The 57,513-nt window shown below is 56.5% G+C and carries 53 protein-coding genes and 1 pseudogene; 34 read left to right on the forward strand and 20 right to left on the reverse strand.

The window, feature by feature from the left end; translation table 11 throughout:
* Nucleotides 1-68: 68 nt before the first annotated feature.
* Nucleotides 69-1,265: a flagellar assembly protein T N-terminal domain-containing protein gene (locus tag MPRO_RS12635; protein WP_067292899.1), complete on the reverse strand. Its 1,197-nt coding sequence runs from the start codon at nt 1,263-1,265 to the stop codon at nt 69-71.
* Between the two features lie 546 nt (nt 1,266-1,811).
* Between MPRO_RS12635 and MPRO_RS12640 the strand changes: the two genes are divergently transcribed.
* Together MPRO_RS12640 and MPRO_RS12645 are read left to right on the forward strand one after the other, a co-directional pair.
* Nucleotides 1,812-2,522, forward strand: coding sequence for a FlgO family outer membrane protein (locus MPRO_RS12640; RefSeq protein WP_067292902.1), 711 nt, complete (start codon nt 1,812-1,814; stop codon nt 2,520-2,522).
* A 2-nt stretch (nt 2,523-2,524) separates the two neighbouring features.
* Nucleotides 2,525-2,986 (forward strand): LPP20 family lipoprotein, encoded by a 462-nt coding sequence (locus tag MPRO_RS12645; protein WP_067292905.1) that lies wholly within the window; start codon nt 2,525-2,527, stop codon nt 2,984-2,986.
* A gap of 16 nt (nt 2,987-3,002) precedes the next feature.
* Here MPRO_RS12645 and MPRO_RS12650 read toward each other — a convergent pair whose 3' ends face one another.
* The 3 genes from MPRO_RS12650 to map all read right to left on the reverse strand — a co-directional run bounded on the left by MPRO_RS12650 (nt 3,003) and on the right by map (nt 6,888).
* The gene (locus MPRO_RS12650) at nt 3,003-3,299 is read right to left on the reverse strand and encodes a DUF1244 domain-containing protein (RefSeq protein ID WP_067292908.1); all 297 of its coding nucleotides are present in this window, start codon (nt 3,297-3,299) and stop codon (nt 3,003-3,005) included.
* 106 nt (nt 3,300-3,405) lie between these two features.
* Complete coding sequence (locus MPRO_RS12655) at nt 3,406-6,096, reverse strand: [protein-PII] uridylyltransferase (RefSeq protein ID WP_067292911.1); 2,691 nt, start codon at nt 6,094-6,096, stop codon at nt 3,406-3,408.
* A gap of 21 nt (nt 6,097-6,117) precedes the next feature.
* Nucleotides 6,118-6,888, reverse strand: a complete 771-nt coding sequence (gene map / locus MPRO_RS12660; RefSeq protein ID WP_067292914.1) for a type I methionyl aminopeptidase — start codon at nt 6,886-6,888, stop codon at nt 6,118-6,120.
* Nucleotides 6,889-7,155: 267 nt separating this feature from the next.
* Here map and rpsB point away from each other — a divergent pair, with 267 nt between their 5' ends.
* The 26 genes from rpsB (at nt 7,156) to rpoS (ending at nt 35,476) form a co-directional block, all read left to right on the forward strand.
* A complete protein-coding gene (gene rpsB / locus MPRO_RS12665) occupies nt 7,156-7,887 on the forward strand; it encodes a 30S ribosomal protein S2 (protein WP_067292917.1) in 732 nt (243 codons plus the stop codon).
* 114 nt (nt 7,888-8,001) lie between these two features.
* Nucleotides 8,002-8,862, forward strand: coding sequence for a translation elongation factor Ts (tsf, locus tag MPRO_RS12670; protein ID WP_067292920.1), 861 nt, complete (start codon nt 8,002-8,004; stop codon nt 8,860-8,862).
* An 88-nt stretch (nt 8,863-8,950) separates the two neighbouring features.
* Nucleotides 8,951-9,709, forward strand: coding sequence for a UMP kinase (gene pyrH, locus MPRO_RS12675; RefSeq protein ID WP_067292922.1), 759 nt, complete (start codon nt 8,951-8,953; stop codon nt 9,707-9,709).
* A complete protein-coding gene (gene frr, locus MPRO_RS12680; protein ID WP_067292925.1) occupies nt 9,699-10,256 on the forward strand; it encodes a ribosome recycling factor in 558 nt (185 codons plus the stop codon). The genes pyrH and frr overlap by 11 nt, the downstream gene beginning before the upstream one ends.
* 52 nt (nt 10,257-10,308) lie before the next feature.
* Nucleotides 10,309-11,073 carry a polyprenyl diphosphate synthase gene (gene uppS, locus MPRO_RS12685; RefSeq protein WP_067292928.1) on the forward strand — a complete coding sequence of 255 codons (765 nt, stop codon included), beginning with the start codon at nt 10,309-10,311 and terminating at the stop codon, nt 11,071-11,073.
* The gene (locus MPRO_RS12690; protein ID WP_067292930.1) at nt 11,066-11,872 is read left to right on the forward strand and encodes a phosphatidate cytidylyltransferase; all 807 of its coding nucleotides are present in this window, start codon (nt 11,066-11,068) and stop codon (nt 11,870-11,872) included. Before uppS ends, MPRO_RS12690 begins: the two co-directional genes overlap by 8 nt.
* 18 nt (nt 11,873-11,890) lie before the next feature.
* Nucleotides 11,891-13,243, forward strand: a complete 1,353-nt coding sequence (gene rseP, locus MPRO_RS12695) for an RIP metalloprotease RseP (RefSeq protein ID WP_067292933.1) — start codon at nt 11,891-11,893, stop codon at nt 13,241-13,243.
* 45 nt (nt 13,244-13,288) lie between these two features.
* A complete protein-coding gene (bamA, locus tag MPRO_RS12700) occupies nt 13,289-15,610 on the forward strand; it encodes an outer membrane protein assembly factor BamA (protein ID WP_067292937.1) in 2,322 nt (773 codons plus the stop codon).
* 9 nt (nt 15,611-15,619) lie between these two features.
* Nucleotides 15,620-16,117, forward strand: a complete 498-nt coding sequence (locus MPRO_RS12705) for an OmpH/Skp family outer membrane protein (RefSeq protein ID WP_067292940.1) — start codon at nt 15,620-15,622, stop codon at nt 16,115-16,117.
* A 48-nt stretch (nt 16,118-16,165) separates the two neighbouring features.
* Entirely contained in the window at nt 16,166-17,176 is a 1,011-nt protein-coding gene (gene lpxD, locus MPRO_RS12710) for a UDP-3-O-(3-hydroxymyristoyl)glucosamine N-acyltransferase (RefSeq protein WP_369406729.1), read from the forward strand.
* A complete protein-coding gene (gene fabZ, locus MPRO_RS12715; protein ID WP_067292947.1) occupies nt 17,173-17,613 on the forward strand; it encodes a 3-hydroxyacyl-ACP dehydratase FabZ in 441 nt (146 codons plus the stop codon). Before lpxD ends, fabZ begins: the two co-directional genes overlap by 4 nt.
* Before the next feature lie 3 nt (nt 17,614-17,616).
* Nucleotides 17,617-18,387, forward strand: coding sequence for an acyl-ACP--UDP-N-acetylglucosamine O-acyltransferase (gene lpxA, locus MPRO_RS12720; RefSeq protein WP_067292950.1), 771 nt, complete (start codon nt 17,617-17,619; stop codon nt 18,385-18,387).
* Between the two features lie 6 nt (nt 18,388-18,393).
* A complete protein-coding gene (lpxB, locus tag MPRO_RS12725) occupies nt 18,394-19,548 on the forward strand; it encodes a lipid-A-disaccharide synthase (RefSeq protein WP_067292952.1) in 1,155 nt (384 codons plus the stop codon).
* Nucleotides 19,549-20,166, forward strand: coding sequence for a ribonuclease HII (gene rnhB / locus MPRO_RS12730; protein ID WP_067292955.1), 618 nt, complete (start codon nt 19,549-19,551; stop codon nt 20,164-20,166).
* A gap of 6 nt (nt 20,167-20,172) precedes the next feature.
* Complete coding sequence (gene dnaE / locus MPRO_RS12735) at nt 20,173-23,667, forward strand: DNA polymerase III subunit alpha (RefSeq protein ID WP_067292959.1); 3,495 nt, start codon at nt 20,173-20,175, stop codon at nt 23,665-23,667.
* A 124-nt stretch (nt 23,668-23,791) separates the two neighbouring features.
* On the forward strand, nt 23,792-24,748 hold the full coding sequence (accA, locus tag MPRO_RS12740; protein ID WP_067292962.1) for an acetyl-CoA carboxylase carboxyl transferase subunit alpha: 957 nt from the start codon (nt 23,792-23,794) through the stop codon (nt 24,746-24,748).
* A 19-nt stretch (nt 24,749-24,767) separates the two neighbouring features.
* Complete coding sequence (gene tilS, locus MPRO_RS12745) at nt 24,768-26,096, forward strand: tRNA lysidine(34) synthetase TilS (protein ID WP_067292966.1); 1,329 nt, start codon at nt 24,768-24,770, stop codon at nt 26,094-26,096.
* Between the two features lie 245 nt (nt 26,097-26,341).
* A complete protein-coding gene (pyrG, locus tag MPRO_RS12750; RefSeq protein WP_067292969.1) occupies nt 26,342-27,967 on the forward strand; it encodes a CTP synthase in 1,626 nt (541 codons plus the stop codon).
* Between the two features lie 40 nt (nt 27,968-28,007).
* Nucleotides 28,008-29,303: a phosphopyruvate hydratase gene (gene eno, locus MPRO_RS12755; RefSeq protein ID WP_067292972.1), complete on the forward strand. Its 1,296-nt coding sequence runs from the start codon at nt 28,008-28,010 to the stop codon at nt 29,301-29,303.
* A 481-nt stretch (nt 29,304-29,784) separates the two neighbouring features.
* Nucleotides 29,785-30,078 (forward strand): cell division protein FtsB, encoded by a 294-nt coding sequence (gene ftsB, locus MPRO_RS12760; protein WP_067292974.1) that lies wholly within the window; start codon nt 29,785-29,787, stop codon nt 30,076-30,078.
* Nucleotides 30,075-31,145 carry a tRNA pseudouridine(13) synthase TruD gene (truD, locus tag MPRO_RS12765; protein ID WP_067292977.1) on the forward strand — a complete coding sequence of 357 codons (1,071 nt, stop codon included), beginning with the start codon at nt 30,075-30,077 and terminating at the stop codon, nt 31,143-31,145. The genes ftsB and truD overlap by 4 nt, the downstream gene beginning before the upstream one ends.
* Nucleotides 31,138-31,890, forward strand: coding sequence for a 5'/3'-nucleotidase SurE (gene surE, locus MPRO_RS12770; RefSeq protein ID WP_067292980.1), 753 nt, complete (start codon nt 31,138-31,140; stop codon nt 31,888-31,890). Before truD ends, surE begins: the two co-directional genes overlap by 8 nt.
* A gap of 26 nt (nt 31,891-31,916) precedes the next feature.
* Nucleotides 31,917-32,555: a protein-L-isoaspartate(D-aspartate) O-methyltransferase gene (locus tag MPRO_RS12775; protein ID WP_216821303.1), complete on the forward strand. Its 639-nt coding sequence runs from the start codon at nt 31,917-31,919 to the stop codon at nt 32,553-32,555.
* A 10-nt stretch (nt 32,556-32,565) separates the two neighbouring features.
* Complete coding sequence (locus MPRO_RS12780; protein ID WP_067292987.1) at nt 32,566-33,507, forward strand: polyprenyl-phosphate transporter; 942 nt, start codon at nt 32,566-32,568, stop codon at nt 33,505-33,507.
* Nucleotides 33,508-33,536: 29 nt separating this feature from the next.
* On the forward strand, nt 33,537-34,391 hold the full coding sequence (locus tag MPRO_RS12785; protein WP_082708731.1) for a peptidoglycan DD-metalloendopeptidase family protein: 855 nt from the start codon (nt 33,537-33,539) through the stop codon (nt 34,389-34,391).
* Between the two features lie 47 nt (nt 34,392-34,438).
* On the forward strand, nt 34,439-35,476 hold the full coding sequence (gene rpoS / locus MPRO_RS12790) for an RNA polymerase sigma factor RpoS (protein ID WP_067292994.1): 1,038 nt from the start codon (nt 34,439-34,441) through the stop codon (nt 35,474-35,476).
* A gap of 138 nt (nt 35,477-35,614) precedes the next feature.
* Here the strand turns inward: rpoS and fdxA are convergent, their stop codons facing one another.
* From fdxA to MPRO_RS12825, 7 genes are all read right to left on the reverse strand, one after another.
* On the reverse strand, nt 35,615-35,938 hold the full coding sequence (gene fdxA / locus MPRO_RS12795; protein WP_067292997.1) for a ferredoxin FdxA: 324 nt from the start codon (nt 35,936-35,938) through the stop codon (nt 35,615-35,617).
* A gap of 85 nt (nt 35,939-36,023) precedes the next feature.
* Nucleotides 36,024-38,606, reverse strand: coding sequence for a DNA mismatch repair protein MutS (gene mutS / locus MPRO_RS12800; protein ID WP_067293000.1), 2,583 nt, complete (start codon nt 38,604-38,606; stop codon nt 36,024-36,026).
* Between the two features lie 289 nt (nt 38,607-38,895).
* Nucleotides 38,896-39,549 (reverse strand): GntR family transcriptional regulator, encoded by a 654-nt coding sequence (locus MPRO_RS12805; protein ID WP_067293003.1) that lies wholly within the window; start codon nt 39,547-39,549, stop codon nt 38,896-38,898.
* Nucleotides 39,534-40,670: a mandelate racemase/muconate lactonizing enzyme family protein gene (locus MPRO_RS12810; protein ID WP_067293006.1), complete on the reverse strand. Its 1,137-nt coding sequence runs from the start codon at nt 40,668-40,670 to the stop codon at nt 39,534-39,536. Before MPRO_RS12810 ends, MPRO_RS12805 begins: the two co-directional genes overlap by 16 nt.
* Nucleotides 40,671-41,804, reverse strand: a complete 1,134-nt coding sequence (locus tag MPRO_RS12815) for a mandelate racemase/muconate lactonizing enzyme family protein (protein WP_067293009.1) — start codon at nt 41,802-41,804, stop codon at nt 40,671-40,673.
* The gene (locus MPRO_RS12820; protein WP_067293012.1) at nt 41,804-43,363 is read right to left on the reverse strand and encodes a BCCT family transporter; all 1,560 of its coding nucleotides are present in this window, start codon (nt 43,361-43,363) and stop codon (nt 41,804-41,806) included. Before MPRO_RS12820 ends, MPRO_RS12815 begins: the two co-directional genes overlap by 1 nt.
* Nucleotides 43,364-43,446: 83 nt before the next feature.
* Nucleotides 43,447-44,769 (reverse strand): FAD-dependent oxidoreductase, encoded by a 1,323-nt coding sequence (locus tag MPRO_RS12825; protein ID WP_102136305.1) that lies wholly within the window; start codon nt 44,767-44,769, stop codon nt 43,447-43,449.
* 472 nt (nt 44,770-45,241) lie between these two features.
* On the opposite strand from MPRO_RS12825, the pseudogene MPRO_RS12830 reads away from it, so the two are divergent.
* Nucleotides 45,242-45,466: pseudogene (locus MPRO_RS12830) on the forward strand (GlcG/HbpS family heme-binding protein); the annotation flags it as partial.
* Nucleotides 45,467-45,473: 7 nt separating this feature from the next.
* Here MPRO_RS12830 and MPRO_RS12835 read toward each other — a convergent pair.
* The gene (locus tag MPRO_RS12835; RefSeq protein ID WP_067293015.1) at nt 45,474-46,274 is read right to left on the reverse strand and encodes a DUF547 domain-containing protein; all 801 of its coding nucleotides are present in this window, start codon (nt 46,272-46,274) and stop codon (nt 45,474-45,476) included.
* 341 nt (nt 46,275-46,615) lie between these two features.
* Here MPRO_RS12835 and MPRO_RS12840 point away from each other — a divergent pair, with 341 nt between their 5' ends.
* A complete protein-coding gene (locus tag MPRO_RS12840; RefSeq protein ID WP_067293017.1) occupies nt 46,616-46,867 on the forward strand; it encodes a TetR/AcrR family transcriptional regulator in 252 nt (83 codons plus the stop codon).
* 417 nt (nt 46,868-47,284) lie between these two features.
* Here the strand turns inward: MPRO_RS12840 and otnI are convergent, their stop codons facing one another.
* Genes otnI through MPRO_RS12870 form a run of 7 tightly spaced genes read right to left on the reverse strand, consistent with a single transcriptional unit; the run spans nt 47,285 to nt 53,058 of the window.
* Nucleotides 47,285-48,061: a 2-oxo-tetronate isomerase gene (otnI, locus tag MPRO_RS12845; protein ID WP_369406730.1), complete on the reverse strand. Its 777-nt coding sequence runs from the start codon at nt 48,059-48,061 to the stop codon at nt 47,285-47,287.
* Nucleotides 48,039-48,707 (reverse strand): 3-oxo-tetronate 4-phosphate decarboxylase, encoded by a 669-nt coding sequence (gene otnC / locus MPRO_RS12850; RefSeq protein WP_067293023.1) that lies wholly within the window; start codon nt 48,705-48,707, stop codon nt 48,039-48,041. The genes otnI and otnC overlap by 23 nt, the downstream gene beginning before the upstream one ends.
* Nucleotides 48,704-48,880 carry a hypothetical protein gene (locus MPRO_RS25810; protein ID WP_158651810.1) on the reverse strand — a complete coding sequence of 59 codons (177 nt, stop codon included), beginning with the start codon at nt 48,878-48,880 and terminating at the stop codon, nt 48,704-48,706. Before MPRO_RS25810 ends, otnC begins: the two co-directional genes overlap by 4 nt.
* Nucleotides 48,873-50,138: a 3-oxo-tetronate kinase gene (otnK, locus tag MPRO_RS12855; RefSeq protein ID WP_067293026.1), complete on the reverse strand. Its 1,266-nt coding sequence runs from the start codon at nt 50,136-50,138 to the stop codon at nt 48,873-48,875. The genes MPRO_RS25810 and otnK overlap by 8 nt, the downstream gene beginning before the upstream one ends.
* 47 nt (nt 50,139-50,185) lie before the next feature.
* Nucleotides 50,186-51,463, reverse strand: a complete 1,278-nt coding sequence (locus MPRO_RS12860; RefSeq protein WP_067293029.1) for a TRAP transporter large permease — start codon at nt 51,461-51,463, stop codon at nt 50,186-50,188.
* Nucleotides 51,464-51,483: 20 nt separating this feature from the next.
* On the reverse strand, nt 51,484-52,005 hold the full coding sequence (locus tag MPRO_RS12865; RefSeq protein WP_067293032.1) for a TRAP transporter small permease: 522 nt from the start codon (nt 52,003-52,005) through the stop codon (nt 51,484-51,486).
* Between the two features lie 57 nt (nt 52,006-52,062).
* Nucleotides 52,063-53,058, reverse strand: coding sequence for a TRAP transporter substrate-binding protein (locus MPRO_RS12870; protein WP_067293035.1), 996 nt, complete (start codon nt 53,056-53,058; stop codon nt 52,063-52,065).
* Between the two features lie 418 nt (nt 53,059-53,476).
* Between MPRO_RS12870 and MPRO_RS12875 the strand changes: the two genes are divergently transcribed.
* The 4 genes from MPRO_RS12875 (at nt 53,477) to MPRO_RS12890 (ending at nt 57,192) form a co-directional block, all read left to right on the forward strand.
* Entirely contained in the window at nt 53,477-54,613 is a 1,137-nt protein-coding gene (locus tag MPRO_RS12875) for a cupin domain-containing protein (RefSeq protein ID WP_067293038.1), read from the forward strand.
* Nucleotides 54,614-54,681: 68 nt separating this feature from the next.
* Nucleotides 54,682-55,407: an HpcH/HpaI aldolase family protein gene (locus MPRO_RS12880; RefSeq protein ID WP_216821301.1), complete on the forward strand. Its 726-nt coding sequence runs from the start codon at nt 54,682-54,684 to the stop codon at nt 55,405-55,407.
* The gene (locus tag MPRO_RS12885) at nt 55,407-56,087 is read left to right on the forward strand and encodes an alpha/beta fold hydrolase (RefSeq protein WP_067293044.1); all 681 of its coding nucleotides are present in this window, start codon (nt 55,407-55,409) and stop codon (nt 56,085-56,087) included. Before MPRO_RS12880 ends, MPRO_RS12885 begins: the two co-directional genes overlap by 1 nt.
* Nucleotides 56,088-56,151: 64 nt before the next feature.
* Nucleotides 56,152-57,192, forward strand: coding sequence for a LacI family DNA-binding transcriptional regulator (locus tag MPRO_RS12890; RefSeq protein WP_216821302.1), 1,041 nt, complete (start codon nt 56,152-56,154; stop codon nt 57,190-57,192).
* Between the two features lie 49 nt (nt 57,193-57,241).
* On the opposite strand, the gene MPRO_RS12895 is transcribed toward MPRO_RS12890, so the two are convergent.
* Nucleotides 57,242-57,513: transposase domain-containing protein (locus MPRO_RS12895; protein WP_158651811.1), on the reverse strand; the 272-nt coding region annotated here is incomplete at its 5' end.

The raw sequence follows: 57,513 nt of genomic DNA on the forward strand, positions 1-57,513 counted from the left end.
GCACAAAAAACAGCCAAGCTCGGGTGGCTCGCAGTAGGTTGAGTATTGTCGGACAGCCTCCTGGTGCCTTACTGGCTGCTAACCAGGTCGCCGCGCTGGATGTTGAAAACTTCGCTGCTGTTGCCCAGGGTGCCGCTGGCGGAGAGCTGCTGTACGTCATCGACGACGATCGTCTGGCGACTGTTTTCAAGGCTGCTGTCGCGCAATCGGTCAAGGCGCAGCAAGCTGAGTCTGTCGCCACTGCTGATGCCGGCATTGCGGCCGGCGTCAAACCAGATGCGGTTGTTTTCTATGCGTGTGATGGGCGCGCGAAAGGGCAGGCAGGCTAGTTCTTCACCCAGTTCGTGCCCGACCTGATCTAGTAGCTGTCGGGTTTTGTTTCCGTAGTCCTGTTGCCAGAAGGCGGCGCTGGCAAAGCCGGTGTTTTGCTCCATTGGCAGATTCCACAATCCCTGAGTCTGGTACTGGTGACTGAGCAGCAGGGCGCCGGAGAGGGCGTCATGCACGAACAGATCGATGGCAAAACTGCGCAAATAACGGTCATCCTGTGGTTGAGCGCGGTTGAGCCAGTGTTTCAGAATGTTCTGTTCGCTGTGTACCGACGGGTTTTGCATGGACAGGTCGCGCACCACGCCTGAGACCAAGTACTGCGGGCCAAACTGTGCGCTTTGAGGCAGCAGGGTTTGCAGGCGACCATTGTCGAGTTGACGTGTGGGGGCGCTGAGGGGGTTGTTGATCAGGCGGGTGTTGCCGGCGTTGAGGGCTTCCAGGCGCGGGTTCAGGCTCAGTTTCTCTGTCAGCTCAAGGGCCAGTGCCTGTTCGATATTGCCGAGCTGGCCGAGGTTTGCATCCTGCGGGCGCTGCAGTACAAATGCGGTGACCGCCAGGCGGTTGCGGTACTGATGGCTACTGCCGTTGCTGCAGCCCTGAGCGATATCGACATCGGCACTGATGCGCACCAGCAACCAGTTGTCCTGGCGCTTTTCGTCCAGCAGTTGCACGTTGCGTACTTTGCCAAGGGAGGCCATATGCAGGTTGTCGACTTCGAGTATGCCGTCGTTCATCTGCTGATTGACGCTGATATAGGCGGCGGCCTGGAGCGCGGCCTGTTCGGTTGCATCCTGGATGGCGGCACGCCGCGCCGAGGCGATGTCCGAACCTATGATCATGGCGCGCCCTTCCGCCTGCATGCTCTGGGCCTGAGCGCCGGTGGCCAGGCTGAGCAGGATCGCCAGGCCTGTTATACGTAACAGAAGACTAAACATGTGCGCTCTCGGGCCGATACTCTTGGGGCAAAGGTATGCAATTTGAACCCGCCTTGCAAACTATGCCGTAGCGGCCTCGCGCGTTAAAGTGCGCAGGCGTTGGTGGTGCAGGGCGGCAGTGCAATGGCTGTTCAGGGGCTGGAGGGGTTAACCACGGCGGGCATTGTGCTAGTGTACTGCTTCGCCCTAGCAGCCTGTCTGACTTGACCGATCGCCGCGAGGGAAAGTCCGTTTTGAGGCGATTTTTGAGCTCTTTTGAGGCGAATAGTGGTTCTATTTAACGAAAAAGAGTGCGAGAAATGACCAAAATCGGCTTTTCCGCAGTAGATTAGTGTTAAGTCCGACAGGCTGTTAGTGGGTGCTTGTAGAGCCCGCCAATTCGTGTCCGACAAGGCGCCGTTCGTCGGTAATAGTGGGGCTCTTGCCAAGAATGGCAACGCCGCAGGGCGCGAATTGGCGAGCTCCCTTCGGGTGACTCGCTAAAAGTGCCTTTTAAGGGCGAAGCAGTACTCTAACTTGGCTGCGGATCAATGACGGATGACAAAAATGAAACGACTGGCTGGGGCATTGGTGCTGCTGATGACGGGTTGCGCCATGCAGGAACGTCCTCCCGTGGCCGTGCAGGTGGAGTCCTTCGGTGACAGCGCCGTGGCGCAGCTGCGCGAGCTTGGCGCCGAAGGCTCTGTCGGTGCTGGCGGAACGCCGGGCAGTGCATCCCTGAGTCTGCTGGAATCCCAAAGGCTGACGGATCCCATGAGTGAAGCTGTGGCACAGATGGTGGGCCAGCTGTCGGTCGGCTTGCGGGAGCATCGAGTCAAGCGTCTGCCTATGGCGGTGCTGCCCTTTGTTGAGCTGGCAGGTGACACCGCGGAAACGGCCACCGATTTGCTGGGTGAGCGTGTGGCGGAGAACTTTATCTATCAAATGCAGCAGGCGCAGTACAACCTGATCGATTACCGCGCCCTTAGCCTTACTACCACCGAAAAGGCGCCGCTTTCACGGCAGAACCTGTCGCTGCTGTTCAGTCGCAATCGTATCTACTTCGTGCTGACGGGCACTTATGCCCGCTATCCCGATGGCATAGTGCTGAATGCGCGGGTGCTGGATACCACCACGCGCCAGGTGCTCGCCAGCGGACAAACTCATGTGCCGGATGCGCGTCTTGAAGGTACGCTGCCAGGGTTTGATCCGTTGCAGGCGCTGGAGGCCGGCATGATTATCGAGAATGGCCGTGGCCCTGTGGGGCTGGAGCGTTGAGTATGGCAGCGGGAATCAGATTGGGGCTGGCGGGCGTTGCTCTTGCGTTGCTGGTGGGTTGCAGTTCGGTGCAGCAGAGCTGGCAGGAGGCGTCGGCGCGCTTAACGGGTCAGCCGCAGGAAGTTGAGCGTCGTGCGCCTGAGATGGTGACGGCAACCGGTTATGCTCCCATCAGCTTGCAACCTGGGCAAACCGAGCAGCATCGGGTGTTGCTGGCCATGCGGGCATCCAAACTGCGTGCCTATCAGGAGCTGGCGGCCGTGGTGCACGGGCAGTACCTGTATGGTACGACCCAGGTCAGCGATATGGTCATGCAGAGTGATCGCTTTCGTGCGGCTGTGTCTGGCATAGTGCGTGGCGCCCGGGTGGTGAAATCCTACCCGGTACAGGATGACACTTATGCGACCACCCTGGAGCTGGATCTGAGTCAGGTGCAGCGGGCCTGGGTGGTGACGGAGCGCTGAGGTCGCTCCACCGGAGTCAGTCTTTCGGGGCTGACTGCTTGAAACCGGCCAGCTGTTCAGCGCTGGCTTCTCCTTGATGCTTTTCCTTCCACTGGGCGTAGGGCTCGCCGTACACCAGTTCGCGGGCCTGTTCATAATCGACGCTTTCGCCCTGTTCGTCGGCGGCGGCAACATACCACTTGGACAGGCAGTTGCGGCAAAAACCCGCCAGGTTCATCAGGTCTATGTTCTGCACGTCCTTGCGATTGTCCAGGTGTTCAACCAGACGGCGAAAAACGGCGGCTTCAATCTCGGTACGGGTTTGCTGATTCATGGTCTTTCCTGTGCAGGGGGCCGGTGCCTGTTATTCCGGCGCATGTCGGATTGGGGTGTGCGCCGGGTGTTTCCGGCGCACGTAGCTGCATTCGTTCTAAGTGAAGTCAGTGTTCCTGCTGGACCTGCTCATCCAGCTGGCGGCAGATAGTGTCCTGCAGCTGGTGGCAAAGTTCAGGGTCGCTGATGGGCTGCTCGTTGGCGTCGGTGATAAAGAAATAATCCTCTACGCGCTCGCCGATGCTGGCGATCTTTGCCTTGCGTACTGAAATGCCAAATTCGACAAAGATACTGCCGATGCGCGCCAGCAGGCCGGGGCGGTCGGGGCTGCTGACTTCCAGTACGGTCTGCTGCATGACGGGATCGTTGCTGATGGTCACCCGGGTCGGCGTGGCGAACAGCTTGAGGGCACGGGGTACGCGGCGCTGGATGATATCCGGGAAGTCATCCGGGTCGTCCAGTTCTTCGACCAGGGTGTGCCTGATGTTGGCCAGATAATCGGGATTTTCCGACAGCGGCAGGTTGTCTTCGGTCAGTACCGAATAGGTGTTCAGGGTGCGGCCGTCGTCGGTCAGGATGATGCGGGCATCCTGGATGCTCAGGTGCAGCTGATCCAGTGCCGCCACTGTGGCCGGGAACAGGTTGGGCAGATCTTCACTGTAAATGAAGATCTCGGTCGCGCCCTCGTACACCCGGTACGAAGTTTTCTTTACCAGCACCAGTGGAAGCTTGTTGCTGCCGTGCTCCAGAATGGCCTCGGTATGCCAGGCGACATTGTTGGCATCTTCACGCAGGAAGTAATCGTTGCCGATATTGCTCCAGAGTTCCTGTACCTGGGCATCGTGAATGCCTTTGCGGCGCAGGGCGGCGAGGGCGTCTGTCTGCAGTTCTTCAATGCGGTCTTCAATATTGACCGGGTTTTCCAATCCGCGACGCAGCGCCCGCTTGGTTTCGGTGTAGAGCTGGCGCAGCAAGGTGGCGCGCCAGCTATTCCACAGAGTGTGGTTGGTGGCGTTGATGTCCGCCACGGTCAGTACATAAAGATAATCCAGGTGGACGCCATCGCCACAGTGCTTGGCAAAACGGTGGATAACTTCGGGGTCTGAAATATCACGCCGCTGGGCGGTCATGGACATCAGCAGGTGGTTGCGCACCAGCCAGGCGACCAGGTGAGAATCCCACTTGCCCAGATGATGGTTCTGGCAAAATCGCAGTGCATCGTCGGCGCCGAGCTCCGAGTGATCGCCGCCGCGGCCCTTGGCTATGTCGTGATAGAGGCCGGCCATATAGAGCAGTTCTATCTTGGGTAGCTGATTGACGATGCGATGGGCGATGGGGAACTGCTCGCGGTAGTCATTGTGGCGCAGCTGGCGCATCTTCTGAATGACTTTAAGCGTGTGGGCGTCCACGGTGTAAATGTGGAACAGGTCGTGCTGCATCTGGCCGACGATCTCGCCGAACTCCGGCAGGTAGCGGCCGAGGATGCCGTAGCGGTTCATGCGCTTGAGCTCGGTGGAAACCCCGTCCGGTGAGCGCAGCAGTTCCATGAACAGCGAGGTGTTGCGGATATCGGTTCTGAATGCGTCGTCGATCAGGTGGCGATGGTCGCGAATCAGCTTGATGGTGGAGGCCCGTACGCCCTTGATGGACGGGTTGTGGGCCAGCAATACAAACAGTTCCATGAGCGCAAAGGGGTGGCGGTTGAAGGTCGCGGGGCTGCGCACTTCGATATAGTCATTGTGGATACGAAAGCGCTTGTTCAACGGCCGGATAAGTTGCTCGTCGTCGGCTTTGAGTATGGCCTCATCGAAGTACTGCAGCAGCATGTCGTTGAACTCCGACATGGACTTGGCGATGCGATAATACTTGCTCATGAACTGCTCGACGGCCAGGGCGCCCTGCTGATCCTTGTAACCAAAGTACTCGGCCAGGGTACGCTGGTGGTCGAACAGCAGGCGGTCTTCGCGGCGTTTGCAGTGCATGTGCAGCGCATAACGCACGGCCCAGAGATAGAGCTCGCCCTTGTTGAGAATGTCGAGCTCGGATTCGGTCAGGAAACCGTGATCCACCAGGTTGCGGATATAGGTGGCACCGAAGTGCCTCTTGGCCACCCAGCCGATGGTCTGCAGGTCACGCAGGCCGCCGGGAGAGGTCTTGAGGTTGGGTTCCAGGTTGTACTCGGTGTTGTTGGTGCGCTCGTGGCGGTCACGCTGCTCGTTGAGCTTGGCGATAAAGAACTCGCGATCGGTCCAGGCGCCTTCAGATGTCACTCGCTCGTAGGTGTCGAGCTGCAGCTGGGGGTTGCCTACCAGGGTGCGTGATTCGAGCAGGTTGGTGGCGATAGTGATATCGCTGCGGGCTTCTTCGTAGCATTCATCCACGCTGCGAACGCTGGATCCAATGTCCAGCGACATGTCCCACAGTAGTGTCAGGAAGCCGCTGATGCTCTCCTGGGCCGACTCGGCTTCGATGCCGTTGAACAGTATCAGGATATCGACGTCAGAATGCGGATGCAGCTCGCCGCGGCCGTAGCCGCCCACCGCCACCAGGGCTATGTGCTGATCATCGGGCCATTCAAACAGATTCCAGGCGGCACAGAGAACCTGATCAGTGATCCAGGCACGGCCGTAGATCAGCTTGCGAATATCCTCCCCGTCCCGAAAGCGCTGGTGCATGCGCTCCTGGGCGTCCCTGATGGTTTTCTTGAAAATCGGTACCGGGGAGCGAGCTGCATCCAGTGCGCAACGAAAGGCAGCAACATCCAGCAGTGGGGTGTCGTCAGGGGTGGGGGTCGACATGGGCAGCCTCTAGATGAATGATCAGAGTGATTCTTCAGTGCGCAGGGTCAGAACTTCATGGCCATCGGCGGTCACGAGGATCATGTGTTCCCACTGGGCAGAGAGGCGGCGGTCAACGGTTTCGACGGTCCAGCCATCCTTTTTCGATAGTTTGACGTGGCGCTTGCCGGCGTTGATCATCGGTTCGATGGTGAAAATCATGCCTTCGCGCAGTTCTACACCAGTGCCAGGGCGGCCGTAATGCAGCACCTGGGGGTCTTCGTGAAACTCAAGGCCAATACCGTGACCGCAGTACTCGCGGACCACTGAGTAATGGTTGGCTTCGGCGTGCTGCTGGATCACGTGGCCGATATCACCCAGGTGGGCGCCGGGTTTGACCAGGGCGATGGCCTTGTACATGCATTCCTGGGTGATTTCGGCCAGGCGCTCGATATGGGGCGCGACCTTGCCCACCGGAAACATCTTGCTGGTATCGCCGTGGTAGCCGTCCTTGATAACGGTGATGTCGATATTGATGCTGTCGCCGTTCTTCAGCGGCTTGTCATTGGGGATGCCGTGGCAGACCACCTGGTTGACAGAAGTGCAGATTGACTTGGGAAAACCGTGGTAGTTCAGCGGCGCCGGAATGGCTTTCTGTTCATTGACGATATAGTCGTGACAGATCTGGTTCAGCTCGTTGGTGGTGACGCCGGGTTTTACGAAGGGCTCGATCATTTCCAGCACCTCGGCTGCCAGGCGGCCGGCAATGCGCATTTTTTCGATGTCTTCGGGTGTCTTGATGCTGATAGTCATGGTGTCTCGTCGTGATTTTTAATTCATGTGTTGCCGGCAATGCTCGCTTGCGGCCAAGTACTGGGATTGTAGCGAAATATGCCCGTCGAGCGAAAGCCGCGCTTCAAAAACGACCTCCGCTATGGTATAAATCCGCCTCCCTAAAAGCACCTCAGCTTTGGGGAATATCGCCACACACGTATCGACACAGTTTCCAGGGTGCCGCTCGCGGTTGGATGCTGGGATGCGTGGAGGTTTAACCCATTAAAATTTAGGAAGTTTTATCAGATGGCAAAAGTCACTATGCGTGACCTGCTTAAAGCAGGCGTTCACTTTGGTCACCAGTCTCGCTACTGGAACCCGAAAATGTCCAAATTCATTTTCGGCGCACGCAACAAGATTCATATCATCAACCTCGAGCACACTCTGCCGGCCCTGAATGGCGCCCTGGATGTGGTTAAAGGTATGGCCACCAACAAGAACAAGATCCTGTTCGTTGGTACCAAGCGTGCAGCTAGCAAGATCGTCCAGGAAGAAGCCAGCCGTGCAGGCATGCCGTATGTCAACCATCGCTGGTTGGGTGGCATGCTGACTAACTACAAGACGATTCGTCAGTCCATCCGTCGTCTGCGTGACCTTGAAGTACAGTCTGCTGACGGTACCTTCGCCAAGCTGACCAAGAAAGAAGCGCTGATGCGTCAGCGCGAAATGGAAAAGCTGGAACGTTCCATTGGCGGTATCAAGGAAATGGGCGGCCTGCCGGACGCACTGTTCGTTATAGACGTTGATCACGAGCGCATTGCTGTCAACGAAGCCAACAAACTGGGTATCCCGGTTATCGGCATTGTTGATACCAACAGCAATCCGGACGGCATTGATTATGTCATCCCGGGTAACGATGACGCTCTGCGTGCCATTCAGATCTACGCCATGGCTGCAGCTGATGCTTGCATCGAAGGTGCTGAACAGGGCGGTGCTAAAAACGAATTCGTTGAAGTAGAAGAGACAGCTGGCGAGTAATCGCCCTGTCGAAAAGACTGAATAGTCTCTTCGTACTTGCATAAGGGGGGCTCTGCTCCCCTTTTTTGAATTTGAATCAATGCGTTAATACGTGAATAGATGGGGAAAAACGACATGGCTAACTTCTCTGCTGCGCTGGTCAAGGAACTGCGTGAGCGTACCGGCCTGGGCATGATGGAGTGCAAAAAAGCACTGGCTGAAGCGAACGGCGACATTGAGCTTGCGATCGAAGATATGCGCAAAGCGTCCGGTATGAAGGCTGCCAAGAAAGCAAGCCGTACAGCAGCTGATGGTGTTGTTGCCGTTAAAGTGGCCGACGACAACAGCTACGGTATTGCTGTCGAAGTTAACTCTGAAACCGACTTCGCTGCGCGCGATACGGGTTTTCTGGCGTTTGTCGACAAGGTGCTGGCGCAGGCTTTCGCCTCCAAAGAGACCGATGTTGCTGTGCTGATGGCCGGTGAGCTGGATGGCGCCCGTGAAGCTCTGGTGCAGAAAATCGGCGAGAACATCTCTGTTCGTCGTGTGATTCTGGTTGAAGGCAATACCGTTGGTTTCTACGTTCACAGCACCAACAAGCTGGCGGCACTGGTTGCCCTGAGCGGTGGTGAAGCTGAGCTGGCTAAAGATGTTGCCATGCATGTGACTGCCGTCAACCCACAGGTTGTCAGCAAGGAAGACATGTCGGCTGAAGTCGTTGCCAAAGAGAAAGAAATCATTCTGGCTCAGCCGGACATGGCCAGCAAGCCGGCAGAAATTGCCGAGAAGATGGTTGTGGGTCGTATCGCCAAGTTCCTGGCTGAAAACAGCCTGGTTGAGCAGGCGTTCGTCAAGAACCCTGAGCTGAAAGTCGGCGACCTGGTTAAACAGGCGGGCTGTGAAGTACTGTCCTTTGTCCGCGTTGAAGTGGGTGAAGGCATCGAAGTTGAAAAAACCGACTTCGCCGCTGAAGTTGCAGCTCAGCTGAAAGGCTGATCGCAATTCGTGACACAGATTGCGCCTTGCTGGCGCAATCTTCCTCCTTGCTACACTGACCTGATCTCGTTTGAGCGGAGACTTCTAGATGGCTGCCAGTGACAGACACTCCAGATATAAACGTATTCTCCTCAAGTTGAGTGGCGAAGCCCTGATGGGCGACGACAATTTCGGTATTGATCCCAAAGTACTGAACCGCATGGCGCTTGAGATCGGCCAACTGGTCGGTATAGGCGTGCAGGTAGGTATGGTTATCGGCGGGGGCAATCTGTTTCGTGGCGCGGCGCTGAGTGCGGCCGGCATGGACCGGGTTACCGGAGATCATATGGGTATGCTGGCCACAGTGATGAACGCGCTGGCGATGCGCGACGCGCTGGAGCGCAGCAATATTGATACCCGTGTTATGTCCGCCATTCCCATGAGCGGTGTTGTGGATCACTATGATCGTCGCAATGCGATGCGCTACCTGAACCAGGGCGATGTCGTGATCTTTGCTGCCGGGACCGGCAATCCTTTCTTTACCACCGATTCTGCGGCTTGCCTGCGGGGCATTGAGGTGGAAACGGATGTGGTGCTCAAGGCGACCAAGGTGGATGGCGTTTATACTGCCGACCCCATGAAAGATCCGAAGGCCAAGCGCTACGTGCATCTTAATTACGACGAAGCAATCGAAAAGCAGCTCGGCGTAATGGATCTAACGGCCCTTTGTCTGGCCCGCGACCATCAGATGCCGGTACGGGTATTCAACATGAACAAGCCCGGGGCACTGGTCAATCTGGTTGTGGGTGGTGAAGAAGGCACCCTGATAGATGGCGCTGAAGGCGTAGGAGAAAAATATGCTGAATGAAATAGTTAAAGACGCAGAAGTACGTATGGCCAAGAGCATCGAGTCTCTGGTTGATCACTTCAAACGTATTCGTACCGGACGTGCTCATCCGAGCATTCTGGATTCGCTGACCATCAGCTACTACGGTAGCGATGTGCCTATTACCCAGGTAGCCAACGTGAGTGTGGAAGATTCCCGCACCCTGGCGATCAATCCCTGGGAAAAGCAAATGGTAGGCGTGATCGAAAAAGCGATCATGAAATCCGATCTGGGCCTTAATCCGTCCACCAATGGCGATACCATTCGTTTGCCGATGCCGGCCCTGACCGAAGAAACCCGCAAGGGTTATATCCGTCAGGCGCGTCAGGAAGCGGAGAACGGCCGAGTATCGGTTCGCAACGTGCGACGCGATGCCAACGGCACGATCAAGGACCTGCTTAAGGACAAGGAAGTATCCGAGGACGAAGGCCGTCGTGCCGAAGACCAGGTACAGAAACTCACGGACAAGTACGTGGCTGAAGTAGATAAGCTGCTTGAGCAGAAAGAAACGGACTTGATGGAAATTTGATGACCGCCGGGGCGCCTGGTGCCTGGGTATCGGGTGCCCCGCGTATAGTCTTATGTCGGTGAATAATATTTCCAATAATACTTTGGGCACGGAGTTGCCACGTCATATTGCCATTATTATGGATGGCAATAACCGTTGGGCCAAAGCCCGTCGTCTGCCAGGCCTTGCGGGTCATCGTGCAGGCGTCGAGAGCGTGCGTCAGGTGATCGAAGGCTGTATCGAGCAGGGTGTGGAGTGTCTTACCCTGTTTGCGTTCAGTAGCGAGAACTGGCGGCGTCCGGCGCTTGAGGTCACAGGGTTGATGGAGTTGTTCATGCGTGCGCTCGAGCGTGAGGCGCGCAAGCTGGAAAAGAACGGGATTCGCCTGCATATTATTGGTGATCGCAGTCGCTTTAGTGCGTCCTTGCAGCGCAAGATGGACGAGGTTGAAGCGCTCACTGCCGGCAATACAACCCTTAATCTGAATATCGCTGCCAATTATGGTGGGCGCTGGGATATTACCCAGGCAGCGGCTGCCGTTGCCCGCGACTGCGTCGCCGGAAATCTGGATCCAGATGCGCTGGATGAGGCTCTGTTCGATGGCTACTGCATGCTGTCGGATCAACCCAAACCTGATCTGTGCATACGCACGGCAGGGGAGCAGCGAATCAGCAACTTCCTGATCTGGCAGTTGGCTTATACCGAACTCTATTTTGCGGACTGTTTCTGGCCTGATTTTGGCAAGGAAGAGTTGAGCGCGGCCATCAGGGACTATTGTGGCCGTCAGCGCCGCTTTGGCAAGACCAGTGAACAGATAGAGGCGGAACGCGGTGCTTAAACAGCGACTACTTACGGCATTGGTTCTGGCGCCACTGACGCTTGCGGGTGTTTTCCTGCTGCCGTTGCCGGGTTTCGAGCTCTTTGTGGCTGCGGCCATGTTGCTGGGGGCCTGGGAGTGGAGCCAGTTGGCCGGCTTTGAACGCCTGGTATCGCGCCTGGCATTTAGCAGTGGTCTGGGTGTGTTGATTGGGCTTTGTATAGTTATCAAGCCCTTGGTGTCGGTGCCGGTGCTAATGTTGCTTAGCGTGCTCTTCTGGCTGGTGGCGCTGTACTGGGTGGTGAGCTATCCGGGCGTTAATATCTGGCGTGCGCGCGGTAGTCGCCTGGCGATCGGGTATCTGGTGCTGATCAGCAGCTGGTTTGCGCTGGTTGAGCTCAAGCGGCTCGACCAGGGCGGTGTGTTGATCCTGCTGCTGCTACTACTGGTGTGGGCGTCGGACATCGGGGCCTATATCAGCGGCAAGGCCTGGGGGCGCAACAAGCTGGCGCCCAATGTCAGCCCAGGCAAGACCCGAGAGGGTCTCTGGGGTGGTTTGCTGTGCTGCATTCTGGTTGGCGCTGTTTATGGGCTGACTCGTGAACTCCCGCTGCTGCAGTTGGTCTACCTCGTCGTGCTATCCCTGTGCACAGGGCTTGCGTCCGTGCTGGGTGATCTGTTCGAGAGTATGCTCAAGCGTCACCAGGGTATCAAGGACAGTGGTTGCATGTTGCCAGGGCACGGTGGTGTACTGGATCGAATCGACAGTCTGACGGCCGCCGCTCCCGTGTTTGTGCTCGGGATGTGGCTCATTGCCTAAAGCCAGCGTGGAGTTGTGATGAGTATTCTGCATACCTTGCTAGCCACCCTGGTTACTCTGGGGCTGCTGGTCACCATTCATGAGTGGGGACACTTCTGGGTCGCCAGGCGCTGTGGCGTCAAGGTGCTGCGCTTTTCTGTGGGTTTCGGCAAGCCGCTCTGGTCACGGCGTGATCGCCAGGGTACCGAATACGTAGTGGCAGCCATACCGCTGGGTGGCTATGTGCGCATGCTGGACGAGCGCGAAGAGGCGGTTCCCGAAGCTCTGCGCTCCCAGGCCTTCAACAACAAGCCGCTGTGGGCACGCAGTGCCATAGTGGCGGCTGGTCCCGTGGTTAATTTGCTGTTTGCCGTGCTGGCCTACTGGGCCATGTACGTTGTTGGTGTGAGCACGGTGGCGCCGGTGATCGGTCAGGTTCTGCCGGGTACGCCGGCCTATGAGGCCGGTGTTGAATCCGGTGGTGAGGTGGTAGGGCTTGATAGCAACGACCTGCATTCATGGGAAGAGTTGAATCTGCGTCTGGCGTCCCATATTGGCGATAGTCGGATCCTGTCCCTGCGCGTGCGCTATGACGATGCCTCGACGCCTGTGATCTATCCGGTGCGGCTGGATGCCTGGCAAGTGGACGTCGAGCGCGAAAGCCCGCTGCGAGCGCTGGGCTTGCGGCCCTATCAGCCACCGGTGCCGGCGATTCTCGGTCAGTTGCTGGAAGGCGGTCAGGCGGCGGCTGCAGGTTTGCGCACTGGTGATCAGGTACTGAGTATTGATGGTGATGCCATCGATGACTGGATGGCGCTGGTTGAACGGGTACGCGCCAGTCCTGGTGAGCCACTGCAACTGATGGTGGAGCGCAGTGGTGGTCAGCTTGGTATAGCCTTGACGCCTGAAGTGCGTGAGAGCGAAGCTGGCCCCATCGGCTATATAGGTGCGGGTGTGCAATCGATCAGCTGGCCGGCGGAGATGGAGCGTACGCTGAGTTATGGCCCCGTTGAGGCGCTGGGTGTGGCCGTTGCCAAAACCGGGCAGATGATAAGTCTAACCCTCGAATCCATCTGGAAAATGCTCGAGGGTGTGATCTCGGTAAAAAACTTGAGCGGTCCCATCACCATTGCTAAAGTGGCTGGGGCCTCGGCGGCGTCCGGGCTTGAGTCCTTTGTCAGTTTTCTTGCATATCTGAGTATTAGTCTCGGGGTGCTGAATTTGCTTCCTATCCCGATGCTGGATGGGGGACATCTGTTTTATTATGGGCTTGAGGCTCTGCGTGGCAAGCCCGTCAGCGAACGGGTGCAGATGTTCGGGCTCAGGATCGGTATGGCGTTATTGTTTTCCCTGATGGCAGTTGCAATCGTTAATGACCTGATGCGGCTGTAGAAATGGCATGGTTGCCTGTTTTTTCGACGGAATAAGAAGTAGTTCATGAAACTCAGATTCGGGCTTCTTTTCTCCCTGCTATGTTGGGGGAGTCTGGCGCACGCCGCCATAACACCTTTTACCGTAACCGATATCCGTCTGGAAGGGCTGCAGCGGATTGAGCCCGGGAACGTGTTCCGCAACTTCCCCATAGCCACCGGTGACCTGGTCTCGCAGTACGAGCTTACGCGGGCGTCCCGGCAGTTATTTGGTTCTGGCTATTTCGATGATGTCGAACTGCTGCGTGATGGCGATGTGCTGGTGCTGCGCCTTAAAGAACGCCCGTCCGTAAGCCTGATCCGTCTTGAGGGTAACAAGGTACTCAAGGAAAAGGATCTGCTCGAGGGGTTGAAGCAGAGCGGTCTGCAGGAAGGCGAAGTCTTCAAGCGCGCAGCACTTGATCGTATTCAGCTTGATCTGCAGCGGCTCTATGTTGCTCAGGGGCGCTACGGCGCTGCGGTATCGGCGGAAGTCGAGTCGCTGTCGGGTAACCGGGTGGCGCTGAATATCGATATTCGTGAAGGTGAAGTCGCGACCATTCAGCACATCAACGTAGTTGGCAACAGCGTGTTTGACGACGCAGAGCTGGACAAACTGTTCGAGTTGAAACTGCCGAGCTTCTGGAGCTTTATCACGGATGACGATCGTTATTCGCGCGAAAAGCTGTCGGGCGATATCGAGCGGCTGCGCTCCTGGTATCTTGATCGCGGCTACATCAATTTCGCTGTCGATTCCACGCAGGTCAGTATTTCCCCTGACAAAAAACACGTCTACATCACAGTTAACGTCACCGAAGGTGAGCAGTACAAGGTGCGCAATGTTGATCTTGCCGGCACCATGGCGGTACCACGGGAAGAGCTGGAAGCCGAGCTGCAGGTTGAGTCCGAGCAGGTTTTTTCGCGTCAGCGCATGACCGACTCCCAGGAACGCCTGGTGCGCAAGCTGGGTGACAACGGTTACATGTTCGCCAATGTCAGTCCTGTGCCTACCCTGCATGAGGACGACAACACGGTTTCACTGCGCTACTTTATCGAACCCGGCCAGCGAACCTATGTGCGCCGCATCCTGATCAAGGGCAACACGACTACCGCCGATGAAGTGGTGCGTCAGCAGCTGACCCAGATGGAAGCCGGCATAGCCTCTGCCGAAAAAATTGAGAACTCCAAGGAGCGTCTGTCCCGTACCGGCTACTTTAAGTCAGTGGATGTGCAGACTCGTCCTGTGCCCGGCACCAATGATCAGGTAGACGTGGAATACACAGTTGCCGAGCAACCGTCGGGCCAGTTTACCGCCGCGGTGGGTTTCTCCCAGAGTGACGGTATTATCCTGCAGCTGGGTGTGCAGCAGGACAACTTCTTTGGTAGCGGCAAGAAGGTGGGTTTTAACCTGTCCAACAGCTCGACCCTGACCGAATACAGCTTCAACTATACGGATCCGTTCTACACCGTTGATGGTGTCAGTCGTGGCTTTGACGTTTTCTATCGCGAACGTGATTTCGACGAAGACGATGTCAGTAGTTACACCACCGATGAATACGGTGCCGGTGTGAACTTCGGTTACCCGATCGATGACTATCAGCGCCTGAGCTTCGGGGCTGGCTTTGAATCCATCAGTATTAATACCTTTGATACAACGGCGCCGGAAATCGAAACTTTTATTACTGACGAAGGTGATGATACTTATTTGAACTGGCTGCTCAAAGCATCCTGGACAGATAATCACCTCAATCGCGGCATCTTCCCGACCAGTGGCTACTCCCAGAGTCTGTCGCTTGAGGCGGCGGTGCCGGGCAGTGACCTGACGTACATGAAAGGTTTGTACCGCAGTGAATTTTTCAAGCCATTGAACAGTGTTGAAACCTGGGTGCTGGGTGCCGGCGGGCGTATTGGCTATGCCGATAGCCTGGGCGGTAACGCCTATCCATTCTTTAAGAACTACTATGCCGGCGGCTTGAAAACCGTACGTGGCTACAAGAACAACTCCCTGGGGCCGCGTGACTCCAGCGACGATGCCGATCCCTTCGGTGGTAACGTCCTGATGGTGGGCTCGCTGGAACTGATCTTCCCGACGCCATTTATCAGTGATCAGTCGGGCTGGCGTACTCTGGCATTTATGGATGCCGGTAACGTCTTTACCACTGACTGCCTGACCGGCGCGACCAACTGTACCGAGGGTGTCGACTTTGGCGACATTCGTTACTCGCTGGGTGTGGGGCTGAGCTGGCTGACGCCGGTAGGGCCGCTGTCTGTAGCGCTGGCGGTGCCGCTGAATGATCAGGGCGAAGATGATACTGAATTCTTCCAGTTTGCTCTTGGGCAGACATTTTAAGGACCTATGATGAACGCTATTCGTGGCATGTTGCTGGTACTGGTTGCTGTGTTTTCGCTACAGGCTGCGGCTGAATCCATTGCTGTACTGAGTGTTGAAGAGGCGTTGCTGAAATCCAAGGCGGCCGCTACTTTCCGGGAAGGACTCAAGCGCGAGCTGGCCTCTGAGGAAAAGCAGGTTGTCGATATGGAAAAGCAGGCCAAGGCGCTGCAGGACAAGCTGCGCAAGAATCAGGGTCTGCAGTCCAGCGATGATGCCAAGCAGCTCGCGCTGCAATTCCAGAAGGCTTACGGCCAGTATCAGAAAATGGGTCAGGAACTGCAGCAGAAACGGGCAGAACGCGAGCGCGATTTCCTGCAGGAAATGCGCCCCAAGCTGGATCAGGTGATTCGTGACCTGATCAAGCAAAAGGGCTTTGATGTGGTGCTGGCCAAGCAGGCGACGGTGTTTATCCGCACCGAGCTGGATATCACGCCCCTGGTCATTGAACAGCTGAACAAGCTCTAGGGCCCCATGGCGGCTACTCGAACTTTCAGGCTTCAGGAGATAGCCGACTTGATCGGCGGCGAGGTAAAAGGGGATCCGGGCTACCGGGTGTCCGGCCTCGCGACCTTGCAATCAGCTGGCCCAGGCCAGCTTTCGTTTTTTGCCAATGGTCGTTATCTGCCGCAACTGCGCGCAAGTCAGGCCGGTGCCGTACTGGTGCGCGCCGAACATCTTGACTCGGTGCCCGGTGCGGCCATTCTTGTGGATGACCCCTATCTGACCTATGCCCGTGTGAGTCAGTTGTTTGACTGGCGCAAGCCGGTGCTGCCCGGTGTTCATCCCACGGCGGTACTGGCGGCGGACGTGCAGCTGGATCCCGGCGCCGAAATTGGCGCCCAGGCGGTGATAGGTGCAGGCTGTATCATCGCTGCGGGGGTTTTTGTTGGGCCCCATGCAGTTATCGGTGCCTCCTGTCGCATCGGTGAAAACAGCCGGGTCGAGGCCGGTGTGGTGCTGTATGATAGCGTCACGCTGGGAGCGCGCTGCATTATTCACTCAGGTGCGGTGCTGGGGGCCGATGGTTTTGGTTTTGCTCCGGAATCCGGTCGCTGGGTGAAAATTTACCAGCTGGGCGGCGTTACCGTGGGTGATGATGTCGAAATCGGAGCCGGTACGACCATCGACAGGGGCGCGCTGGACGACACTTATATTGGCGACGGTGTGAAGCTGGATAACCAGATTCAGATCGCACATAACGTGCACATAGGCGCGGGTACGGCCATTGCTGGCGGTACCGCTGTTGCCGGAAGCACTAAGATCGGCGAGCGCTGCACCATAGCGGGCCTGTCGGGTATTACCGGTCACCTGACAATTGCCGCCGGTACCCATATCACCGCGATGTCACTGGTGAGCAAGTCAATTACCCAGCCTGGCGCCTATTCGTCAGGCACGGGACTGCAACCGCACCAGAGCTGGAAGCGCAATGTCGTGCGTTTCAAACAGCTGGATGAACTCGCCCGGCGTGTTGCAAAACTGGAACAGACAATTGAGCTTAATTCTATTGAAGGTCATAAAGAATGATGATGGACATTAAGGAAATTCGGGAGTATTTACCTCACCGATACCCTTTTCTGTTGGTTGACAGGGTACTTGAGCTGGAAGTGGGTGAGTCCATCGTCGCGATCAAGAATGTTACGGTTAACGAGCCTTTCTTCAACGGCCACTTCCCCGGCCATCCTGTCATGCCGGGCGTGCTGATCGTCGAGGCGATGGCGCAGGCGGCGGGCATCCTTGGTTTTAAAACCATGGACAAGAAGCCCCAGGACGGTTCAATCTATTACTTCGTTGGTGCTGACGACCTGCGCTTCAAGCGCCCCGTGGTACCCGGTGACCAGCTGCGTCTGGAAGCCCGCAAGCTGTCCGAACGCCGTGGCATCTGGAAATTTGCCGTACGTGCATCCGTTGACGGCGATACTGTCAGTTCCGCAACCATTCTGTGTGCAGATAGAAAGGTGTAACCCTTGATCGACTCCCACGCCATTGTTGATGCCAGTGCCAAAATTGCGTCCGACGTGGAGGTCGGGCCCTGGAGTATCATCGGACCCGATGTAGAAATCGGCGAAGGTACGGTTATAGGCCCCCATGTGGTGATACGGGGTCCGTCCCGTATCGGGCGGCACAACCGTATCTTCCAGTTTTCTTCCATTGGCGAGGAATGCCAGGACAAGAAGTACGCCGGTGAGCCGACGCGGCTCGAAGTGGGCGATCACAATATTTTTCGCGAAGGCGTGACCGTGCACCGTGGCACTGTGCAGGATCAGAGCCTGACCCGCATAGGCAGTCACAACCTCTTCATGGCCAACACCCATGTGGCCCATGACTGCATGGTGGGTGATCATGTGATTCTGGCCAACAATGCCGCGCTGGCAGGCCATGTGCATGTGGGTGATCACGCCATTCTGGGTGGCTTTACCGCCGTGCATCAGTTCTGCCATATAGGCGCCCATGTGATGTGTGGTGCCGGCAGTGTGGTACTCAAGGATATCCCGGCCTATGTCATGGCCACCGGTAATACGGCGACGCCACACGGTATCAATACCGAAGGTTTGCGCCGCCGGGGTTATTCGCCCGAGGCGCTGCGCACCCTGCGTCAGGCCTACAAGGTGGTGTATCGCCAGCGTCTGACGCTGGATCAGGCACTGGAACAGCTGGAGCAGATGCGCAGCAACTGCCCGGAACTGCAATTGCTGATTGATTCGCTGCAGGCTTCGACCCGCGGCATCATCCGGTAGCGGCGGGTGTCGCAGTCACTGCGTATCGGCATTGTTGCCGGAGAGGCTTCGGGGGACATCCTGGGAGCCGGTCTGATTGAAGCGCTGCGCCGGCGCTTCCCTGATCTTGAAGTCGAAGGTATCGGCGGTGATCTGATGATCGCCGCGGGCTGCCGTTCGCTTTATCCGCTGGAGCGCTTGTCGGTAATGGGGCTGGTCGAGGTGCTCGGCCGATTGCCTGAACTGATGGGCATTCGCCGCAACCTGCGTCACCACTTCACCAGTACGCGTCCGCATCTGTTTATCGGTATAGACGCGCCGGACTTTACCCTTAATCTGGAAGGCAGGCTGCGCCGTGCAGGTATCCCTACTGTGCATTATGTCAGCCCATCGGTCTGGGCCTGGCGGCGCAAGCGCGTGTTCAAGATTTTGCAGACCACTAATCTGATGCTGACGCTGTTTCCATTTGAGGCGCGTTTTTATCAGGAAAATGGCCAGCGTGTCTGCTTTGTCGGCCATCCGCTGGCCAGCCAGATTCCGCTGCGGCCCGATACCGCCGAGGCGCGGACGCAGCTCGGCCTGGCGGTGACGGATGAGGTCGTGGCCTTGCTGCCAGGCAGTCGTGGCGGCGAGCTTAAGTATCTGGCACGGCCTTTCCTGGAAACGGCCCGCTGGCTCAAACAGCGCCGGCCGCAGTTGCGTTTTGTGCTGCCGGCGGCGAACGAAACCCGTCTGCAGACGCTGCGCGAGCTAATCGACACAGAGTTCGCCGATTTGCAGGTTGAACTGTGTTTGAAGCAGTCACGCACCCTGATGCAGGCGGCGGACGTGATCCTGATTGCCTCGGGCACCGCGACCCTGGAAGCCATGCTGCTGAAAAAGCCCATGGTAGTGGCCTATCGCATGGCCGGGTTGACGCACCGGATACTGTCACGGCTGATAAAGAGCCGCTTTATTTCGCTGCCGAATCTTTTGGCCGATGCGCCCCTGGTGCCTGAAGTGCTGCAGGATGAGGTGCGCCCGGAGATCCTGGGGCCGCTGTTATTGCAACAGCTGGAAGATCCGGCCCATGCCGCCATGCTGCGTGAGCGTTTCGCCGAGATACACGAGGCGCTCAACTGCGATGCAGACGAGCGCGCGGCCGATGCGATCATGCAGCTGCTTGTCGACAGGTCACTCTGAATGCAGTTGCAGGAACTGGATTTCTTTGGCGCAGAACAGGGTGCCGACAAGCATGTAGTCGGTGTCGATGAGGTTGGGCGTGGCCCCCTGGTCGGCAATGTGGTGGCTGCCGCCGTAATTCTGGATCCGGCACGCCCGATCCAGGGGCTGGCGGACTCCAAGGCGCTGAGCGAAAAGAAACGCCTGGCGCTGTATGGCGAAATCTGTGACAAGGCTCTGTCCTGGTGTGTGGCCTCGGCCAGCCCCGCAGAAATTGATGAACTGAATATTCTGCATGCCACCATGCTGGCGATGCAGCGCGCGGTGGCAGGATTATCGGTAAGGCCCGACTTTGCCCTGATAGACGGCAATCGCTGCCCGCGGCTGGCCTGTCCGAGCGAGGCCGTGATCAAGGGTGATGCCAAGGTACCGGCGATCAGTGCCGCCTCGATTATTGCCAAGGTGGTGCGCGATCAGGAAATGGCTGACTTGCACCGTATGCATCCCGACTATGGTTTTGCGCAACACAAGGGTTACCCGACGCCGGCCCATCTGGCCGCGTTGCGCCGTCTGGGGCCCCTGCCTGAATATCGCCGCAGTTTTCGCCCCGTGCGTGAGCTGCTGCAACCCGGAGACTGAGACCCCATGGCGACACCCCAATTCGTTCACCTGCGCCTGCATACCGAATACTCCCTGGTTGATGGACTGGTACGGGTCAAGGAAGCGGTCGCGGCGGCCAAGGCGGCGGGTATGCCGGCGGTGGCGGTGACCGATCAGAGCAACCTCTTCGCCACCATCAAGTTTTACAAGGCTGCGCTGAACGCTGGCATAAAACCGATTTGTGGCGTCGATGTGCACGTCATGAACGAGTCGGATCCGGCGGGTGAGCCCCATCGCATGACGTTGCTGGTGCGCAACGGCAAGGGTTATCGCAACCTGATGGAGCTGGTGTCCCAGGCTTATGCCGAAGGTCAGAATATCGTGGGTGAAAAGGCAATTCTGAAGAAAGCCTGGATTCGCGAACGCTCGCAAGGCCTGATTGCACTGTCCGGCGGTCGTCTGGGGGAAGTGGGTCGGGCCATGCAGTCGGACAAGGCATCGCCTATTGCCGTGCTGCGCGAGTGGATGGAGATATTCCCGGATAACTATTATCTGGAGGTGCAGCGCACTGGGCGCCAGGGTGAGGAAGATCTGGTGCATGCCAGTGTTGCCATGGCCCACGAAACCGGCTGCCCGCTGGTTGCTACCAATGAGGTGATGTTCCTCAAGGCGGAGGATTTTGACGCCCACGAGGCGCGTGTCTGCATCAACCTCAGTCGTACCCTGGACGATTCCCGCAGGCCGCGGGATTACAGCGATCAGCAGTATTTCCGCTCGGCGGCGGAGATGCAGGAGCTGTTCGCCGATATTCCGGAAGCGCTGGCCAACAGTGTCGAAATCGCCCGGCGCTGCAATATAGAAATTGAGCTTGGCACTTATTATCTGCCGCGCTTCCCGGTGCCTGAAGGCATGCTGATGGATGACTACTTCCGTCAGGTGAGCTTCGATGGCCTGGAGGAGCGGCTCGAGATACTGCTTGATCGCAAGGATCCGGAGTACGACGCCAAGCGCCAGCTGTATATAGACCGGCTCGAGTTCGAGCTCGAGATCATCATTCAGATGGGCTTTCCCGGCTACTTCCTTATCGTTATGGACTTTATCAAATGGGGTAAGGAAAACGGCGTACCGGTGGGGCCTGGGCGTGGTTCGGGTGCCGGCTCCCTGGTGGCCTATGCACAGAAGATCACCGATCTGGATCCGCTGGAATATGACTTGCTGTTCGAGCGCTTCCTGAATCCTGAACGTGTCTCCATGCCCGACTTCGATATCGACTTCTGCATGGATAACCGCGACAAGGTGATCGACTACGTGGCCCGCACCTACGGTCGCGATGCGGTCTCCCAGATCATCACCTTCGGCACCATGGCGGCCAAGGCGGTGGTGCGCGACGTTGCCCGTGTGCAGGGCAAACCCTTTGGCCTGGCGGACCGGCTGTCCAAGCTGATTCCGTTTGAAGTCGGCATGACGCTCGGCAAGGCCTGGGAGCAGGAATCCCAGCTGCGTGAATTCGTAGAGTCCAGCGAAGAAGCGCAGGAAATCATGGAGATGGCCTACAAGCTGGAAGGGGTGACCCGTGGTGTCGGCAAGCATGCCGGCGGCGTGGTTATAGCACCGACCAAGCTGACGGACTTCGCCGCTACCTACTGCGATGAGGCGGGCGAGGGCCTGGTAACCCAGTTCGACAAGAACGATGTCGAGGAGGCCGGGCTGGTGAAGTTCGACTTCCTGGGGCTGCGGACCCTGACGATCATCGACTGGGCGCTGAAAACGATCAACAAGATCCGCGTGCCGGCCGGTGAAGCGCCGCTGGATATTACGCTGATCGACCTGGAAGACAAAACTACATTCGACTTGCTGCAAAGCGCCGAAACGACGGCGGTGTTCCAGCTTGAATCCAGCGGCATGAAGGATCTGGTTCGCCGCCTCAAGCCCAGCCGCTTCGAGGATATAGTTGCTCTGGTGGCCCTGTTCCGACCGGGGCCGCTGCAGTCGGGCATGGTGGACGACTTTATCAACCGCAAGCACGGCCGCGCCGCTATGGCCTGGCCGCACGTGGATTATCAGCTCGACAGCCTGCAGCCGGTACTGGAGCCGACCTACGGCATCATCCTGTACCAGGAACAGGTCATGCAGATCGCCCAGGTCATGGCGGGTTATACGCTTGGCGGTGCCGACATGCTGCGCCGAGCCATGGGCAAGAAAAAACCCGAAGAAATGGCCAAGCAGCGCGCCATCTTCCTGGAGGGTTGTGAACAACAGGGTATCGACCGCGATCTGTCGGGCAATATCTTTGATCTGGTGGAAAAATTCGCCGGCTACGGCTTTAACAAGTCCCACTCTGCCGCCTATGCGCTGGTATCCTATCAAACCGCCTGGCTCAAGGCGCATTACCCTGCGCCCTTTATGGCGGCGGTTATTTCCTCCGATATGCAGAACACCGAGAAGGTGGTCATCTTTATCGAAGAGTGCCGCAACATGGGGCTGGCCCCAACGGTGCCGGATGTAAACAGCAGTGAATACATGTTTACCGTTAACCCGGCCGGGGAAATAGTTTATGGCCTGGGTGCGGTCAAGGGCGTGGGTGAAGGCCCCATCGATGCCATAGTGCAGGCGCGCCAGGACGGGCAGGGCAATTTCAAGGATATTTTCGATTTCTGCCAGCGTGTGGGTGCCCGCAAACTCAATAAACGCGTAATGGAAGCACTGGTGCGCTCCGGTGCGCTGGATCGCCTGGGCGCGAGCAGGGCTATGCTGTTCGAGGCCATTCCCGATGCCCTCAAGGCGGCGGACCAGAGCGCGCGCAATCAGGACGCCGGCATGTTCGATCTGTTCGGTGAAATGCCAGTGGAAGAGGCACGGGATCCCTATGCCGACTACACTCGGGTACGCGAATGGACCGACAAGGAACGCCTGACCGGCGAAAAGGACACCCTGGGGATTTATCTGACCGGTCACCCTATTGATGAGTACCAGAAGGAGCTGAGTCACTTTATCAGCAAGAAAATTTCCGAGGTGCAGCCGGCCCGGGGGCGTCAGCAGAAAATGGCGGGTCTGGTGGTAGACCTGCGGCTAAAGAAAACCAAGAAGGGCGACTCGCTCTGTTTTGTGACCCTGGATGATCGCAGTGGTCGCATCGATGTGACCCTCTACGGTGAAGCCTACGAATTGGCACGCAGCAAGCTGAACAAGGATGCGGTACTGATCATGGAAGGCGAAGTGCTGCAGGATGACTACAACGGGGGGCTCAAGGTCAAGGGCAGTCGGGTGATGGATATCAGCGAGGCCCGGGCGCAGTACGCCCGCTGTCTGGAGATTAGTGGTGACAGCCAGAGCCTCGGTGGCCGCCGGTTGCGCGAGCTGGTCGAGGTGCTGAAGAGTCATCGCGGCAACGGCAGTATGGCGGTGACGCTGCGCTACAGACGTTCCGATGCCGAGGCTTGTCTGCCCTTTGGTGACAGCTGGAAGGTGCAGGCCAGTGACGACCTGGTACTCAAGCTGCTGGACCGCTTTGGTGCAGGGGCGGTGGCACTGCGCTATTAAAGCAGGCCGCTACCTGGTCATGTGCGGGGTGGTTATCACAGGACTCAACGGGTAGAATTGCCCGTTTGTTGTTCTTCAACAATGATCTTCAAGTAACCGAATTGCAGAGCGGAAGCAGACGCGAATGAACCCGAATTACCTCGAATTCGAACAGCCCATCGCTGAACTGGAAGCGAAGATCGAAGAGCTGCGTCATGTCGGCGATGACAGCGACATCAACCTGTCGGAAGAGCTTGGCAAGCTGAAGGATAAGAGTCGCAGTCTGACTGCGTCCATCTTCTCCAATCTGTCCGCCTGGCAGGTTTCGCAGCTGGCGCGCCATCCCAAGCGCCCCTATACACTCGATTACGTAAGACACCTGTTCGATGATTTTGACGAAATCCACGGCGATCGGCATTTTTCAGATGATGCCGCCATCGTCGGTGGCATCGCCCGGCTGGACGGCAAGCCGGTAGTCGTTATCGGTCATCAAAAAGGCCGCGAGACCAAGGAAAAGATTCGTCGCAACTTCGGCATGCCCCGCCCTGAAGGTTACCGCAAGGCGCTGCGCATCATGGAGATGGGCGAGCGTTTCAAAATGCCGGTGCTTACCTTTATTGATACCCCGGGTGCCTATCCCGGTATCGATGCCGAAGAGCGCGGTCAGTCCGAGGCCATCGCTTTCAATCTGGCGAAGATGTCCTGTCTGAAAACGCCTATTATCTCCACTGTTGTGGGTGAGGGCGGTTCCGGCGGCGCCCTGGCAATTGGTGTCTGTGACAAGCTGTTAATGCTGCAGTACTCCACCTACTCGGTTATTTCCCCAGAGGGCTGTGCGTCCATCCTGTGGAAAAGCGCTGAGCGGGCCGCCGATGCGGCCAAGGCCATGGGTATTACCTCCGGTCGTCTGCATGAGCTGGGTCTGGTGGATCAGGTCGTTAGCGAGCCGCTGGGCGGCGCGCACCGAGATCCTGCTTTGACCGCGGCCAATCTGAAGCTGGAACTGCTGACGGCGCTGGAAAAATTTGAAGCCCTGTCGATCGACGAGCTGCTGGAACGTCGCTACGAGCGACTGATGTCCTATGGCCTCAGCCGCGACTGATCGTATCTGAGGCACGGTAATGCCAGCCGATGAGTTGCTGCAGGCGTTTGCGCGACAACTGGCTGAGCAGCATCATGTCCGGCGCTGGCTGATTGCCTATAGTGGCGGTCTGGATTCCCGGGTGCTGGTTGAACTGGCTGCCCGGGTGCTGGACCCATCCCGTATTCTGTTGCTCCATGTCAATCACAAGCTGCAGGCCGAGTCTGATGCCTGGGCGGCGCACTGCGTGGCTCAGGCAAGGGCGCTGGGGCTGGCGATCCAGGTGCTTGAGGTTGCGCCTGCCTCAGCCTCAGAGGCGGATGCGCGCGACGCCCGTTACGATGCTTTCATCCGGCAACTTCGCCCGGGTGACCTGCTGCTGCAGGGCCATCACAGCGATGACCAGGCTGAAACACTCTTGTTGCGCCTTATGCGCGGTGCCGGTCCCAAAGGTCTGGCGGGCATGCCACGCCAGCGTGCACTTGGCGAAGCGCAACTGCTGCGGCCGCTGCTGGATGTAAGGCGCGCTGAGCTGGAACGCTGGGCGCGGGAGCAGCGTTTAAGCTGGGTCGAAGATCCGTCCAACAGTGCGGTCGATTACGATCGAAATTTTATCCGTCACCGCGTTATGGCGCCGCTCATCGAGCGCTGGCCGGGCGTGCAGACTCGCATGGGTCTGAGCGCGGGTCTGCTGGATGAAAGTGTCGGGCTGCTGGAAGAACTGGCGCGGGATGATCTCGCTGCCTGTTGGGGATCGCAGGGCGGACTGACAGGCAAGGCGCTAAGTGTCCTGTCACCGCCGCGCCAGCGCAACCTGCTGCGCCATTGGCTGGCGGTTTCTAGTGGGGTCACCATTAATGGATCCTTGCTGGCGCGTATCGAGCAGGAAGTGCTGCAGGCCGGACCGGATAGGCAACCAGAGTTGAGTGTCGGCTCGTACAAGTTGCGTCGATATCGTGGAGACCTGTTCCTGCTGGCGCAGTCCCAGGCCGCCAGCGCTGAGAAGCTGGCGCAGATCAGGCTGGTGCCGGGTGATATGGCATTGCCGCACGGGCGTCTGTCGATTGTCACGGCCCGGGCTGACGAAAGCGTCATCCCGGCGCACCAAACGTCTGTTCTGCGCACGCTGGCGGGGCTGGCTTTACGCTACAGGCGTGAAGGCGAGCGCTGTCGCCCTTTGGGGCGCAGCGGCTCCCATCCGCTGAAAAAACTGTTTCAGGAGTACCAGGTGCTGCCCTGGCTACGCGATACATGGCCTCTGCTGGTGTGTGACGATGAAATTGTTGCGGTGCCGGGTCTTTGGGTCTGTGACGGCTGGCAGGCTGAAGCCGGCGATGAGGGCTATAGTGCTGACTGGCATCCCGCTTAGACGCAGGTCTTGTGCAGCAGGCAGCTGGCGTAGCGTGACTGGGAACAACGTGTTTAGGTACAGCGTGATTCGGGGAAGCGTGTTTGGGTAAGGCGTTCGGCGCCTGAGGGGCAGGGGCGCGTGTCCGGCTGCAGTAACGGGCAAGGTTCCGATTGTCTGCAAGGGGGGCATTTGCTATCCTGTGGCCCCATCTCGAGCTCGTAATTTTCCCGCATTTTTTCAACCTTCGACCATACAGGTTTTGCATGACGCGTTACATTTTCGTCACCGGTGGTGTTGTGTCCTCGCTGGGCAAAGGCATTGCATCCGCTTCCTTGGCCGCCATTCTTGAGGCTCGAGGTGTGAAAGTCACCATGCTCAAGCTGGATCCGTACATCAACGTCGATCCGGGGACCATGAGTCCGTTTCAGCATGGTGAGGTGTTCGTGACGGAAGATGGCGCCGAAACTGACCTGGATCTGGGTCACTACGAGCGCTTTATTCGTACCACCATGGGGCGTCGCAACAACTTCACTACCGGTCGTGTGTATCAGCACGTGCTGCTCAAGGAGCGCCGCGGCGACTACCTGGGCGGTACCGTTCAGGTCATCCCGCACATTACCGATGAGATCAAGCGCCGTGTAATCGAAGGTGCCGGTGATGCGGATGTGGCTCTGGTTGAGATCGGTGGCACCGTGGGTGACATCGAGTCACTGCCGTTCCTTGAAGCTGTGCGTCAGCTGAAGGCTGAGCTGGGCTTCTCCCGCGCTATCTTCATGCACCTGACGCTGGTGCCCTATATCGCCACTGCCGGCGAGACCAAGACCAAGCCGACACAGCACTCGGTGAAAGAGCTGCGCTCCATCGGTATTCAGCCGGACATTCTGGTGTGTCGCTCGGAGAAAGAGCTGCCTGTTTCGTCCCGCCGCAAGCTGTCCATGTTTACCAACGTGGAAGAGCGCGCCGTTATTTCCCTGCCGGATGCCAAAACCATTTACAGCATTCCGCGCATGCTCAAGGATCAGAACCTCGACGAATTTGTCGTTGAACGCTTCCATCTGGATTGCCCACCGGCGGATCTGAGTGAGTGGGATCAGGTGGCCGATGCGCATCTGAACCCCGAAGGTGAAGTCACTATCGCCATGGTCGGCAAGTACATGGAACTGCTGGATGCCTACAAATCGCTAATCGAGTCTATCTCGCACGCGGGCATCAAGTTTCGCAAGAAGGTCAATATTCGCTATATCGATTCTGAAACCGTTGAAGAGGAAGGTGTTGATGTCCTCAAGGGCGTCAGTGCGATCCTGGTACCGGGCGGTTTCGGCGAACGTGGTGTGGAAGGCAAGATCAAGGCCGTTCAGTATGCCCGCGAGAACAAGGTTCCCTATCTGGGCATCTGTCTGGGCATGCAGGTTGCGGTGATTGAATACGCTCGCAACGTGGCGGGCCTGGTCGGCGCCAATTCTACCGAATTTGAACCCAAGAGTGCGCATCCGGTGATTGGTCTTATCACCGAATGGACAACGTCCGAGGGCGATGTCGAAGTACGTGACGAAAGCACGGATCTGGGCGGCACCATGCGTCTGGGTGCCCAGGAATGCCAGTTGCTGGAAGGTTCCAATGTGGCACGTGCCTACGACTCGACACGCATTGTCGAGCGTCACCGTCATCGTTATGAAATGAATAACAACTACGTGACTCAGCTGGAGGAGGCGGGGCTGCGCATCTCCGGCCGTTCTGCCGATGGTGAGCTGGTGGAAGTGGTTGAAGTGCCGGATCATCCCTGGTTTGTTGCCTGCCAGTTCCATCCGGAATTCACCTCGTCACCCCGCGATGGTCACGGTCTCTTTAGCGGCTTTATTCAGGCCGCGCTGGACCAGCAGGCCAAATAACGGTTTTCAGGATACATAATAAGCTAGGAGATTGATCCAAATGGCACAGATTGCAGATATCAAGGCGCGCGAAGTACTGGATTCACGCGGTAACCCGACGGTTGAAGCTGACGTCATTCTGGCGTCCGGCGTGATGGGCAGTGCCTGCGCACCGTCCGGCGCCTCCACAGGTTCGCGCGAAGCGCTGGAACTGCGTGATGGCGACAAGTCCCGCTACCTGGGCAAGGGTGTTCTCAAGGCCGTTGCCGCCATCAATGGTCCTATCCGTGAAGCCCTGCTGGGTCAGGATGTCACCGATCAGCGTGCGCTGGACAACATCATGCTGGCGCTGGATGGCACCGAGAACAAGTCCAAGTTTGGCGCCAACGCCATTCTGGCTGTGTCCCTGGCCGCAGCCAAGGCTGGTGCACTGGTCAAGGGCATCCCCCTGTACGCCCATATCGCTGAACTGAACGGTACGCCCGGTCAGTACTCCATGCCCCTGCCGATGATGAACATCCTCAACGGTGGCGAGCACGCCGACAACAACGTCGACATCCAGGAATTCATGGTGCAGCCGGTGAGCAGCCCGAATTTCGCAGAAGCCCTGCGTTGCGGCGCCGAGATTTTCCACGCCCTGAAAGCCGTGCTCAAGGCCCGCGGCCTGAACACCGCTGTCGGTGATGAAGGTGGTTTCGCCCCCAACCTGGGCTCCAACGAAGAAGCCCTGGTGGTCATTCAGGAAGCAGTCTCCAATGCCGGTTACAGCCTGGGCAAGGATGTCACTCTGGCGCTGGATTGCGCGGCCTCCGAGTTCTACAAGAACGGCGAATACAATCTGGCCGGTGAAGGCAAGATCTTCAATTCCGAAGGATTCAGCGATTACCTGGCGCAACTGTCCGAAACCTACCCGATCGTCTCCATTGAAGATGGTCTGGATGAGTCCGACTGGAACGGCTGGGCTTACCTGACCCGCAAGATTGGCGACAAGGTACAGCTGGTCGGCGACGATCTGTTCGTGACCAATACCAAGATCCTGCAGGAAGGTATCGACAAGAGCATCGGCAACTCCATTCTGATCAAGTTCAACCAGATAGGGTCGCTGTCTGAAACCCTGGATGCGATCAAGATGGCCAAGGATGCCGGCTACAGCGTAGTGATTTCGCACCGCTCCGGTGAAACTGAAGACACCACCATCGCTGATCTTGCAGTAGGTACTGCGGCGGGCCAGATCAAGACCGGTTCCCTGTGCCGCTCCGATCGCGTCTCCAAGTACAACCGCCTGCTGCGCATCGAGGAAGAACTTGCAGGTCAGGCGCCCTACAAAGGCTTGAAGGAAATCAAGGGTCAGGCGTAAGCCTAGCAGCCTGTCGGACTTACCACTGATCTACTGCGGAAAAGCCGAATTTGGTCATTTTATGGGCTCTTTTTTGTTAAATAGAACCACTATTCGCCTCAAAAGAGCTCAAAAACTGCCGCAAACCGGTCTTTCCCTCGTTACGATAGGCCAAGTCCGACAGGCTGCTAGCTGCAGGTACACCTTTAGGGGACGTGCCTGTCGACAAAACGCCCCGCTACCCCCAGGGTAGCGGGGCGTTTTTTCCTTCAGCTGAATGGCTATATGCGTGATTTTTCCGCCTCTGTAGCCAAGTTGCCTGGTTGTCTTCGGTGAAGCCTTTGTCTGAGTCCTGTGGCGCAGGAGAAGAAGGGTAAGGCTGCGGATAGAGCCTGTTACATTCAGCTATTCCATTGTCAGGCAAAAGGATTCTCACGCGCCCTGTGCTGACAAATGTCATCTTTTCTGTCCGGCTAAGGTCGGGATTTTGCTGGAGTGTATCTTGTTTCGTTGGCTCATAACCCTCCTGGTGGTGCTGGTGCTTGCACTGCAGTACCGTCTCTGGTTTGGCGAGGCGAATCTGCGGGAGGTGCTGGCGCTGCGCCAGGCCATCAGCACGCAGCAGCAGGATAACGAAAAACTGCTGGAGCGAAATCGACAGCTAGAGGCTGAAGTACAGGACCTGAAAAAGGGCCTGGCCGCGCTGGAAGAGCGTGCCCGTAGTGAAATGGGCATGATTCGTGAGGATGAAACCTTTATTCAGTTGATTGAACCCCGTAGCGGATCCGCTCAATGACCCCTGATAATTTGCAGTTCCCCACCGATTTTCGCTGGCTCAATGGTGAGCCCAGAGTGAGCGCCGAGATACGGCACGAAAATGCCGATTTTCAGGTTTTCGAACAGCTCGGGTTTGAACCCGAGGGCGAAGGCGAGCACGTTTTTCTGTATATCCGCAAGAATGGCGAGAACACCGATTGGGTTGCCCGCCAGCTTGCGGGTTTCTGCCAGGTGTCACCGCGCGAAGTCAGTTATTCTGGCAAGAAAGATCGCCATGCCATTACCGAACAGTGGTTCTGTATCCGCCTGGGTGTGCACCGCAACATGACCTGGAGTCTGTTTGGCGGTGACAGCGTTGAAGTACTCAAGGCTGTGCGTCATCCGCGTAAACTTCGTCTGGGTGTGCACCGCAGCAATCGCTTTCGCCTGCGCCTTACTGAAGTGAGCGATATGGACGCGCTGGAACAACGCTTTTCCTTGTTGGCCGAAGGCGTGCCGAACTACTTTGGGGAGCAGCGTTTTGGTTTTGGATTTGGCAATATTCAAAAGGGTGTTGCTCTGATTCGCGGTGAATTGAAAGAGCGTCAGCGCCACAAGAAAGGGCTGTACCTGTCGGCGGTGCGCTCCTGGCTGTTTAACCACTTGCTGAGCCAGCGAATTGCCCAGGGTCGCTGGGCGAGCATTATGCCCGGCGATGTGCTGATGCTGGATGGTACCAACAGCTGTTTCGCGGCCGAGACTGAGCTGGATGACCTTGCGCTGCGTCTGGCCAGCGCCGATCTGGATCTGACCGGCCCCATGCCCGGCCTGGCCGGGCGTTTGCTGGGCGGTCAAGCGGCAACCTGGGAAGCTGAAACTCTGGCTGATTGGCAGTCGCTGATCGATGATCTGACCCAGCTGGGGTTGCGCTCAGAACGTCGCAGTCTGCGGCTGCGGCCACAGGGACTTGCGATGCAACGCGAATCTGACCGACAATGCTGGCTTGAATTCGAGCTTCCAGCCGGTGCATTTGCCACCAGCGTACTTAGGGAGCTGTGCCATTTTCGTGTATCGCGCCCCGCGCCAGGCCAGAGCACTGATGATTAAAGTACTGATTTCCAACGATGATGGCGTTTATGCGCCCGGGCTTGCCGCACTGGCCGAGGCCCTCGCCAAGGTTGCCGAGATTCAGGTGATAGCACCGGATCGCAATCGCAGCGGCGCCAGCAACTCGCTGACGCTTGATCGCCCGCTGGAAGCCCATCACCACCACAACGGTTTTATCAGCCTCAACGGCACGCCGACAGACTGTGTGCATATGGGTGTGTCGGGGGTCTTTGGCATGGTGCCGGACCTTGTTGTGTCCGGTATTAATGCAGGCTCTAACCTGGGTGACGATGTGCTCTATTCGGGCACAGTGGCGGCGGCTACCGAGGGGCGCTCCATGTCATTGCCGCCCATCGCGGTATCCCTGGCGGGTCATCAGCCTGAACACTACGCCACGGCGGCGGAAGTGGTGGCGAACCTTGTACGGGATATCGCTAGCCTGAATCTTGCACCGCGCACGGTACTGAACGTCAACGTGCCTGATGTGCCCATGAGCGAGGTCAAGGGCGTGCATGTGACGCGCCTGGGTCATCGTGAAATGGCCTGCGGCCCGGTGGCCTCGGTGGACCCGCGTGGCTGTACGCGTTATTGGGTCGCCGGTGCTGGGCAGGTTGCTGATCGCGAGCCAGGTACGGACTTCTACGCGGTGGAACAGGGGTTTGTGTCCATCACGCCGATTCAGATCGACATGACCCAGTATGCTGGCATGGACAGTCTTGCAACCTGGCTAGAGGAGGCGCAGTGAGTGATGTAAACCTGCAGGGTATAGGCATGACTTCCAGGCGCACCCGTGAGCGCCTGGTCCAGCGGCTGCGCGAGCAGGGCATCGCCAGCGAGGCGGTGCTGGATGTTATTCGGGACACGCCGCGGCATATCTTTATCGATGAAGCTCTGGCCCACCGTGCCTATGAAGATACGGCGCTGCCTATCGGTTTTAACCAGACTATTTCCCAGCCCTACATAGTGGCGCGCATGACCGAGCTGCTGCTCGAAGGTGGCCCCTGTGAGAAGGTGCTGGAAATCGGTACCGGGTCTGGCTACCAGACCGCTGTGCTGGCGCCACTGGTGGGGCATGTCTACAGCCTTGAGCGTATTCGCCCGCTACAGGAAAAGGCGCGCAAGCGCATGAGCCTGCTGAAGCTGCACAATGCGCAGTTACGTCACAGTGATGGTGGCATGGGCTGGCCTGCCCAGGCGCCCTTTGATGGCATTTTGGTGACCGCGGCTCCGGAGGTGGTTCCCGATGAGTTGCTGATGCAGCTGGCTATCGGTGGACGTTTGGTGATCCCCGTGGGTGGCAGCGGCGGGCAGAAACTCAAGCGCATCCGTCGTACCGGTGAGAACCAGTTCGAGACTCAGGAACTGCTGGCGGTAAAATTCGTACCCCTGGTCAGTGGCACTATTCGTTAAGGAATCAAGCATGAAACAGTCGCGTAATGGGTTTCAATACCTGTTGCTGGCCGTAAAGGGAATGTTGATGGGAGCGGCCGATGCCGTTCCGGGTGTATCCGGCGGGACCATCGCCTTCATTACCGGTATTTACGAAGAACTTATCCATTCACTGCGCAGTTTTGATATGGCTGCGCTACGACTGCTGTTTACCCGTGGGCCGGCAGCGGCCTGGCAGCATGTGAACGGCACCTTCTTACTGGTGTTGTTTGGCGGTATTCTGCTGAGCTTGCTGAGTCTGTCGCGGTTGGTGCTGTTTCTGCTTGAAACTCATGCACCGCTGCTATGGTCGTTTTTCTTTGGTCTGATAGTCGCGTCCATGTGGAGCCTGTGTCGTGCGGTGCCCAAATGGCACAGCAGCGTGCTGGTGTCCTTTGCTACAGGCGCCGTGGTTGCTTACGCTGTGACCCAGTTGACGCCCTCTGCGTTGGAAGCCACGCCGCTGTTTGTATTTTTCAGCGGCATGATTGCCATCTGCGCCATGATTCTGCCGGGTATCTCCGGCAGTTTCATTCTGTTGCTGCTGGGCATGTATACGCCGATCATGCAGGCCGTTATAGGGTTGCAGTTTCTGACTCTGGGGCTCTTTGGTGCTGGCTGCGCCATAGGGTTACTGACATTTTCCCGCGTGCTGGACTGGGCCTTTTCCCATCACCGCACAACCACACTAGCGCTGCTGGGGGGCTTTATGCTTGGCTCCCTCGGTAAGGTGTGGCCCTGGAAATACACCACTGCTTATGCCATTAACCGCCACGGTGGTGAAGTGCCGCTGGTGCAGGAAAATGTGATGCCAGCCAGCTTTGAAATGCTCACAGGGCAGGATCCAGGGCTGATCGCAGCGCTTGGCCTGATGCTTCTTGGAGTGGTGCTGGTGCTGTTGATGGACCGGGTTGGGCGGGCAAACCGACCATGAAGCGCTAGGGGCTTGCCGTGACTCAGGGAATGGGAAAGTGTGTTCTTGTTCTGATTGTCATTTTCGGGCTTGCTGCCTGTAGCGGCGGCTATGCGCCTGTGTCAGAGCGCTCCATCAACAGCAGCACGGCCAAAAGCAATAGTCGCCCGTTGCCTGAATCCGGCTCTTACAGGGTGCGAAAGGGCGATACCCTTTATTCCATCGCCTGGCGTTATAGCCTGGATTATCGCGAGCTGGCCCGCCTCAATAATATAGATTCACGTTACCGCATCTATCCAGGTCAGGCGCTGCGCCTGCAATTCGGACAGCCCGCTGTCACTAAAACATCACCGGTCAGGGCTAGTCTGCCTCTGGTAGTGACACCCCTTAATGGTCGTGTTGATGGCAGTGATAGTGCTGGCAGTGTTGCTGTACAGGCGAACGCCAATGGCGGCAACAACGCCCCAGTGCAGGAAAACCCCCGTGCGCCGGCTGCCCCGGTGCCTGCACCCGCCAAGCCTCAGGTTGTACCGACGCAGACGCTAAGCTGGCGCTGGCCAGCGGAAGGGCCGCTGCTGAACGGGTTTTCCAGTACCGCTACCAAAGGTATTAACATTGCCGGCAAGGCGGGCGACCCGGTGATTGCGGCGGGTCCAGGGCGGGTGGTTTACGCCGGTGATGGCCTGCGCGGTTATGGAATTCTGGTGATCATAAATCACAATCAGGAGTTCCTAAGTGCCTATGCGCATAACAGTCGCGTATTCGTCAAAGAAAATGATATGGTTAACGGCGGTGACAAAATCGCCGAAGTAGGTAGCAGCGGAGCTGCCAGGGATATGCTCCATTTCGAGATTAGACGAGATGGACAGCCGGTCGATCCGTTGCGGTACCTGCCCAAACGTTAGAACATAATAAGAAATATCGGTGCCTGTCTGGCGGTGAGGTTGGGTGTATGGAAAACGTTAATAACAAGGATTATGACGTGCCTGAAGACGTTTTTGAGCGGGGTTTTGAAAGCGGTAATTCCAATGACGACGATGCGGACTCCAATGACACTGAAGTGTCGGCGGCGGATAGCGGAGACGACAAGGAACCTGCATTTCTGAACAGTGGACGCGGGCGCGGTAGCCTCGCACACAAGGACCTGATGAACGCTAAATCGCTGGATGCGACGCAGCTTTATCTCAATGAAATCGGCTTCTCGCCATTACTGACGGCGGAGGAAGAGGTATATTTTTCCCGTCTCGCGCTCAAGGGTTGTGAGAAATCCCGCAAGCGCATGATCGAGAGTAACTTGCGGCTGGTGGTTAAGATCGCCCGGCGTTATCTGAATCGAGGCCTGTCTCTGCTGGATCTGATCGAAGAGGGCAACCTGGGTCTGATTCGTGCGGTAGAGAAATTTGATCCCGAGCGTGGCTTCAGGTTCTCGACCTATGCCACCTGGTGGATTCGCCAGACTATTGAGCGCGCCATCATGAACCAGACGCGCACCATTCGTCTGCCTATTCATGTGGTCAAGGAGCTCAATGTCTATCTGCGGGTAGCGCGTGAACTGGCCCAGAAGCTGGATCATGAGCCCACCGCCGAGGAAATCGCCGCCAAGGTCGACAAGCCGGTGGAAACGGTGGAGCGGATGCTTGGCCTCAACGAGCGTATCAGCTCGGTGGATATCCCGGTGGGCAAGGACTACGACAAATCCTTGCTGGACACCATTCCTGATCAGGAAAACTCTGATCCAGCCACGCTGCTGCAAAGCACCAATATCAGCGGCAACCTCGAGAAATGGCTCAATGCGCTGCCCGACAAGCATGCTGAAGTGCTGTCGCGACGTTTTGGTCTGCGAGGCTACGAAATGAGCACGCTGGAACAGGTGGGCAGTGAGATCGGGCTGACCCGCGAGCGGGTAAGGCAGATCCAGGTCGAGGCATTGCGCAAGTTGCGTGAGATCGTCGAGAAGAACGGTCTTACCGGCGAAGATTTGCTGAAGTAAGAGGCCGAGGCGCAAGGTTCAAGGTTCAAGGTTCAAAGAGCAAGATTCTCGGCGCAAAGTGCCGAGGCATAAAAAGCGGGAAATGGGCTCAATGCCATTTCCCGCTTTTTTATATCTGACAAAAGCATCCGGATGAGTTTAGCGTTCCAGCAGCTTTAGTTTGTCAGGTTTGCCGTTCCAGTCATCGGCATCCGCAGGTGCGGCTTTTTTCAGCGAGATATTGGGCCAGATCTCCGCCAGGTCTGCGTTGAGTTCCACATAAATCTGCTGCTCGTCGCTCAGGTCGTCATCCTGCAGAATCGCATCGGCCGGGCATTCCGGCTCGCAAAGGCCGCAGTCGATGCACTCATCCGGGTGTATCACCAGAAAATTGGGCCCTTCATAAAAACAGTCAACGGGACAGACCTCGACGCAGTCCGTGAATTTACACTTGATACAGTTCTCGGTTACGACAAAAGTCATGCTTGGACCTCCCGTGGCAGATTGGCCTGCTAGTGGCTGACAGTATAGATCACCCCGTGCGCACAGCGGCCACGGGGTACTGGGCTCAGGCGCCGGCCAGGGTTCTGAGCTGATAGAGCATTTCCAGGGCTTCACGTGGACTGAGATCGTCCGGATTCAGCGTCTGCAGGCGTTCGATGGCCGGGTTGGGCGCTGGTGCCGCGAACATGTCGTTCTGCACCGGGGCGTTTTTCTGCGTCTGGCGCTGCTGCAGCTGGTTCGATTCCTTTTCCAGGCTGATCAGGGTATTGCGGGCCTGCTGAATCACCTTGCGGGGAATACCCGCCAGCTGAGCTACCTGCAGCCCGTAACTCTGGCTGGCGGGTCCTTCACGTACTTCGTGCATGAAAACGATATGGTCGTTATGTTCCACGGCGGTGAGGTGCACATTAAACACCCCGGCAGATTGCTCCGGCATGGCGGTCAATTCGAAGTAATGGGTCGCGAACAGCGTCAGCGCCTTCACCTCGCCAACCAGATGGCGGGCACAGGCCCAGGCCAGCGACAGACCGTCGAAGGTACTGGTACCGCGGCCCACCTCATCCATCAGCACCAGGCTGCGATGCGTGGCGTTATGCAGGATGTTGGCGGTTTCGGTCATTTCGACCATAAAGGTGGAGCGCCCACCGGCCAGGTCATCGGAGGAGCCCATACGGGTGAAAATGCGATCGACAATACCGATGCGAGCCGATACTGCGGGTACATAGCTGCCGATATGGGCCAGCAGCGTGATAAGTGCAGCCTGGCGCATATAAGTGGATTTACCGCCCATGTTGGGGCCGGTAATGATCAGCATGCGCCGCTCGGGATTCAGTTGCAGGTCGTTGGCAACAAAAGGATCGTCCATCACGGCTTCAACCACCGGGTGGCGACCCCCTTCGATATGCAGGCCGGGTTCTTCCACCAGTTGTGGCGCACTGAAGTTCAGGCTCAGAGCCCGCTCGGCCAGGTTTGTCAGCACATCAAGTTCGGCGATGGCGGCGGCCGAGTCCTGCAGTGGTGCCAGCTGTTCGGCCAGGGTTTCGATCAGTTCCTCGTAGAGTCCCTTTTCCCGTGCCAGAGCACGGCTTCTGGCGCTCAGCGCCTTGTCCTCGAACTCCTTCAGCTCGGGAGTGATAAAGCGCTCCGCATTTTTCAGCGTTTGGCGGCGTATATAGTCGACCGGCACATCCTTGGCCTGGGACTTGGATACTTCGATAAAGTAGCCGTGCACCCGGTTATAGCCGACCTTCAGGGTGCTTATGCCGGTGGCTTCGCGCTCCCGCGTCTCAATCTTCACCAGGTAGTCGCCGGCATTCTCGCTGATGGCGCGCAGTTCATCGAGTTCGCTGTCGTAACCCTCGGCAATCACGCCGCCATCACGGATGACTACTGGTGGATTGTCGATAATGGCACGCTGCAGCACTTCGGCCAGCTGCGGAAATTCGCTGATCTGCAGTGCAAGTTCGGTGATATGAGCGCAGTCGTCGGTACGGATCTGCTGTTGCAGTCCTGGCAGAACGCCGAGCGCGTGTTTGAGTCGTTCCAGATCCCGCGGGCGGGCCGAGCGCAGCGCGATGCGTGACAGTATGCGTTCGATATCGCCGATCTGCTTGAGTTGCGGGCCAAGGTCCTCGTGGCGATAATCCTGCTGCAGCCACTGGATCGATTGCTGGCGCGCCAGCAGGGTGTTGCGACAGCGCAGCGGGCGATTCAGCCAGCGTCGCAGCATGCGACTGCCCATGGGGGTGCGTGCCTGATCCATCACCGCCGCCAGAGTATTCTCGCGTCCGCCGGCCAGGTTCAGGTCTATTTCCAGATTACGCCTGGTGGCGGCATCCAGCAGCACGCTGTCGTTCTGCTGTTCAACCTGGATGCGGCGAATATGGGGCAGGGTGCCGCGCTGGGTATCGCGGGCGTACTGCAGCAGGCAGCCCGCCGCCGCCAGTGCCACCGGCAAATGATCGCAGCCAAAGCCGGACAGGTCGTGGGTGTTGAATTGCTGGCACAGCAGGCGCTCGGCCGTATCCAGCTCAAAATTCCACGGCGCCTGGGGGCGCTGGCCGGGGCGTTTTTCCAGCAGCGCGGCCAGGGTGCTTTCCTCGTTGTACAGAATCTCGGCGGGCTTGAGGCGTTCCAGTTCGGCCCGCAGGCTGTCATCGTCACCGACCTGCATCAGGCTGAAGCGGCCGGCGCTCATGTCCAGAATCGCCAGGCCAATCGCGGATTCCCGCTTTTCCAGCGCAACGATGAGGTTATCGCGATGTTCATCCAGCAACGATTCGTCGGTGAGTGTGCCCGGAGTGACGATGCGCATGACCTTGCGCTCCACCGGCCCCTTGCTGGTGGCCGGATCCCCGACCTGTTCGCAAATGGCCACCGACTCGCCGGCCCGCACGATCTTGGCGATATAGCCGTCGGCAGCGTGGTACGGAATGCCCGCCATGGGAATCGGATTGCCGCCGGACTTGCCCCTGGCGGTCAGCGAGATGCCGAGCAGCTCAGATGCCTTGCGAGCATCGTCGTGGAAAAGCTCGTAAAAATCGCCCATGCGATAGAACAGCAGCTGATCCGGATGGTCTGCCTTGAGACGCAAATACTGCTGCATCATGGGTGTGTTCTGGTCGAGATTGCCGGGCTGAATGCTCATGGGGATAGTCGTGGCCTGGGTTGAACCCTCAGGCCGTGCAGGGCCTGAGTTGCTGGAAGAACGATGGGCCACGCATTTTACGTGATTCGGCGCGCGATTCGAAGCGAAGCGGTGATTCAGAAGCTGTGATCACGCCAAGGCTTACCTCGGAATGGTGGATACTGGAGCGCTGGGAATATGTTTTGTCCGCCATGCAGGGCACATCTCGCCGTTCGGCAGATCCGCCTGAGTGGGCGGGGATGGTGGTCGTCCGTCGGGTTTAAAGTGGCTATTGGAAAATATGATTTTGCTAAGAGCGAAACGGGTCCATCTGTGCCTTGGTGAACGCTTGCAGGTATTGCATGAGTTCGGCGGAGGCATTGACCGCAGTTTCTGCATCCTGGCTTACGAGGGCCTGCATCTGGCGGATATAGAGTCTGGTGGCGAAGGCTTGATCTTGGTCGGTTGCATAGTAACACCAGAATCGGCGGGACAGCCCCTGGGTTGTCTTGATGGAGGCGAGAATGAACTCGTTTTTAGAGGACTGGGCCAGCAAGTTGTGCATTTGCCGCAGCAGGGCCATAAAACCCTGGCGGTCGTGGCTTTCGACGGCTTCAAGTCCTTTGATGATCTCACGGATCCGCTGCTTTTCCTCTTCGAGAATCCGCTCGACTGCTTTTTCGATGCACAGACGCTCAATCAGGGCCCGCGGTTCCAGCAGCTTGAGCATGGTCATGGGGTTGAGTTCCGGGATGACCACGCCTGCACGGGAGAGGCGAACCAGGTTTTCGTTGGCGAGGCGCATCAGGGCTTCGCGAACTGGGGTTCGGCCGAGTCCGACGAAATCACTGATTTCGGTTTCGGTCATTACCAGGCCAGGCTCCAGGCGGCAATCGATGATTGCCGCTTCCAGTTCATCGTGGGCGATCTCGGCTTTGGTGCGCTTGTCTAGGGAATTTGGCATGCGCGGATTATATCCCAATTCAGCTCCAGGCCGAGTCCAAACTGCTCCTTATCTATGGCAATCATGCCGTTATCATCGATACGCAGTGGGTTTCTTACCAGTGCATTGCGCAGCAGCGAGGGGCTGGTGGAGAACTCCAGTGGCTCCACCGTAGCTTGGGCGCAGAGGAAGTGGGCATTCACCGCCAGGGTAATGTCGGTATTGTATGCATGGGGGATGATCCGCTTGCTGCCCGCCAGGCGATTTTGCAGCTTCATTACCTCACTTATGCCCCCAAACATGGTGATATCCGGTTGAGCAATATCAAAGGCTTGGGCCGCGATATAGGGTTCGAACTCCTTGCAGGTTGTAAATCCCAGGTCGCCTACCCCCACAGGGATATCTGTTATCGCCTTGAGCAGACGGTGGTCTTGCAGGTTATCCGGCTCAAAGGGCGCCTCAATCCAGCGGAAATTCAGCGCCTTGAGGATTTCCAGATAGGGTTCGAGCTGCTCCAGTCGAGTGAACTCCATGGCAACGTCCAGCATCAGCTCTGTATCGTCACCTACCATTGATCTTAGCCGCTGGAGGTTGTCGAAGGTTTTACGCCGGTCGCTCCACCAGGGTTCGACGCAAATTTTGATGCGTCGAAAGCCTCGCTCCAGGCAGCGCTGGATCTGTGGTTCAAACTCATCCGCCTCGGCCGCCATCGGATAAATGGTGGCGTAAACGGGTAACCGCGGATGTTTCAGACCGCCGAAATAATGGTGCAATGGCCGTTGCTGGCTGCGGGCGTACAGGTCCCAAAGCGCGATATCCAAAGCGCTGATGGCGTGAAGGGTCACGCCATGGCGACCGTGCCAGCTAGTGCCTGCATACATTTTTTCCCACAGCCGGCGTGGGTCATCGAGAGTTTCCCCTACCAGCAAACCGGCCAGTCCCTGGGAAAGCTGATTGTAGGAAGGCATATCGATCAGTGCCTGGATCACCCGTGGCGGCGAGTCGGTCTCGCCGATGCCGTAGAGACCATTATCACCGTGCACCACGACCAGAACATTCTGGTAGCTGCCTTCAAATCGTACGTAATTCGCCTGAGGGTCCTGCAGGCAATAGACCTCTACCCTTTCGATTTTTACGCTCATTCAGACATCTCGCAGATCAAAGGTACGGCGTTGGTAGATGAAGGGCTGCAAGGCGTCCCAGTCCAGTTCGACGCCGAGTCCCGGCAGTTCAGTGGGGTGGATATAGCCGTCAGGGTCGGGGCGAAATACCTGTTTGGCACCTACTTCGTATTTCTCGTAGGGGGCAGCCTGTTCGAAGTAGTCGCAGTTATCGTAGGCCAGCATCAGGTGCAGGTTGGCGGCCTGGGTGAGGGTATAGCCCCACGACTGCACCTCCGCTTTGAGGCCGCGCTTGCATGTCGCCTCCATCACCCTGGTGGCACCGGTATAGCCGCCGATACTGGTGACATCGAACCGGCTGCGATCCCAGCAGCCTAGCTCAAGGGCATATTCGATCAGCTGCGGATGCGGCATGGAGTTACCCCCGGCAATCACATCCAGCCGCAGTTCTGCAGCCAGTTTGCGATAGCCTGCCAAGTCACTGTCGGGCAGGGGTTCCTCAAAGAACTCCCAGTCACATTCATCCAGCAGCTTGCCCATCTCAAGCGCCTGATCGTAGTTATAGTTGCTGTCTACATCCAGGCTCCAGCCAATCGCAGTGCCGGTGAACTCGGCATGCAGCGCCTTGACCAGGGCCATGTCCTCTGTAAAGACGCAGCGGGGGTGGATTTTGATGGCGTTAAAGCCCTGCTCCAGCATGCTGTGGCAATAGGCGATATAATCCTCAACTGTTTCCAGTAGCGGACTGGAGGCATAGGCACGGACCTTGTCCTTGGCGCCGCCGAGCATTTTGTACAGAGGCAGTCCCTGGGATTTGGCCTTGGCGTCATGCAGGGCGATATCGAACAGTGACTGCGACAGGTTCTTGAGCGGCACGTAGCGTCCGGCCATATCGGCGGCGATTTCCGCAATGGCGTCAAGGGGTTTTCCGAGCAGGAACGGAGCCATCAGGCTGGCGCTGTGGAAGGCGGTCTGGTCGAATTCGTGCTCGGTATATGTCGTCAGTCCGGCGATCCCCTGCAGGCCGTTATCAAAGGTGAGCCGTGTAATGATCATGGCTTCGCACATGGGACCGAGGTGAGAGGACCAGCTGACTTTCTCGCCGTCGGGACCGACCGCGAAGAGTTCGATGGTTTGCACAATGGGCGCTTGCATCAGGCATTGTCCTCGTTCAGGTACTTGATTGTAGTAATCATCATCATCGCCAGAATCAGAAGTACAGGCAGGCCCACAATGACGGATGCGGTCTGCATGGTTTTCAGGCCTCCCAGAATCAGCAGGATGACGGGCACGATGGCGATGGCGAAACACCAGAATAAGCGGTTTGATCGTTCTGGTTCCTGGCCTTCTTCAAGCTTCCTGGTTGAAGCGCACGCCATGACGTAGGCTGCGGAGTCGAAGGTCGTGGCCAGTAGCACAATACCCGAGATCACCACGGCCAGCAGTACCAGGCCGCTTGCAGGCAGAGTCTTGAAAATTTCGATAATCGCCGGCGCAACGCCCTGGGTGTTTACCAGTTCGGAAACCGCGAGGGTCTCGGTGATCTGCAGGTTGATACCATAGCCGCCTAGAACGATGTAAAAGAGTGCGCAGCCCAGGGAACCATAGCCCAGCATGCCGAAAATCACTTCGCGGATGGTTCTGCCACGGGAGATACGGGTCACGAACATCCCCATGAAGGGTGCGTAGGCAACCCACCAGGCCCAGTAGAAAACAGTCCAGGCCTGGGGGAAGCCGCTTTGGTTGACGCTGTCGGTCCAGGTGCTCATGCGGATGTAGTTATCCAGCGCGTATCCCACGGAGTCCATGCCAAGGCTGATGATGAACTTGGTCGGGCCAACGACAAAGATGTAGGCCACGATCGCAAGGGTCACAAAGGTTGAAAAGGTGCTTAGCCGTTTAATGCCCTTGGACAGCCCCAGGCCACTGCTGAAGGTAAAGATGGCGGTGCAGACCAGGATTGCCATCAGGTCCATATGCAGGCCGCCTGCAACACCGAGCAGTTCCGCCAGCGCGCCGCTGATCATGGGTGTGCCCAGGCCGAGCGACGTCGCCGCTGCGCCCAGGACGCCGAATACAAACAGATAGTTGATGACCGTGCCCAGAGGCCCATCCACCAGATTGCCCATGGCTCCGCGGCAGGACTCGCTGATTTCGTAAATGTGCTTCTGGCGTACATAGTAGATGTAGGACATGGCGATAGTGGGCACAGCGTAGATTGCCCATGCCGTTGGCCCCCAGTGAAAAATGCCATACGCCTGGGCCACGGTGTACATCTCTTTCGTTTGTGCATCTAGCCCGAAGGGCGTCCAGGCGAAGTGGTAGCCCCACTCTGTGCCACCCCATAGCACCAGCCCTGAAGCGATACCTGCCAGAAAGACCATGGCCCCCCAGGCGCCTTTGGAGAATTCGGCGGTGGCATTTTTGTCTGCACTGAGCTTGATATTCCCATGGCGGGAGCAGGCCAGCGAGAGCATGAATACCAGAGATACCAGGCCGAGACCCAAGAAGGCAAAATCGAAGGTGCTGGTCATCCATTCGAAAATGCTGGTGATGATTGTTTTACCCTGCTCAGGGAAAATCACCAGCGGGATAACGGCCGCGAGGATAATCAGCAGGCTGATAACCTGCATTCTGCGGTTCGTTTCGATGCCGGTCACAGGCGGTTCGGGCGTTTCAGAGGTGATTGAACCGGTATCAATCGCTAGATTCATTGTATTTGTAGTCATAGCACGACCTTAGGTTTTTATAGTTTTGATTCGCAGCGCAGGCGCTCTGGCCAAAGCCAAAGACTTTCCTAGCGCATCAGTTCAGCGATCTGGACGCCGTCAATGGATTGAAAGTCGATGTCTTCCTTGAGCGAAAGGTCGGCGGCCAGGGCAGCCGCGCGACCGTATTCAAAGCACTGGGCTGTTACCCTGCAACTGGCCAGGGCTTCGTGCTCACTGCTCAGGCAGCGGCCTGCAACGATCAGGTTGCGGCCGATTCTGGGGACCAGGGTGTGGAAGGGCACTTCGTAGTAGTCCTCAACCAGCCACTCGGTTCTGGGTTTGTCGCCGTAGTGAAGTTCGATGGGCCAGGACGTGCGCGCAATACCGTCATCGAACTTGCGTGTGTTGACAACGTCGTCGTTGGTCAAGCGTGCTATACCGTCGATGGAGCGGGTCTGACGGACCCCAACCTCGGTGGCGTAGTCGATAAAGTAGGCATTTTCGCACCCGGGGATATTGGACTTCATAAAGTTGAAGAAAGCTTCGGCCTGATAGATGGAAAACTGTTCGGCCTCGGTGTGATCGACCGGATCCGTGACATTCAGGGCGCGCTTGTCAAAGCCGGTGATTTTGGTGGCATTGACCAGCAACTCACCCGGGTTGACGGTAGGGAATAACCACACCTTTTTTCGCAGGAGTTCGTCGCGAGCCTCCAGCATGCTTACCACCTTGGGAGGGGAAATCGTATCCTGCCCCCAGTACTCCAGGTACTGGGCCATATTGACGTTACCCACCTTGAACATCATGGTGGGGTTCTGGATAACACCCTTGTCACCGGTGCTGGTTTTCAGCCCCATCTTGTACACCACATCTGCGTCGCCACTGGCATCGATCACTTTGTGTGCGTAGACGGAGGTAAAGCCCGATTTGGTGTGCAATACCATTCCTTTAAGCTCATCGTTCTCAGAGATCACATCGATCATCTGGGTGTGATAGAGCACTGTCACGCCGGCACTGCGCAGCAGCGTGGTAGCGACTTTCTTGTATTTGGCGCAGTCGTGCGTGGCAACCCAGGTCTTGCCGTAGATCTGCGGTTCCGTCAAGCCTCCTTCGCGGTAGAGGGCGTCGCGAAAGCGCTCTGCGAAACCAAAGATGATTTGCTCGGGTGTTGCCTTTGCCGGGTCGTTCACCGTCAGGTAGAGGCCGCAGATGGTGCCGGAAAGACCCGCGACAGCAGCACCGCCACAGAACCCCAGCCTCTCGATTAGCAGTACGCGATAGCCTTGCTCGCCGGCGGTAACGGCCGCGGCAATACCTGCAGGGCCTCCGCCTACCACGATCACATCAAACTCACCGAAGCGGGGGAGATGGCTCTTGAAACCGCTCGGCAGGTTTTGGGTATAGATCATTTTTGAGCCTCCATAGAGGAAATTGCTTATAGATATCTTTTAAATATATTTAAGATATATTTAGAATAATGCTGATGTTTGGTGCCTGTCAAGAACTTCATCAGATGGGATTATTCGGGAATAGCTGTGTGCTTTTATAATTCTAATAAATTCAATTAGTTATAAAATAAACTCATAAGGCTGGCGTAGCCTCGTGGGTTATCGATGCCGGGGGCCGTGTAAGGGAGGGTCAAGGTCAACTCAAGGCATGCGCAGCATGGTTTTTAGATCAGTGCGCGTTTGAGTGGTATTAGCAGGATCCTGGCATTGATTGTACCTGGCGATGCAGACGGAGCACTGGGCTTCAAACTCTGTAACCAAGGGTTCAGGTCTATGCATCCAGTGGATCGATAGCGCCTTTCAGAACACAGGCAGAGGGTTGGGATAATGTTGCTATTGCGGATGTGAATGAGGGGCGGCGCGCAAGACGACGCATGAGTACAATCAGGCCTGCTTGCCGGGTGGAGAAAACCACCTGTTCGGTATCCATACCGCCATGGCGGGCCGGCTTTGTATTGTGGGCGGTGGCCTGCCGGTTATTGTTGAGGGCGAAGTCGTAGGAGGGATCGGCTTGAGTTCTGGCTCACCTCAGCAGGATATGGAGTGCGCGCAGGCGGGTCTGGAGCATTTTTACAAGGGCATCAACCCGCCAGGCTAACAGGCGCTCAGTGCTGGATATCGTTCAGGTTCCAGTCGTAGTCCAGAAAATCAATCTCGATGTTGCCGGAGCCCAGGCGCTGAAGCTGGGTTTCGCTCAGGCCCAGCGCATCGGCATAGAGTGCCAGAAACTGTTCCAGTGACTGTGCCCCGCGCCAGCCGGCAGCAAAGTCGTCTTTGTACCATTTGAAAATGGACGACACTTCAAGTCGCTGCGCGGTGTTGCGGTTACGGCTTGAATCCTGCAAGAACAGCTGTGTCTGCTGTTCCAGTTGTTGTTCGAGTGTGTTGCCATTGTAAGCCTCCGCCTTCAGTGCGGGACAGCCAATGCTGGCGCAGTTCACGGCAAAGTGAATGCGCGGATCCTGGTAGCGTTTGGAGCCACGAATGAGGCCATGTTCGATGTCATCCAGAGAACGCTCTTTGCCAAGCAGTGGGATAAATACCTTCTTCCAGGGCGATTGAAACAGGCTCCCAAGCTCCTTGATGGATGTCAGGTCGGGGTAGGCACCGAGTATCAGCTCGACGGTCCAGGCATTGTAGGCATTGATCAGAAAGGCGAGCTGCTCGTCCTTTGGCCAGCTGTCGAATTGGTGCTGCTGAACTTCCGACAGTCGTGCCAAATAGGCAGAAAGCTGTGGCCGTTCCTGCGCCATACCTTTGTAGTCGAGCTGTGTGGCGCGGCCGTGCTGGAGTTCGAGTACATGGGCTTTGAGCAATCGGTCCCAGTCGCTGTGGTCGAAAGTATCCGCGACGCTGTGCTGCACAGTGAACATGCTCAGGATCAATAGCATCAGCAGTTTGTACATTGTGTATTCCTGTTCTGGATAAATGCATGGCGGCTTTTATGATCGTTGACGCTGTTTCGATCTCCATCTCTTCCTTGAACTTGAACGATTGTTCAGGATGGTCTGTGATGGGTGATGTTGAGCGATCGCTCAATAAAAGTCAATACACAGGCGCAGAGCATGAGTAACTACGTTAATCACCTGGCGGATACGCCGGTCGACAGCAGGTTCGCAAGCTTTGTCTGACGGCACCAGGGGGCACTTGTGTCTCCGTCTGTTCGGCCGAGCAGGGTACGCGGAATTTTGCAGCGTCAGGAGCACTCAAGATATACTGGCGGCATATTCGAAAACAGGTTAATCCGATGGTTCATGTCGCCAAATTTGATCGTGACACTGTGGTCAGAAGTGCCATGGCGCTTTTCTGGCAGAAAGGGTTTGGCGGAACCTCGACGCGGGATCTGCAGCAGGCGCTCAATATGCATCCAGGCAGTATTTATGCTGCTTTTGGCAACAAGGCAGGGCTCTATCGCGAAGCGCTGGACGCCTACGCAGACGGTATGGGAGGCGAACTACTGGCGCAGGTCGAGCGGTTTTATAAGTCCGAAGGACATTGAGTCCCGAGACGTCGCTTAAAGCTGTATCCACAATTGATGCTCAGGAAATTGCTGCCATATGTTGTTCATTAACGGCGCTAAGGCGTGTTCATCCTGGGCGTTTATGGGCGCCTCTAGTCAGCTGGGTTCTGCCGGCAGCTTAATCTGCCGTGCGGCCGCCTCATTCAGCATCCGCCGCAGTACATTCAGTTCGTCCACTTCTTCCCGAGAATAAAAGCGTACGGTGGCGTCTCTATTGGGAGTGCGGTCGACGATTTTTTTGCGCTCAAGGGTAGCAAGTAATCGCGAATAACTTTGAATGTGTTTCGGGCTGAATTGATTCGGGTGCTCTTTTCTATAAAACAGTTACATGATTTAGTGTAGTTAAGCGCCCTGGTGGGTTATGGGCCGCAGGCGCCTTTGGCCCAGTGCATGGATTTACAACGACGAGATCCAGCCCAGTCCTTCGGCTGTCGTGGCTTTTGGCTTGTATTCGCAACCGACAAATCCCTGGTAGTCGGCGGCGTCGATCTGTTCAAGGACATAGCGGTAATTGAGTTCGCCGACATTGGGCTCGTTGCGGCCCGGTACGCCGGCAATTTGGATGTGGTCGATATAGCGCAGCAGTTTGCGGAATGTGGCCACAACATTGCCCTGCATCATCTGGCAGTGATAACAGTCAAATTGCAAGCGCACATTTGGCTCGTTGATTAAGTCGATCAAGGCCGCGCCATCTTCCTGCAGATTGACGAAATAGCCAGGCATGTCCAGGTTGTTGATTGGCTCCACCAGTATGGTCAGGCCCTCTTTCTGTGCTCTGCGGGCGGCATGGCGGAGGTTCTGCACATAAGTGGCCTTTGCGTCTTCATAGGCAAGATTAGCGGGCAGCAGGCCGGCCATCACATGGAGTCGCTTGTTGCCCAGAACCTTGGCATAGACGAGCGCTGTTTCGATTCCCGCTGCGAACTCCTGCTCCCGACCCGGCAGGCAGGCGATGCCACGCTCGCCCGCATTCCAGTCGCCAGGTGGTGCGTTGAACAGGGCTTGAGTGAGGCCGAAGGGATTCAGCCGCGCCCTGATTTCGTGCGGCTCGAAATCATAGGGAAGCAAATATTCGACCGAACGGAAGCCGGCTTTTGCGGCCGCTTCAAAGCGGTCGAGAAAGGGTAGCTCGGTGAACAGCATTGACAGGTTAGCAGCAAGATTTGCCATCATCGGCCTCTTTGGCAACGAATACCTGGTTTAACTCGTCGACCTGATCCTGTGTTAACAGGCGTGGACGCAGCCCTTGCAGAAGAATAAACAGCTTGGCTGTTTCTTCCAGCTCTTCGATCGCATAGACCGCGGCTTCCAGAGTTTTGGCCGCGACTATAGGGCCGTGATTGGACAGCAGTACGGCACGGTAGTCGGCCGCGACTTTGGCTATATCGTCCCCCAGTCGTTTGTCACCAGGCCGGCGGTAAGGCGTCAGCGCCACCTTTCCGAAACGCATGACAGAGTAGGGCGTTAGCGGCGGCAGCACATCCATTGGATCGACATCCGGGAGGCAGGCCACTGCGGTGGAGTAGGTCGAGTGCAAGTGCACGATCACCCTGTCATGTGGGCGCCTATTGAGAAAGGCCTCGTGCAGGAAAAATTCCTTGGAGGGGGGCTGGCCCGATAGCAGGTTGCCCTGCTGGTCCAGCCGGGAGATCTCGACCGGGTCGAGATTGCCCAGGCAGCAGTTGGTGGGCGTCATCAGCCAGCCGTCGTCGAGGCGCACGCTGATATTGCCGGAACTTCCGGCTGTCAGTCCGCGCTCGAAAATCGAGCGGCCGAAATAGGCAATCTGTTCTCGCAGGCTTGTCTCGTTCGCGCTCATTGCATCATCCCCTGAGTCAGCGGTACGCCGGGCGTAATAGTTGCTGTGGCCGGCCGTTGGTTGTCTTGCGGCGGCTTCAGGCTCGGATTACCGGCGCGGCCGCTGCTGTAGTCACGCTCAAATATGGATTTGGTAATCTCTATCATTTCCGGGCGCAGAGAAAATTCAGTCAAGATAAAACTCCTGGGCTTTGGCAAAGAACTGCTCATCACCGAAATTACCTGATTTGAGTGCCAGGGACAGCGGCTTGTCCAGTGCCCGCACCCAGGGTACCCCAGGGGCGATCTGCGGTCCGATGTTAAAGCCGGATACGCCGAGCGCTTGGGTCACAATGCCGGAGGTTTCGCCGCCGGCCACGATAAACTTATTGAAGTTCTTGCCGGTAAGGCGGGCCGCCACGGTAGCAAAAGTCCCCTCTATAGCTTCACTGGCGCAGGCCGCGCCGTAGTTGGCCTGGATGCGGGCGAGCTCTGCGGCTGGCTGGGTGGCATACAGCATGGGGGCCGGGGTAGCGGGCTGGGCAAACACCCAATCAGCCAGCTCGGCGGCATAGGCCTCGGGCATATCAATGCAACGGGCCGCGTCCACTAGCTGGTGAGGCGCCTGGTTTTTGTAGGCCGCCACCTGGGCATTGGTCACCTCAGAGCAGGAGCCGGACAGCACCACGGCACGGCCACCGGAGACTGGTGCACCCTGCTCCCGGGCTCCGGCAGCGCCCTTGCCGCCGGTAGCGAATTGAGCCAGGCCTGCCCCGAGGCCTGAGCCGCCGGTTACCAGCTTCAGCTCGCTTACCGCTTCGCCCAACACAGTCAGGTCGACCGTGGTCAGGGTGTCGATCACGGCATAATTCACGCCATCCGCCTGAAGCTCGTTCAGCTTATTCTTCACCACAGTTGCGCCGGCCAGCACTGCGTTGTAATCCACCAGGCCAACTTTTCCCTTGGCCTGGCGCGTCATTAGGCGCTGCAAATTGGCATCCTTCATCGGAGTCACCGGGTGAGCCTTCATGCCGGACTCGTTGAGCGGCACACCGTTCACGAACAGGTTGCCGTGGCAGACGGTGCGGCTGTTCACTGGCAGTGCCGGGCAGATCACGGTGAAACGCTCGCCCAGTGCCTCGAGCAGCGCGTCGGTAACCGGGCCGATATTCCCCTCGGCGGTGGAGTCGAAAGTGGAGCAGTATTTGAAGAAGAATCGGCCGCAATTCAGGGCTTTCAGTTGCTGCAGCGCCGCCAGGGAGTCTGCCACCGCCTGCGCTACCGCGCAGGAGCGGCTCTTCAGGGAGATAACGACGACGTCCACGTCCTCCGACACCTGAGCCGGGCCGTGGCCGATCAGTTGGGTCACGCGCCAGCCGTTTTCCACCATGAAGCCGGCGATGTCGGTCGCGCCGGTGAAGTCATCGGCTATTATACCTAAACGTTGTGCCATCTTTTTTCCTTGACCTGGATTGAAAATAAGTCAGTTGTTGCCACTCTTTATAGAGTGCTTGGCAAGAATAGAGATATCTCGGGGATAAAGGTGATCAGTAGCAAGGCAAAAATCATGGCAAGTACCCAACCCATAATAGCCTTGGATAGCTCGCTAAATGGAATATTCCCCACCTGGGCGGCCATAAATAGGTTGGCACCCAATGGTGGAGTAATAAAGCCAATCGCGAGGTTTACTACCAATACAATGCCAAAGTGTACTGGGTTCATGCCAAAGGACATGACTACCGGTAAGAGTATGGGGGTAAGGATCACTACTGCGGCTAATGTTTCTAGGAAAGTCCCTACAATCAATAATAATAAATTGATGGCAAGTAGTACCAGGATCTTATTATCAGTTAGCGATAGGATGAACTGCGAAATTTGCGACGGAATGTGCTCTATGGTTAGGATGCGGCCAAAAGCAACTGAAGCGCCTACTATGACCATTACCGTTGCTACTAATAGGGATGATTCTAAAAGCAGCTTGGGGAGCCTGATAAGGCTGATTTCCTTATAGACAAACAGACTCAGTACCAGACCATATATTAGCGCAACAGCTGCGGACTCGGTTGGGGTGAAGAGGCCGGAATAAATACCGCCAAGTACGATCAGGGGTAATAGCAACGCAGCTTTGGCTTGGTTTAGTGCTTGCCAGCGTTGACCCCAAGATGATTTTTCTGGAAGGCCGCTATAGCCCCGGCGATGAGCCTGAATAAGGGAATAGAGCAACAAAATTATTCCAACCAGGAGTCCTGGGAGAATACCAGCCATAAACATATCGGATACGGATACGCCGGCCACAATTGCATAGACGATCATGACTACGCTCGGCGGGATGATTACCCCTATGCCTCCTGCGGCAGCTACCATCGAGCCTGCGTAGGCTCTATCGTAGCCTTGTTTGACCATCGCCGGAATCATCGAAAGTCCAATAGCCGCGACGGTTGCTGAACCAGTGCCGGAGATGGCGCCAAAGAAAATGCAGGCCACTATGGTGACTATCCCCAGACCACCGGTAAAGTGGCCGAAAAAAGTTTGAGCCACCTGGAGTAGGCGATTGGAAATACCACCCTGGCTCATTAAATTGCCGGCGATGGTGAATAATATTACCGCGAGTAGCGGAAATGAGTCGAGACTGGCGACCAAGCCTTGCGTAAAGAACTCGAAATTGAGGAAGGGCAAGGTCATGATTGCGAGCAGACTGGCGCTGCCAAGAGCAATACCGATAGGTACGCCGATCAGAAGCAGGGTAATAAATGATCCAAAGAGAATGGCGGATGTCATAATTTCAACTTACCCCGGGGCTATGGCGTTGACGTTTTTTGTTCTATTTCGATATTTTTTGGCTTTACCATCAGCCAAAGGTGTGCCTGGGCTCTAATGTTCGGCAGTAGTCGGATCAGGCAGAGAGCGCTGCTAACCACCACGGAGGCATAAAGTACAGCTATGGGTACCTCTAATGCCGGCGCGATTTGGCCAAGCTCTAGGCTGCGTATGCATACCCTGTAGCCATAGTAAACCACCAATGTTGAGTAGAGCGCGAATATGATATCAGCCAGCATCATAAAAAAGGCTTTACCTCTTGCCGGTAATAGATCGATCAACAGGGTTACCCGGATGTGTCTATCTCCTCGGACGGCGTAGCTAATTCCTAAGTAGATGGCCCATACGAAGAGGTACCGGGCCATCTCGCCTGACCAAGGCAGGTTCATATTAAATGGACGTAGCAGGATTTCAGCGAACACTAAGATCGTCATCAGTGATACCGACAATACAATCAGTGAGGGTTCGAAGTATTCATCTAAGCAGTGAATGACCTTTTTCATACTTATTATAAAGGCATCCGAAGATGCCTTTCTCCTTGAAGAAGATACTGCTAGGCCCTAGCGGGTGCCAGCAATGGCATTGAGGACGGTCTGATAGAGAGCGTCACCGGTTTTTGATCTGATATCGCTCTCAATGGCGTTGTTTAATTTTTCTTTCAGTTGAGCCCGAGTTTCAGCATTCACTACATTTACTTCCATGCCGGCTTTTTTCAGTATGGCCACAGTTTCCTGGTTTTGCTGCTCTGACAGTTCTCGCTGAAGTGTGATGGCTTCTTGTGCAACCTCATTGATGAGGCTCTGTTGCTCATCACTTAGGTTGTCCCAGAACTCCTTGTTAGTGAACCATACGTGATTGCTGTACATGTGCTCAGTTAATGATAGGTACTTTTGGGCCTCAAAGAAGCGCTGGGTATGAACGGATAGCAATGCGCTTTCCTGACCCTGAATTAGGCCTTGTTGTAAAGAGGTATAGATCTCTCCCCAAGCCAGGGGTTGGGGAGCTGCTCCGATGGCTCGCCAGGCCGAAATCTGACTTGGATTGGCAGCAGAACGGATTTTCAATCCACTAAAATCTTCAAGGCTATTCAATGGGCGAGAGCTATTGGTGAAGCTGCGAAAGCCGAGTTCCATGTATCCAATACCGTGAAAGCCTTTGCTCTCCATAGCGTCAAGCAATGCTTGGCCGGCTTCTCCGTCCAGTACTTGGTGGGCTTGCTCGCGGTTGTCGAATAAGTAGAACAGATCCAAGACGTTGAACTCAGGCACATAAGGTGACATCAACACTGAGGCGGCAGTGGTCATCTGCAGGTTGTTCTGCTGCACCATTTCGGTAGTTTCCCGTACCCCGCCAAGTTGGCCAGCGGGATAAATATCAACCGCAAAATCACCGTTGGAGCGCTTATTTAACTCTTCCTTAAAGTGCAATAAACCCTGATGCAATGGAGAGCTTTCCTGGCTGTCATGGGCAATCCGGATGGCAGTGGCTGCCTGGGTTGAGCCTATGAACAGGCAGGTCGCCATGGTGGTCGCTATTATTTTGAATATGGGTTTCATATTTGACCTCGCTATAACGCAGCTTAGCGGCTGCACCGGTTTCTACATGAGACTGTGGTCTTCATGCCAGGGCTTACGACCATCTAAATTTCGATGGGTACGTATTCACAATCCTAGATGCATACTTGATTTAAAACAATACCTGTTTTTACTGTAACTTGTAAATTTTCATTACAGTCAATAGGCGCGTGTAATGTTTTCGTATTGTTTGTTTGGAAATCAACGACTTGGTTTTGTTTTTTTGTTTTTTTCTTGTTTTCGTCGGCTCATATATGTTGATATTTGTATTGATTTGTGTTTATGAGGTGTCGTGGCTCTCCGTTGCTGTCGTTCTTGTGCTGCGTAAATCGAAAAAACTTGACAGAGGTTTTATGAATACGTATTCATATGGCGTCTTTTACTTATCGAGAGTAACCTCATGTTTATCGATCAAGCTACCGCCGATGCACGGCTTATCAAGAAGGCCGAATACAGCGCCTGCACAGAAGCTTTTCTTGACTGCCGTTTGCCGGGTTCGGTCCCTAAGGAAAATTACTCACTTATCGGCCCTGGGGTGACCCAGAGCAGGAGCCAAGTTATCAACCTGCGTGAGCCCCACGGCTTCAACATCGGTGCGGCGGCCATGCCAAACGGTATCACCAATAACTTGCATATCCATTTTACTGCAGAGGTATTCTTGTGTTTGCGCGGCGAATGGCTATTTCGGTGTGGTCCCAACGGGGAGCAGGCAACCTATCTGGCAAAGGCGGGGGATGTATTTTCGGTTCCGACCTGGATCTTTCGCGGTTTCACCAACGTAGGGCCTGATGATGGCTGGCTGTTTACCTGTCTGGGCGGTGATGACACCGGAGGTGTGATCTGGAGTCCTGATATCATGCGTGCCGCCAATGAATCCGGCCTTTACCTAAGTGAGGAGAATGCTCTGGTCGATGTTGCCAGCGGTGAGACTCTCCCTGAAGGCCAGTCTTATATCAAGCCGTTTCCCCAGGAAGCTATCGACGAGTTGCGAGTCGTTTCACCGGAGGAAATTCGACGTCGAATCGTTACACGGGAAGAGCGTCAGTTCTCGGATCGAGCCGTGCTTGACTCTGTATTGCCAGGGCATGGCGCTGAGCTGGCTCCCATCATTGGTTATGGAATCACCCAGGATCGCAACCAGCATCCCGCAATAACCACGCCTCATGGTTTCACCATCGAGTGGCTCAGGATTCCAGTTGGCAAGACCATGGGAAGCTTCCGCATTGCCGAAAAAATGGTGCTTATCCAAACACAGGGCCAGATGCGTATTGATTACAACCAGGGTGCCCCGGCAGTAACGGTTGAGATGAGTGCGGAAGATACCTGCTCCATTGACGGTCAGATCTGGCGCCAGTTTACCAATATTGGTGAAGAGCCCGTGGAGTGCCTGTTAATCACTGCCGGAGATCAGCGCAAGCACCCGGAATTTTCACCCGAGCTGGTTCAGGCTGCCTACGAGGCGGGGCTGGAGCGGGATGCCTATGGCTATCTGGTGAAAACGGGACTTATCATCAACAATACCCTGCTTAAGGTGTGACCATGCGTGCTAACCCATTGCTTCATCATTTCCGGGCTCGGGCCACTCGGCCCCTAATCAATGCCTGGATGTCACTACCTGATAGCTATGCCGCCGAGGTGATAGGTCATGCCGGTGTAGACAGCGTAACAGTAGATCTGCAGCATGGGATGATGGGCTTTGATCAAATGCTGCCCATGTTGCAGGCCATTTCCTCTACGCCTGCTACCCCTTTGGTGCGGGTGTCTACCTGTGAGCCTGCTACCATCATGAAGGTACTTGATGCGGGTGCCTACGGTATCATTTGTCCTCAGGTCGATAATGCTGAGATATGTCGACGCTTTGTGTCTGCTTGTCTATATCCGCCTAGCGGTAATCGTTCTTTTGGGCCTTCCCGTGGGTTGACCTATGGTGGTTCTGATTATGTGACTAAATCCGAAGGTGAATTGTTGTTATTGGCGATGATTGAATCGCGAGAAGCCTTGGATAACCTGGACGATATCTTAGATGTTCCTGGTCTGAGTGGTATCTACATAGGTCCTAATGATCTGGCGCTCAGTATGGGGTATATGCCAGGAGTGGTTATAACAGAGGTGGAGCAGGCGATCGAGCGGGTATTGCAAACTGCGTTGTCACGCGGTCTGTTCGTCGGCATTTTCTGTGCAGATGAATGTAACGCCAAAAAAAGGGTTGAGCAGGGGTTCCATCTAGTCACTCCAGGTAATGATGCTGGCATATTACGCAAGAGCTATCAGTACTATTGTCAGTCCCTGTGTGGCGTGCAAGAAAGTTGGGGTCAAAATGGAGGTTACTGATGGGTCTGCCTCTGGTGTTGTTGCCTGGCTCTCTATGTGATGAGAGAGTCTGGAGGTCTGTAATCTCATCATTGCCTGAGGGGCAGGAAGTACTTACTCCGGCTTTGGGTCATGCGCAGTGTTGGGATCAGGAGATTGAGGCGTTGCTGTCCAGACTGCCATTGCGTTTTGATCTCGCAGGCTTCTCGTTAGGGGGGATTGCCGCCCTCGCTCTTGCCCGGAAAGCGCCAGAACGGTTAGGAAAATTGCTGCTGGTGGCAAGCACCAGTCGAGATGACCCACCTGCTGCGCAGGAGCGGCGAAGTGCGCTATTGCAGCAGGCTTATGAGAACGGCAGCCCGGCGCTGTTGGCGATGGGGCAAGTTGCAGAGCCTGACCTCAGTCAGTTAAGCCTTTCTTCACGAGCGCTTCTGCAACAAATGGCACGTGAAATGCCGCTAGAGCGTTTTGCCTGCCAGACTATGTTGGCATGCACCCGCAGTGATAGTCGGTCTTGGCTGGGTTTTGCGACTATGCGTGTGCGGGTGATTTACGGTGATGCCGACCCTTTCTGCCCAGTGGATCGACAGCAAGAAATACTAGATCTGGTTCCATTCGCAGAGAAGAGAGTGATAGCTGGCGGTGGGCACTGGCTACCACTCACTCACCCGGAACTGCTGGCGGCTTGCCTGGTAGCCTAGTGTGGTACCCTTGACTTAGAATGTCTCCTCTTATTACGAGACAATAGCGGCAGGATGTATAAAGGTGATTGAGTCGGATAAGCCTCTGGCGCAAAAAAATAGGAATCGGGTTTCAACTTCCATAGATGTTGCAAAGCTGGCCGGGGTATCACAATCAGCTGTCTCCCGAGCTTTTACTCCCGGCGGCAGCGTGTCGGAAGAAACTCGAGCCAAGGTACTAAAAGCAGCCAAAGCACTCGGCTATAGGCCTAATGCCTTTGCTAAAGGTCTGATCACGCAACAATCTGGACTCATCGGGATTGTATTTCCTAGTACTCAGTCTCCAATTTACACACAGGCGCTGCAGTATTTGACCAGGGCGCTAGTGGCAGAAGGCTACTCCAGCATACTTATCCCCTTCGATACTTATGCGGATGGTGATCACTCGATTCCGCAGTTATTCCATTACAGGGTCGAAGGTGTCATCGTGATGTCCTCGACCTTAGAGTCACACTTAGTGGAAGAATGCTTGGATTTAAACATCCCTGTCGTGCAGCTTGGTAGGGTGGCTAGAGGAGCTAATACTAACTGTGTGGTCTGTGACAATGCCAGCGGTGGTGTAATGGCAGCCGAGCTGCTGGTGGCGCGAGGCTGTCTCCGACCCGCTTTTATCGCAGGGGATCACGCCACATCCACTAACAGGGAGCGTGAGAGCGGTTTTTGTCGACGTATCGAGCAACTGCTTGGATACCCCCCCTTAGTCTATCAGGCCAATTTTAGTTATGAAGCGGGGGGGGCTGCCGCGCGTGAGTTACTGGTTATGCCCTCGCCACCTGACGGCCTTTTTTGCGCAACCGATTTGATCGCTATTGGGGTGATGGATGTTGCGCGTGAGATGGGGTTATCTATTCCTGATCAGCTGCAACTGATCGGATTCGATGACATTCCTCAAGCTGCTTGGGTTGGTTATCAACTCACCACTTTTAGCCAAGACATTGAACGTATTGCGGAAGAGTCTGTACGTATACTGCTGTGTCAGATCAAGAGGGACGATAACCGCTGCACTCACCTCATTTTACCTGTCACTTTAGTGCAGCGTGGCACCCTTCGCGAATTGACTGGCTAACCTAGTTCCGAGAGGTAACTGGCCGTAACCGACCGTAAGCGAACGGCGATCACACCTTGTCAGCTGGCGCTTTCCAGTTGTGCGGAAGTAGCTCGCCGATTGCACTCGCCTTTTGGGTCGGTAGCCGGGTCAGCACATCTTTCAGATAGGCATAGGGTTCATGCCCATTCAACTTGGCGGACTGGATCAGGCTCATGATGGCGGCGGCACGCTGGCCACTGCGCAATGAGCCCGCGAACAACCAGTTTTTGCGCCCGAGCGCCCAAGGTCGCATCAGGTTTTCCACCCGATTGTTGTCGATCGGGATAGCGCCATCATCAA

The sequence above is a fragment of the Marinobacterium profundum genome (assembly GCF_001528745.1).
In the GTDB taxonomy this organism is placed as follows: Bacteria; Pseudomonadota; Gammaproteobacteria; order Pseudomonadales; family Balneatricaceae; genus Marinobacterium_A; species Marinobacterium_A profundum.

Excerpts from the sequence above, each read along its gene's own strand:
- MPRO_RS12635 (WP_067292899.1), bottom strand. The coding sequence starts at position 1,265 with ATGTTTAGTCTTCTGTTACGTATAACAGGCCTGGCGATCCTGCTCAGC.
- MPRO_RS12640 (WP_067292902.1), top strand. The coding sequence starts at position 1,812 with ATGAAACGACTGGCTGGGGCATTGGTGCTGCTGATGACGGGTTGCGCC.
- MPRO_RS12645 (WP_067292905.1), top strand. The coding sequence starts at position 2,525 with ATGGCAGCGGGAATCAGATTGGGGCTGGCGGGCGTTGCTCTTGCGTTG.
- MPRO_RS12650 (WP_067292908.1), bottom strand. The coding sequence starts at position 3,299 with ATGAATCAGCAAACCCGTACCGAGATTGAAGCCGCCGTTTTTCGCCGT.
- MPRO_RS12655 (WP_067292911.1), bottom strand. The coding sequence starts at position 6,096 with ATGTCGACCCCCACCCCTGACGACACCCCACTGCTGGATGTTGCTGCC.
- map (WP_067292914.1), bottom strand. The coding sequence starts at position 6,888 with ATGACTATCAGCATCAAGACACCCGAAGACATCGAAAAAATGCGCATT.
- rpsB (WP_067292917.1), top strand. The coding sequence starts at position 7,156 with ATGGCAAAAGTCACTATGCGTGACCTGCTTAAAGCAGGCGTTCACTTT.
- tsf (WP_067292920.1), top strand. The coding sequence starts at position 8,002 with ATGGCTAACTTCTCTGCTGCGCTGGTCAAGGAACTGCGTGAGCGTACC.
- pyrH (WP_067292922.1), top strand. The coding sequence starts at position 8,951 with ATGGCTGCCAGTGACAGACACTCCAGATATAAACGTATTCTCCTCAAG.
- frr (WP_067292925.1), top strand. The coding sequence starts at position 9,699 with ATGCTGAATGAAATAGTTAAAGACGCAGAAGTACGTATGGCCAAGAGC.
- uppS (WP_067292928.1), top strand. The coding sequence starts at position 10,309 with ATGTCGGTGAATAATATTTCCAATAATACTTTGGGCACGGAGTTGCCA.
- rseP (WP_067292933.1), top strand. The coding sequence starts at position 11,891 with ATGAGTATTCTGCATACCTTGCTAGCCACCCTGGTTACTCTGGGGCTG.
- bamA (WP_067292937.1), top strand. The coding sequence starts at position 13,289 with ATGAAACTCAGATTCGGGCTTCTTTTCTCCCTGCTATGTTGGGGGAGT.
- MPRO_RS12705 (WP_067292940.1), top strand. The coding sequence starts at position 15,620 with ATGAACGCTATTCGTGGCATGTTGCTGGTACTGGTTGCTGTGTTTTCG.
- fabZ (WP_067292947.1), top strand. The coding sequence starts at position 17,173 with ATGATGATGGACATTAAGGAAATTCGGGAGTATTTACCTCACCGATAC.
- rnhB (WP_067292955.1), top strand. The coding sequence starts at position 19,549 with ATGCAGTTGCAGGAACTGGATTTCTTTGGCGCAGAACAGGGTGCCGAC.
- dnaE (WP_067292959.1), top strand. The coding sequence starts at position 20,173 with ATGGCGACACCCCAATTCGTTCACCTGCGCCTGCATACCGAATACTCC.
- accA (WP_067292962.1), top strand. The coding sequence starts at position 23,792 with ATGAACCCGAATTACCTCGAATTCGAACAGCCCATCGCTGAACTGGAA.
- tilS (WP_067292966.1), top strand. The coding sequence starts at position 24,768 with ATGCCAGCCGATGAGTTGCTGCAGGCGTTTGCGCGACAACTGGCTGAG.
- pyrG (WP_067292969.1), top strand. The coding sequence starts at position 26,342 with ATGACGCGTTACATTTTCGTCACCGGTGGTGTTGTGTCCTCGCTGGGC.
- eno (WP_067292972.1), top strand. The coding sequence starts at position 28,008 with ATGGCACAGATTGCAGATATCAAGGCGCGCGAAGTACTGGATTCACGC.
- truD (WP_067292977.1), top strand. The coding sequence starts at position 30,075 with ATGACCCCTGATAATTTGCAGTTCCCCACCGATTTTCGCTGGCTCAAT.
- surE (WP_067292980.1), top strand. The coding sequence starts at position 31,138 with ATGATTAAAGTACTGATTTCCAACGATGATGGCGTTTATGCGCCCGGG.
- MPRO_RS12775 (WP_216821303.1), top strand. The coding sequence starts at position 31,917 with ATGACTTCCAGGCGCACCCGTGAGCGCCTGGTCCAGCGGCTGCGCGAG.
- MPRO_RS12780 (WP_067292987.1), top strand. The coding sequence starts at position 32,566 with ATGAAACAGTCGCGTAATGGGTTTCAATACCTGTTGCTGGCCGTAAAG.
- MPRO_RS12785 (WP_082708731.1), top strand. The coding sequence starts at position 33,537 with ATGGGAAAGTGTGTTCTTGTTCTGATTGTCATTTTCGGGCTTGCTGCC.
- rpoS (WP_067292994.1), top strand. The coding sequence starts at position 34,439 with ATGGAAAACGTTAATAACAAGGATTATGACGTGCCTGAAGACGTTTTT.
- fdxA (WP_067292997.1), bottom strand. The coding sequence starts at position 35,938 with ATGACTTTTGTCGTAACCGAGAACTGTATCAAGTGTAAATTCACGGAC.
- mutS (WP_067293000.1), bottom strand. The coding sequence starts at position 38,606 with ATGAGCATTCAGCCCGGCAATCTCGACCAGAACACACCCATGATGCAG.
- MPRO_RS12805 (WP_067293003.1), bottom strand. The coding sequence starts at position 39,549 with ATGCCAAATTCCCTAGACAAGCGCACCAAAGCCGAGATCGCCCACGAT.
- MPRO_RS12810 (WP_067293006.1), bottom strand. The coding sequence starts at position 40,670 with ATGAGCGTAAAAATCGAAAGGGTAGAGGTCTATTGCCTGCAGGACCCT.
- MPRO_RS12815 (WP_067293009.1), bottom strand. The coding sequence starts at position 41,804 with ATGCAAGCGCCCATTGTGCAAACCATCGAACTCTTCGCGGTCGGTCCC.
- MPRO_RS12820 (WP_067293012.1), bottom strand. The coding sequence starts at position 43,363 with ATGAATCTAGCGATTGATACCGGTTCAATCACCTCTGAAACGCCCGAA.
- MPRO_RS12825 (WP_102136305.1), bottom strand. The coding sequence starts at position 44,769 with ATGATCTATACCCAAAACCTGCCGAGCGGTTTCAAGAGCCATCTCCCC.
- MPRO_RS12835 (WP_067293015.1), bottom strand. The coding sequence starts at position 46,274 with ATGTACAAACTGCTGATGCTATTGATCCTGAGCATGTTCACTGTGCAG.
- MPRO_RS12840 (WP_067293017.1), top strand. The coding sequence starts at position 46,616 with ATGGTTCATGTCGCCAAATTTGATCGTGACACTGTGGTCAGAAGTGCC.
- otnI (WP_369406730.1), bottom strand. The coding sequence starts at position 48,061 with ATGATGGCAAATCTTGCTGCTAACCTGTCAATGCTGTTCACCGAGCTA.
- otnC (WP_067293023.1), bottom strand. The coding sequence starts at position 48,707 with ATGAGCGCGAACGAGACAAGCCTGCGAGAACAGATTGCCTATTTCGGC.
- otnK (WP_067293026.1), bottom strand. The coding sequence starts at position 50,138 with ATGGCACAACGTTTAGGTATAATAGCCGATGACTTCACCGGCGCGACC.
- MPRO_RS12860 (WP_067293029.1), bottom strand. The coding sequence starts at position 51,463 with ATGACATCCGCCATTCTCTTTGGATCATTTATTACCCTGCTTCTGATC.
- MPRO_RS12865 (WP_067293032.1), bottom strand. The coding sequence starts at position 52,005 with ATGAAAAAGGTCATTCACTGCTTAGATGAATACTTCGAACCCTCACTG.
- MPRO_RS12870 (WP_067293035.1), bottom strand. The coding sequence starts at position 53,058 with ATGAAACCCATATTCAAAATAATAGCGACCACCATGGCGACCTGCCTG.
- MPRO_RS12875 (WP_067293038.1), top strand. The coding sequence starts at position 53,477 with ATGTTTATCGATCAAGCTACCGCCGATGCACGGCTTATCAAGAAGGCC.
- MPRO_RS12880 (WP_216821301.1), top strand. The coding sequence starts at position 54,682 with ATGTCACTACCTGATAGCTATGCCGCCGAGGTGATAGGTCATGCCGGT.
- MPRO_RS12885 (WP_067293044.1), top strand. The coding sequence starts at position 55,407 with ATGGGTCTGCCTCTGGTGTTGTTGCCTGGCTCTCTATGTGATGAGAGA.